The sequence below is a fragment of the Streptomyces albipurpureus genome (assembly GCF_023701525.1).
Taxonomy (GTDB): Bacteria; Actinomycetota; Actinomycetes; order Streptomycetales; family Streptomycetaceae; genus Streptomyces; species Streptomyces albipurpureus.
In genome coordinates this window covers 120,887-178,557 of record NZ_JAMQAW010000024.1, presented here as the reverse complement: position 1 = coordinate 178,557, position 57,671 = coordinate 120,887, and the positions used below count along the sequence as shown (strand labels likewise).

General features: G+C 68.4%; 50 protein-coding genes (1 of these 50 cut by a window edge). 20 read left to right on the top strand and 30 right to left on the bottom strand.

Annotation, left to right across the window (positions count from 1 at the left end):
• The 3 genes from NBG84_RS19235 to NBG84_RS19225 form a co-directional block, all read left to right on the top strand.
• Nucleotides 1-611, top strand: partial view of a FadR/GntR family transcriptional regulator gene (locus tag NBG84_RS19235; RefSeq protein WP_250920733.1) — the 3' portion only. It extends 118 nt beyond the left edge of the window; only the last 611 of its 729 coding nucleotides appear in the window; its start codon lies beyond the left edge, outside the window; the stop codon is at nt 609-611.
• Nucleotides 612-839: 228 nt separating this feature from the next.
• A complete protein-coding gene (gene eat, locus NBG84_RS19230) occupies nt 840-2,291 on the top strand; it encodes an ethanolamine permease (RefSeq protein WP_250920732.1) in 1,452 nt (483 codons plus the stop codon).
• An 11-nt stretch (nt 2,292-2,302) separates the two neighbouring features.
• Complete coding sequence (locus tag NBG84_RS19225; RefSeq protein WP_250920731.1) at nt 2,303-3,004, top strand: gamma-glutamyl-gamma-aminobutyrate hydrolase family protein; 702 nt, start codon at nt 2,303-2,305, stop codon at nt 3,002-3,004.
• An 87-nt stretch (nt 3,005-3,091) separates the two neighbouring features.
• Here the strand turns inward: NBG84_RS19225 and NBG84_RS19220 are convergent, their stop codons facing one another.
• Nucleotides 3,092-4,015 (bottom strand): LysR family transcriptional regulator, encoded by a 924-nt coding sequence (locus NBG84_RS19220; RefSeq protein ID WP_250920730.1) that lies wholly within the window; start codon nt 4,013-4,015, stop codon nt 3,092-3,094.
• Nucleotides 4,016-4,085: 70 nt separating this feature from the next.
• On the opposite strand from NBG84_RS19220, the gene NBG84_RS19215 reads away from it, so the two are divergent.
• A complete protein-coding gene (locus NBG84_RS19215; protein ID WP_250920729.1) occupies nt 4,086-5,234 on the top strand; it encodes a TDT family transporter in 1,149 nt (382 codons plus the stop codon).
• Here NBG84_RS19215 and NBG84_RS19210 read toward each other — a convergent pair.
• The 4 genes from NBG84_RS19210 to NBG84_RS19195 all read right to left on the bottom strand — a co-directional run bounded on the left by NBG84_RS19210 (nt 5,161) and on the right by NBG84_RS19195 (nt 9,624).
• Nucleotides 5,161-5,886: a helical backbone metal receptor gene (locus tag NBG84_RS19210; RefSeq protein WP_250920728.1), complete on the bottom strand. Its 726-nt coding sequence runs from the start codon at nt 5,884-5,886 to the stop codon at nt 5,161-5,163. The two genes, NBG84_RS19215 and NBG84_RS19210, sit on opposite strands and share 74 nt — an antisense overlap.
• A 2-nt stretch (nt 5,887-5,888) precedes the next feature.
• Nucleotides 5,889-6,488 (bottom strand): helix-turn-helix domain-containing protein, encoded by a 600-nt coding sequence (locus NBG84_RS19205; RefSeq protein WP_250920727.1) that lies wholly within the window; start codon nt 6,486-6,488, stop codon nt 5,889-5,891.
• Nucleotides 6,489-6,686: 198 nt separating this feature from the next.
• The gene (locus NBG84_RS19200; RefSeq protein ID WP_250920726.1) at nt 6,687-8,483 is read right to left on the bottom strand and encodes an ABC transporter permease/substrate binding protein; all 1,797 of its coding nucleotides are present in this window, start codon (nt 8,481-8,483) and stop codon (nt 6,687-6,689) included.
• On the bottom strand, nt 8,476-9,624 hold the full coding sequence (locus NBG84_RS19195; protein WP_250920804.1) for a quaternary amine ABC transporter ATP-binding protein: 1,149 nt from the start codon (nt 9,622-9,624) through the stop codon (nt 8,476-8,478). The genes NBG84_RS19200 and NBG84_RS19195 overlap by 8 nt, the downstream gene beginning before the upstream one ends.
• 394 nt (nt 9,625-10,018) lie before the next feature.
• On the opposite strand from NBG84_RS19195, the gene NBG84_RS19190 reads away from it, so the two are divergent.
• Together NBG84_RS19190 and NBG84_RS19185 are read left to right on the top strand one after the other, a co-directional pair.
• Entirely contained in the window at nt 10,019-10,924 is a 906-nt protein-coding gene (locus NBG84_RS19190; RefSeq protein ID WP_250920803.1) for a 5'-3' exonuclease, read from the top strand.
• An 87-nt stretch (nt 10,925-11,011) separates the two neighbouring features.
• Nucleotides 11,012-11,857 (top strand): siderophore-interacting protein, encoded by an 846-nt coding sequence (locus NBG84_RS19185; protein ID WP_250920725.1) that lies wholly within the window; start codon nt 11,012-11,014, stop codon nt 11,855-11,857.
• Between the two features lie 367 nt (nt 11,858-12,224).
• Here the strand turns inward: NBG84_RS19185 and NBG84_RS19180 are convergent, their stop codons facing one another.
• Nucleotides 12,225-12,914 (bottom strand): MerR family transcriptional regulator, encoded by a 690-nt coding sequence (locus NBG84_RS19180; protein ID WP_250920724.1) that lies wholly within the window; start codon nt 12,912-12,914, stop codon nt 12,225-12,227.
• A gap of 139 nt (nt 12,915-13,053) precedes the next feature.
• Between NBG84_RS19180 and NBG84_RS19175 the strand changes: the two genes are divergently transcribed.
• The 5 genes from NBG84_RS19175 to NBG84_RS19155 all read left to right on the top strand — a co-directional run bounded on the left by NBG84_RS19175 (nt 13,054) and on the right by NBG84_RS19155 (nt 17,686).
• Complete coding sequence (locus tag NBG84_RS19175; RefSeq protein WP_250920723.1) at nt 13,054-13,992, top strand: hypothetical protein; 939 nt, start codon at nt 13,054-13,056, stop codon at nt 13,990-13,992.
• Nucleotides 13,989-14,453: an ABA4-like family protein gene (locus NBG84_RS19170; protein WP_250920722.1), complete on the top strand. Its 465-nt coding sequence runs from the start codon at nt 13,989-13,991 to the stop codon at nt 14,451-14,453. The genes NBG84_RS19175 and NBG84_RS19170 overlap by 4 nt, the downstream gene beginning before the upstream one ends.
• A gap of 269 nt (nt 14,454-14,722) precedes the next feature.
• Nucleotides 14,723-15,307: a sigma-70 family RNA polymerase sigma factor gene (locus tag NBG84_RS19165; RefSeq protein ID WP_250920721.1), complete on the top strand. Its 585-nt coding sequence runs from the start codon at nt 14,723-14,725 to the stop codon at nt 15,305-15,307.
• Nucleotides 15,304-16,050, top strand: a complete 747-nt coding sequence (locus NBG84_RS19160; protein ID WP_250920720.1) for an anti-sigma factor — start codon at nt 15,304-15,306, stop codon at nt 16,048-16,050. Before NBG84_RS19165 ends, NBG84_RS19160 begins: the two co-directional genes overlap by 4 nt.
• Nucleotides 16,051-16,315: 265 nt before the next feature.
• Nucleotides 16,316-17,686, top strand: a complete 1,371-nt coding sequence (locus tag NBG84_RS19155) for a cryptochrome/photolyase family protein (RefSeq protein ID WP_250920719.1) — start codon at nt 16,316-16,318, stop codon at nt 17,684-17,686.
• 115 nt (nt 17,687-17,801) lie between these two features.
• Here NBG84_RS19155 and NBG84_RS19150 read toward each other — a convergent pair whose 3' ends face one another.
• The 12 genes from NBG84_RS19150 to NBG84_RS19095 all read right to left on the bottom strand — a co-directional run bounded on the left by NBG84_RS19150 (nt 17,802) and on the right by NBG84_RS19095 (nt 30,663).
• Complete coding sequence (locus NBG84_RS19150) at nt 17,802-20,633, bottom strand: DEAD/DEAH box helicase (protein ID WP_250920718.1); 2,832 nt, start codon at nt 20,631-20,633, stop codon at nt 17,802-17,804.
• Nucleotides 20,634-20,786: 153 nt separating this feature from the next.
• Nucleotides 20,787-21,680: a diacylglycerol kinase gene (locus NBG84_RS19145; RefSeq protein WP_250920717.1), complete on the bottom strand. Its 894-nt coding sequence runs from the start codon at nt 21,678-21,680 to the stop codon at nt 20,787-20,789.
• Between the two features lie 288 nt (nt 21,681-21,968).
• Nucleotides 21,969-22,931, bottom strand: a complete 963-nt coding sequence (tatC, locus tag NBG84_RS19140; protein ID WP_250920716.1) for a twin-arginine translocase subunit TatC — start codon at nt 22,929-22,931, stop codon at nt 21,969-21,971.
• A 62-nt stretch (nt 22,932-22,993) separates the two neighbouring features.
• The gene (tatA, locus tag NBG84_RS19135; RefSeq protein ID WP_250920715.1) at nt 22,994-23,287 is read right to left on the bottom strand and encodes a Sec-independent protein translocase subunit TatA; all 294 of its coding nucleotides are present in this window, start codon (nt 23,285-23,287) and stop codon (nt 22,994-22,996) included.
• A 398-nt stretch (nt 23,288-23,685) separates the two neighbouring features.
• Nucleotides 23,686-23,883, bottom strand: a complete 198-nt coding sequence (locus tag NBG84_RS19130) for a hypothetical protein (protein WP_250920714.1) — start codon at nt 23,881-23,883, stop codon at nt 23,686-23,688.
• 10 nt (nt 23,884-23,893) lie between these two features.
• Nucleotides 23,894-24,175: a hypothetical protein gene (locus tag NBG84_RS19125; protein ID WP_250920713.1), complete on the bottom strand. Its 282-nt coding sequence runs from the start codon at nt 24,173-24,175 to the stop codon at nt 23,894-23,896.
• A gap of 119 nt (nt 24,176-24,294) precedes the next feature.
• The gene (locus NBG84_RS19120) at nt 24,295-25,311 is read right to left on the bottom strand and encodes a helix-turn-helix transcriptional regulator (RefSeq protein WP_250920712.1); all 1,017 of its coding nucleotides are present in this window, start codon (nt 25,309-25,311) and stop codon (nt 24,295-24,297) included.
• 16 nt (nt 25,312-25,327) lie between these two features.
• On the bottom strand, nt 25,328-26,308 hold the full coding sequence (locus NBG84_RS19115) for a helix-turn-helix transcriptional regulator (RefSeq protein WP_250920711.1): 981 nt from the start codon (nt 26,306-26,308) through the stop codon (nt 25,328-25,330).
• Between the two features lie 145 nt (nt 26,309-26,453).
• On the bottom strand, nt 26,454-26,825 hold the full coding sequence (locus NBG84_RS19110; protein WP_250920710.1) for an FKBP-type peptidyl-prolyl cis-trans isomerase: 372 nt from the start codon (nt 26,823-26,825) through the stop codon (nt 26,454-26,456).
• 96 nt (nt 26,826-26,921) lie between these two features.
• Entirely contained in the window at nt 26,922-27,860 is a 939-nt protein-coding gene (locus NBG84_RS19105) for an FKBP-type peptidyl-prolyl cis-trans isomerase (RefSeq protein ID WP_250920709.1), read from the bottom strand.
• 130 nt (nt 27,861-27,990) lie between these two features.
• Nucleotides 27,991-29,352, bottom strand: a complete 1,362-nt coding sequence (gene pafA, locus NBG84_RS19100; RefSeq protein ID WP_250920708.1) for a Pup--protein ligase — start codon at nt 29,350-29,352, stop codon at nt 27,991-27,993.
• A 9-nt stretch (nt 29,353-29,361) separates the two neighbouring features.
• Nucleotides 29,362-30,663 (bottom strand): MFS transporter, encoded by a 1,302-nt coding sequence (locus tag NBG84_RS19095; protein ID WP_250920707.1) that lies wholly within the window; start codon nt 30,661-30,663, stop codon nt 29,362-29,364.
• Between the two features lie 144 nt (nt 30,664-30,807).
• Here NBG84_RS19095 and NBG84_RS19090 point away from each other — a divergent pair, with 144 nt between their 5' ends.
• On the top strand, nt 30,808-31,998 hold the full coding sequence (locus NBG84_RS19090) for a LacI family DNA-binding transcriptional regulator (RefSeq protein ID WP_250920706.1): 1,191 nt from the start codon (nt 30,808-30,810) through the stop codon (nt 31,996-31,998).
• 114 nt (nt 31,999-32,112) lie between these two features.
• Here the strand turns inward: NBG84_RS19090 and prcA are convergent, their stop codons facing one another.
• The 6 genes from prcA to arc form a co-directional block, all read right to left on the bottom strand.
• A complete protein-coding gene (gene prcA / locus NBG84_RS19085) occupies nt 32,113-32,877 on the bottom strand; it encodes a proteasome subunit alpha (RefSeq protein ID WP_250920705.1) in 765 nt (254 codons plus the stop codon).
• 62 nt (nt 32,878-32,939) lie between these two features.
• The gene (gene prcB / locus NBG84_RS19080) at nt 32,940-33,785 is read right to left on the bottom strand and encodes a proteasome subunit beta (protein WP_250920704.1); all 846 of its coding nucleotides are present in this window, start codon (nt 33,783-33,785) and stop codon (nt 32,940-32,942) included.
• Nucleotides 33,737-34,111, bottom strand: a complete 375-nt coding sequence (locus tag NBG84_RS41150) for an endonuclease VII domain-containing protein (RefSeq protein ID WP_250920703.1) — start codon at nt 34,109-34,111, stop codon at nt 33,737-33,739. The genes prcB and NBG84_RS41150 overlap by 49 nt, the downstream gene beginning before the upstream one ends.
• A gap of 225 nt (nt 34,112-34,336) precedes the next feature.
• Complete coding sequence (locus NBG84_RS19070; protein WP_250920702.1) at nt 34,337-34,552, bottom strand: ubiquitin-like protein Pup; 216 nt, start codon at nt 34,550-34,552, stop codon at nt 34,337-34,339.
• Between the two features lie 149 nt (nt 34,553-34,701).
• The gene (gene dop, locus NBG84_RS19065; RefSeq protein ID WP_345780617.1) at nt 34,702-36,213 is read right to left on the bottom strand and encodes a depupylase/deamidase Dop; all 1,512 of its coding nucleotides are present in this window, start codon (nt 36,211-36,213) and stop codon (nt 34,702-34,704) included.
• 241 nt (nt 36,214-36,454) lie between these two features.
• A complete protein-coding gene (arc, locus tag NBG84_RS19060) occupies nt 36,455-38,221 on the bottom strand; it encodes a proteasome ATPase (RefSeq protein WP_250920701.1) in 1,767 nt (588 codons plus the stop codon).
• Nucleotides 38,222-38,494: 273 nt separating this feature from the next.
• Here arc and NBG84_RS19055 point away from each other — a divergent pair, with 273 nt between their 5' ends.
• Nucleotides 38,495-38,806 (top strand): ferredoxin, encoded by a 312-nt coding sequence (locus NBG84_RS19055; protein WP_250920700.1) that lies wholly within the window; start codon nt 38,495-38,497, stop codon nt 38,804-38,806.
• 58 nt (nt 38,807-38,864) lie between these two features.
• Here the strand turns inward: NBG84_RS19055 and NBG84_RS19050 are convergent, their stop codons facing one another.
• The 3 genes from NBG84_RS19050 to NBG84_RS19040 all read right to left on the bottom strand — a co-directional run bounded on the left by NBG84_RS19050 (nt 38,865) and on the right by NBG84_RS19040 (nt 41,971).
• Nucleotides 38,865-39,446 carry a hypothetical protein gene (locus NBG84_RS19050; RefSeq protein WP_250920699.1) on the bottom strand — a complete coding sequence of 194 codons (582 nt, stop codon included), beginning with the start codon at nt 39,444-39,446 and terminating at the stop codon, nt 38,865-38,867.
• A 236-nt stretch (nt 39,447-39,682) separates the two neighbouring features.
• The gene (locus NBG84_RS19045) at nt 39,683-40,570 is read right to left on the bottom strand and encodes a tRNA (adenine-N1)-methyltransferase (protein WP_250920698.1); all 888 of its coding nucleotides are present in this window, start codon (nt 40,568-40,570) and stop codon (nt 39,683-39,685) included.
• A 132-nt stretch (nt 40,571-40,702) separates the two neighbouring features.
• Entirely contained in the window at nt 40,703-41,971 is a 1,269-nt protein-coding gene (locus NBG84_RS19040; RefSeq protein WP_250920697.1) for a site-2 protease family protein, read from the bottom strand.
• Between the two features lie 124 nt (nt 41,972-42,095).
• Here NBG84_RS19040 and NBG84_RS19035 point away from each other — a divergent pair, with 124 nt between their 5' ends.
• Together NBG84_RS19035 and NBG84_RS19030 are read left to right on the top strand one after the other, a co-directional pair.
• On the top strand, nt 42,096-42,980 hold the full coding sequence (locus tag NBG84_RS19035; RefSeq protein ID WP_250920696.1) for a RecB family exonuclease: 885 nt from the start codon (nt 42,096-42,098) through the stop codon (nt 42,978-42,980).
• Nucleotides 42,981-42,990: 10 nt separating this feature from the next.
• Nucleotides 42,991-43,662: a response regulator gene (locus tag NBG84_RS19030; RefSeq protein WP_250920695.1), complete on the top strand. Its 672-nt coding sequence runs from the start codon at nt 42,991-42,993 to the stop codon at nt 43,660-43,662.
• Nucleotides 43,663-43,783: 121 nt separating this feature from the next.
• Here NBG84_RS19030 and NBG84_RS19025 read toward each other — a convergent pair whose 3' ends face one another.
• The 3 genes from NBG84_RS19025 to metH all read right to left on the bottom strand — a co-directional run bounded on the left by NBG84_RS19025 (nt 43,784) and on the right by metH (nt 50,382).
• Nucleotides 43,784-45,382: an ABC transporter substrate-binding protein gene (locus tag NBG84_RS19025; protein WP_250920694.1), complete on the bottom strand. Its 1,599-nt coding sequence runs from the start codon at nt 45,380-45,382 to the stop codon at nt 43,784-43,786.
• Between the two features lie 514 nt (nt 45,383-45,896).
• On the bottom strand, nt 45,897-46,598 hold the full coding sequence (locus NBG84_RS19020; RefSeq protein WP_250920693.1) for an HAD family hydrolase: 702 nt from the start codon (nt 46,596-46,598) through the stop codon (nt 45,897-45,899).
• A 262-nt stretch (nt 46,599-46,860) separates the two neighbouring features.
• A complete protein-coding gene (metH, locus tag NBG84_RS19015; RefSeq protein ID WP_250920692.1) occupies nt 46,861-50,382 on the bottom strand; it encodes a methionine synthase in 3,522 nt (1,173 codons plus the stop codon).
• A gap of 681 nt (nt 50,383-51,063) precedes the next feature.
• Between metH and NBG84_RS19010 the strand changes: the two genes are divergently transcribed.
• The 5 genes from NBG84_RS19010 to NBG84_RS18990 all read left to right on the top strand — a co-directional run bounded on the left by NBG84_RS19010 (nt 51,064) and on the right by NBG84_RS18990 (nt 57,627).
• Nucleotides 51,064-51,828, top strand: a complete 765-nt coding sequence (locus NBG84_RS19010) for an IclR family transcriptional regulator (protein WP_250920691.1) — start codon at nt 51,064-51,066, stop codon at nt 51,826-51,828.
• A gap of 243 nt (nt 51,829-52,071) precedes the next feature.
• Entirely contained in the window at nt 52,072-52,854 is a 783-nt protein-coding gene (locus tag NBG84_RS19005) for an MIP/aquaporin family protein (RefSeq protein WP_250920690.1), read from the top strand.
• A gap of 92 nt (nt 52,855-52,946) precedes the next feature.
• On the top strand, nt 52,947-54,494 hold the full coding sequence (glpK, locus tag NBG84_RS19000) for a glycerol kinase GlpK (RefSeq protein WP_250920689.1): 1,548 nt from the start codon (nt 52,947-52,949) through the stop codon (nt 54,492-54,494).
• Nucleotides 54,495-54,508: 14 nt separating this feature from the next.
• Nucleotides 54,509-56,119: a glycerol-3-phosphate dehydrogenase/oxidase gene (locus NBG84_RS18995; RefSeq protein ID WP_250920688.1), complete on the top strand. Its 1,611-nt coding sequence runs from the start codon at nt 54,509-54,511 to the stop codon at nt 56,117-56,119.
• Nucleotides 56,120-56,487: 368 nt separating this feature from the next.
• Nucleotides 56,488-57,627 (top strand): PAC2 family protein, encoded by a 1,140-nt coding sequence (locus NBG84_RS18990; protein WP_250920687.1) that lies wholly within the window; start codon nt 56,488-56,490, stop codon nt 57,625-57,627.
• Nucleotides 57,628-57,671: the final 44 nt, after the last annotated feature.

Below are 57,671 nucleotides of genomic sequence, written 5' to 3'. Positions count from 1 at the left end.
TGCCCAGCGGAGAGCGGCTGCCGGCGGAGCGCGAGTTGGCCGAGCGGCTGGGAATCAGCCGGGTCACCCTGCGCGAGGTGCTGAGAGTCCTCACCGACCAGGGCCTGGTGGAGAGCAGACGCGGCCGGTACGGCGGAACCTTTGTGCTGAGCCGGCCCGAGGCCCCGGGCGAGGACGAGTTGCGCCGTCGGGTGCGCGCGGTGAACGTCGAAGACACCCTGCGCTTCCGCGAGGTCCTTGAGGTGGGAGCAGCGGGGCTCTGTGCGGCGGGCGGCCTCACGAGGGCGGACACCATACGGTTGCGGAGCGCCCTGGCGGCGACCCATGACGCTCCACTGACCGAGTACCGCCGCCGGGACACCCTGCTCCATCTCACCCTGGCCGACCTCTCCGGTTCCGTATCGCTCACCTCGCAGTACGCCGCCGTGCGGGCGACCCTGAACGACCTCCTTGACTGCATCCCCCTCCTCGTCCGGAATCTTGAGCATTCGCAGCACCAGCACTCCGTACTGGTGGAGGCGGTGCTCGACGGGGATGCGGACGGCGCACGGGAAATGATGCGTGAGCACTGCGAGGGCACGGCCTCCCTGTTGCGCGGCTTTCTGTCCTGACCACAGGCCTTCCGTCCCGATCGCCTGAGACCACGGCCGGACCCACCGGCCTCCTCCCGGGGTCCGCCCCCAGCGGCATGGCCGGCTCGCACAGCCGACACCGGCACCCGGGGCGCGTTGGCCTTCCACCCCCGCCCGGTCAACTGAAGCTTCCCGCACGGGTCTTGCCTATTGCCCACCCCTACCGCAAAGGTGTCTGCACAAACCTTTGAACGCCAGGAGTGACCCATGGCCGAAGGCACCACTCAACCCACCCCCTCCCCGGTCGACGCCCACCCCGATGACGGCTATCTGCGCCGACGCACCCTTCGCCGGGGCAGCGCGGGCTGGTTGCTGCTCACCGGACTCGGGGTGGCGTATGTCGTCTCGGGTGACTTCTCCGGGTGGAACATCGGACTGTCCAAGGGCGGTTTCGGCGGACTAGCCATCGCCACCCTCCTCATGGGCGTGATGTACGCCTGTCTGGTCTTCACCCTCGCGGAACTGTCGGCGATCCTGCCCACGGCGGGCGGTGGTTATGGCTTCGCCCGCCGGGCACTCGGCACCTGGGGCGGCTTCCTCACCGGCACGGCCATTCTGATCGAGTACATCCTCGCCCCCGCCGCGATCTCCATCTTCATCGGCGACTATGTGGAATCACTCGGCCTGTTCGGCCTGGAATCGGGCTGGCCCGTCTATCTCGCCTGCTTCGCCGTCTTCATCGGTATCCATCTGTGGGGCGTGGGCGAGGCGCTGCGTTTCAGCCTGGTGGTCACGGCCATCGCGGTGGCCGCGCTGCTCATCTTCGCGCTGGGGGCGTTCACCGATTTCCACGCGGGGCACCTCGATGACATCCCTGTCGACACCGATGCGTTCGGCGCCAACTCCTGGCTGCCGTTCGGACTCCTGGGCATCTGGGCCGCCTTCCCCTTCGGCATGTGGTTCTTTCTGGGCGTCGAAGGCGTGCCCCTGGCCGCGGAAGAGGCCAAGGATCCGGTGCGGTCCCTGCCCAAGGCCTTGGCGATCTCCCTGGTGATCCTGGTGCTGCTGGCCATCCTCACCTTCTTCGCGGCCACCGGAGCGCGCGGTTCGGCAGCCATCCAGGAGGCCGGAAACCCCCTGGTGGTAGCACTTCAGGGCAATGGCGATCCGACGGCGCTCAGCCGGTTTGTGAACTATGCGGGCCTGGCCGGTCTGGTTGCCTCCTTCTTCTCCCTGATCTACGCGGGCTCCCGTCAGCTCTTCGCCCTCTCCCGTGCCGGCTATCTGCCCCGCTTCCTCTCCCTCACCAGCCGGCGCAAGTCCCCCTATCTGGGATTGCTGATCCCGGGGGCCATCGGGTTCGCCCTCGCGGCGTCCACCGGGAACGGCGCGCGCATGCTGAACATCGCGGTCTTCGGCGCGACCATCAGCTATGCCCTGATGGCGCTCTCGCACATCGTGCTGCGCCGCCGAGAGCCGTCGCTGCCCCGTCCCTACCGCACCCCGGGTGGGCTGCTGACTTCTTCCGTCGCCTTTGTGCTCGCGCTCTCCGCGCTGGTGGCGACCTTCCTGGTGGACAAGTCCGCGGCGTTTATCGCGTTGGGCGTCTATGCCGTCGCGCTCATCTATTTCGCCGCCTACAGTCAGTTCCGGTTGGTGGCCAGGGCCCCGGAAGAGGAATTCGCCGCCCTGGCGGCGGCCGAGGCCGAGCTCAAATGAAAGCGAGTCAGGTGTCCCACCCCCTCATCGGCATCACCACCTATGTCAGTCCCGCGGCTTGGGGCGTCTGGGAGATGCCCGCCGCACTGCTGCCAGCGACGTATCCGGCCCTCGTTCAGCGGGCCGGTGGGGTGGCGGTCATGCTGCCGCCCGATACCGCGGCCACCGCTGCCACAGCGGTCGTGGCCAGGCTGGACGGCCTGGTCATCGCGGGTGGCGCCGATGTGGCCCCCGAGCGGTACGGCGCCTCGCCGCACCCGCGCACGGGACCGCCCGCCCATGATCGGGACCACTGGGAACTGGCCCTGGTCACAGCGGCCTTGGCGGCGGGCAAGCCGGTGTTGGGGATCTGCCGGGGGATGCAGCTGCTCAATGTCGCCCTGGGCGGCACCCTGCTCCAGCACCTGGACGGCCATATCGAAGCAGAGGGAGTGTTCGGCAGCCATCTGGTGAAACCGGTGCCGAACACGCTCTACGCCTCGATCGTCCCGGAGGCGACCGAGGTACCGACCTATCACCACCAGGCAGTGGATCGACTGACACCCTCGCTGATGGCCGGCGCTCATGCCGAGGACGGCACGGTGGAGGCGGTGGAGCGGGCGACGCCAGGCACGGCGGGCGAGAGCTGGGTGCTGGGAGTGCAGTGGCATCCGGAGATGGGTGAGGACACCCGGGTGATGCGGGCACTGGTCGAGGTGGCCTCACCGGTGTAGTCGCGGACGCTTCAGGGGGCGCCACCGCGCAGGCGTGGTCGGCACCGCTGCCGCGCGGGGGGAACCGGCCTGGGCGGTCCTCCCGGCTCACCCCTTCGTCAGCCCCAGCAGGTCCCGCGCCGGGCCGGTCGGGCGCTGTGAGCGCCGCCAGACCGCCCGCAGCGCCCGCCGCAGTTCCACCCCCTCCACCCGCACCCGGATCAATCGACGCGCGGCGAGCTCCTCCGTCACCGCCAGCTCGCTCATCACCACCGGCCCCGCACCACTGATCGCCGCCGCCTTCACCGCCGTGGTGGAGGCGAGCTCCAGCAGTGGCTCCGCCGGGCCACCGCACTGGGCGAGGGCGGAGTCCAGCACCTGGCGCGTACCGCTCCCCCGCTCCCTCAGGATCAACGGTGCCGCGGCCAGCTCGGCGGCGGTCAGCGGCTCCCGTTGGCGGGCCCACTCATGCCCGGGGGCCACCGTCACCACCAGCCGGTCATGTCCGATGACCGCTCCGTCCAGGCCGTCCGGAACGGCCAGCCCCTCCACGAACCCCAGTTCCGCATCGCCGGCGAGGAGTCGTTCGGCGACCATCGCCGAGTTCCCCGCCAGGAGCGAGACCGCGGTGTCCGGTCGCTGGGTGCGCAGCGCGATCAGCCATCTGGGCAGCAGATACTCGGCGATCGTCATCGAGGCGGCGACCCGAAGCCGGGAGTCCCGGCGTCCCTTGAGTGCCTGCGCCCCGGCGTCGAACACCTCCGCCGCCTCCACCACCCGCCGCGCCCAGTCCGTGACCAGCGCACCCGCCTCGGTGAGCTGTGAGCCACGCGGTGAACGATCGACCAGGGCCAGCCCCAGTTGTCGTTCCATCGAACGGATGCGGCTGCTCGCGGCGGGCTGGGTGATCCCCATCTCGCGGGCCGCCCGGCCCAGGCTGCCGTGCCTGGCGACAGCGAGGAGTAGCTCCAGGGCGCCCAGGTCGGGCACCCGATGGGCCAGTGGCCCCCGCTCCGCACGGTCATCGCTCATCAGTCCAGCTTATGAGGTCATAACCAGAAGATCCCTGGTGAGTCGGACCAACCGGCCGCACAGTGACACCATGGCCACTGCCGTCCACCTGCGCATACCGGACACCGCACCACCGCGGCTCGCACCGCTGCGTCACTTCGCACCCAACTGGTACGCACCGGTCATGGGCACCGCCATCGTGGGCAACGCGGGAGCCGCGCTCGGCGTCCCCGCTCTGCGTACGGTGTTCACCGCGGTGTGGGCGGTATCGGCCGTACTGCTGGCCCTCGTGGTCACCGCCCGCGCCCTGCACTGGCGCCACCACCGCGACCAGGCCAGGGCCCATCTGCTGGACCCCGCCATCGCACCCTTCTACGGCTGTGCGCCGATGGCGCTGCTGGCCGTCGGCTCCGGCGCGCTGACGCTGGGTCCCGCGCTGCTGGGCACCGGGGCCGCGGTCATCACCGGCTTCCTGCTGCTGGCGGTGGGCACCCTGACCGCCGTGGGAGCGGCCACCGCGATCCCCTATCTGATGGTGGTGCGCCACCGCGTAGACCCCGGTACCGCGTCCCCCGTCTGGCTGCTGCCCGTGGTCGCGCCGATGGTGGCCGCGGCGTCCTGTCCACTGCTGATACCGCATCTGCCCACCGGTGAGTGGCGGACCGCGGTACTGCTGGGGAGCTGTGCGATGTTCGGGGCGAGCCTGCTGGCCACACTGGCCGTCCTGCCCCTGCTCCTCGCCCGACTCATCCACCGCGGTCCGCTTCCGCTCGCCCTCACCCCCGCGCTCTTCCTGGTCCTTGGCCCGCTCGGACAGTCAACGACGGCCACCGATGCCATGGCCGAGGCGTCCCGGACCGTGCTCCCGGTGCCGTACGGCACCGGATTCAGTGTGTTCGCCCTGGTCTACGGCGTTGCGGTGATGGGTTTCGCGCTGCTGTGGTTGGCGCTCGCCGGGGCCATGACGGTACGAGCGCTACGCCGGGGGATGCCCTTCACCCTGGGCTGGTGGGCCTTCACCTTCCCGGTCGGCACCTGTGTGACGGGCGCTGCCGCCCTCGGGGACCGTACGGGTCTGACAGCGCTGACCGTACTGGCCCATGGGCTCTACGCCCTGCTCGGCACCGCCTGGGTGGTGACCGGTGTCCGCACGGTGCGCGGGCTGGTCAGCGAAGGGCTGCTCGCAGCGCCGCGCCCAGCACCGCGGGCGCCGTCACCAACGACGGCCCGTACCAGGTGAGATGGCGCCCGCTGACCAGTGCGGCGGGCAGTTGGGGGAAGGCCTCCGGCCCGTCGGCCGCGCTGAAGCGGTAGGGCTCATCGGGCAGCACCACCAGCCGCGCCCCACTGGTGCGCAGTTCGTCGAGCGGCACCCGCGGATATCGGTCGGCGTGGTCGGCGTACACATTGCGTACGCCGAGCCGTTGGAGCAGATCGCCGGCGAAGGTGTCTTGTCCGAGCACCATCCAGGGCCGCCGCCAGATCGGCACGACCGCGGGCACCTGCGATCCACTGGCCGGCATCGCTCCCGACCAGGCCTCGACGGCCTGATCCAGCCAGTGCGGCCGATCAAGGCCACAGCCGTCCACCAGCACTCGTTCCAGTTCACGAAACGCCTGCTCAAGGTCGCGCACCTCGGTGAGGAGCACCCGGAGGCCGGCCGCGCGCAGTGCGTCAAGATCGGGTTGGCGGTTCTCCTCCTCGTTGGCGATCACCAGATCGGGCGCCAGCCGGATCACGGCCGTCACATCGGGGTTCTTGGTGCCTCCGACGCGCGGCACATCCAGGTCCGCCGGGTGGGTGCACCAGTCGGTCGCTCCCACCAGCAGCCCGGGCGCGGTGCGGGCCACCGCCTCGGTGAGCGAGGGGACCAGCGAGAGGACCCGCGGCACCGCTAGCGCTCCGGCGTGTCAAGGTGCTCGGCGACGGTGACCACCAGGATCCGGGTCTCCGGGAGGGTGGCGCGCCAACGATGGCGCACCCCGCCGGACAGAAAGAGCGCGTCGCCGCTGCCCAGCCGGTAGGCCCGGCCCTCGGCCTCCACCTCCACCGCACCGTCGGCGACATACATGATCTCGTCGTTGCGGTGCTGGAACTCACCGTCGGTGTCGCGTTCCCCGGTGAACTCCAGGGCCTCCAACTGATGCCGTCCGTGCACCAGCCGCCGGATTCCACCGCCCTCGCGCGGGACGATTGGTTCCGCTTCGTCGACGGGGGTGGTCCGGGCCCGTACGACGGCGACGGTCCTGGCCGCGTCGGATGCGGCCATCAGCCGTCCCACGGTGGTTTCCAGGGCGTCGGCGACCAACTGGAGCGAGCGGGTGCTCGGACGGGCCCGTTCGTTCTCGATCTGGCTGAGGAAGGGCACGGAGAGACCGCTGCGCTCGGCGACCACGGCAAGGGTGAGCTCCAGGGTGCGCCGGCGCCTGCGCACAGCGGCACCCACCCGAAGCGGTTCGCTCTCCTTCGGGTCCTTGCCGTCCTTTGCGTCCATCCGCCCAGCTCCCCTTCCTGGTCCTGTCTCACCATACGCAGCTTCCGGCCCCGGTCGCGCGTATACGGTGCACAGGCCAGGTATCCAGCGGGCGCTGGACGGGTGCCTGGCGCACTCAGCGGGAAGGGGTGGCACCCGTTGACCCAACGGGACCACCCCCTCACACCGTGTCATCCGGTGCCGTACCGCCCAGGACGGCTACTGCGGTGCCATGGCCTTCTCAACCTGCGGATTCTCACTCAGCCAGGTGCGGACTGCGTCCTGTTCCTCGCCCTTGCCCGCCTGCTGGATCTCCGCCTCAAGATCCGTGAGCTGCTTCTCGGTGAGCCGGAAGTCCTTGAGCCACTGGGCGATCTCGGGCTGGTCCGCCGAGAACCCCTTGCGTGCGACGGTGTGCACTCCATCGCCCTTGCCCCAGGCGTTCTTCGGGTCCTTCAGCTTCTTCAGGTCATAGGTGCTGTAGGCCCAGTGCGGCGACCAGAGGGTCGTCAGCACGGGTTCCTTCTTCTGGTACGCGCGCTTCAGTTCGGCGAGCATGCCGGGGGTGGAGCCGTCGATGACCTTGTACTCGCCGGTGAGGCCGTACTCCTTGAGGACCTTGTCCTTCAGGAGTCCCATCATCCCGGCGCTCGGCTCGATGCCGATGACGCGCCCCTCGAACCTCGCCGACTGGCCCTTGAGGTCGTCGAGCGAGTCGACGCCCTTGACGTACGAGGGAACGGAGAGCTCCAGCGATGTGGGGCCGTACCAGGGGCCGAGGTCTTCCAGTTCGCTCGCGTACTTCTTCCAGTACGTGGCATGGGTGATCGGCAGCCAGGCATCGGTCTGGAAGTCGATCTGACCGCCGGCGAGCCCGGTGTAGAGGGCGCCGGCCTCCAGTTGTTGGGTCTCGACCGCGAAGCCGCGCCGCTCCAGCACCTCCTTCCAGAGGAAGGTGGAGGCGATGCCCTCGTCCCAGGGGATGTAGCCGATGGTCACCTCACGGCCCTTGCCGATCCCACCAGCACGCTCTTCGTCCGCCTTGCCCGCGCCGCCGAAGACGCCCATACCGCCGGCGACCAGCGCGAGGATCACCACACCGACGAGGGCGACCACGGGCTGCGGCCGGTAGTTCCAGAGCGAGGGGCCACCGGCGGCCTCCTTGGCCCGGGCGATCGCACGTCGACCGAGTGGGGAGACCTGACGGCCGAGTTCACCGGTGATCCGGTCGAGGTACATGGCGAGGATGACGATGGAGACGCCCGCCTCGAAGCCGAGGCCGATGTCGACATTGCCGATCGCCCGGTAGACCGCTCCACCGAGCCCGCCCCCGCCGACCATGCCGGCGATGACCACCATGGACAGTCCGAGCATGATGACCTGGTTGACCCCGGCCATGATCGTGGGCAGCGCCAGCGGAAGCTGTACGCGGATGAGGGTGTCCTTCGGGGTGGTGCCGAACGCCTCGGCGGCCTCCACCAGTTCCTTGTCGACCTGGCGGATACCGAGCTCGGTCATCCGCACACCGGGCGGCAGGGCGAAGACGATCGTGGCGATGATGCCGGGAACCACCCCGACCCCGAAGAAGATGATGCCCGGGATCAGATAGACCATGGCCGGCATGGTCTGCATGAAGTCCAGCACCGGCCGGATGATCGCGCTGACCGTCTTGGAGCGCGAGGCCCAGATGCCGAGCGGTACGGCGATGGCCAGGGTGACGACGGTGGCGACGAGCACCAGCGACAGCGTCGACATGGCCTCGTCCCAGAGTTCGATGGAGTCCACCAGCGCGAAGCCCGCGAAGGCGAGAACACCGGCGAGCAGTCCGCGCAGCCACCAGGCCAGTACGGCCAGGACACCGGCGAAGAGCAGCGGCTCGGGCGCGGAGAGGGCCGCGTCGATGCCGTCGTACATGCCGGTGACAAAGGAACTGATCGCGTCGAACAGCCAGGAGAGGTGGAACTGGAGCCAGTCGACACCCCGATCGACCACATCACCGAGGGGGAGCCTAGGCACGGGCTACCTCCCTGGCGTCCAGGTCCGCGTCCGGGGTGGAGAGGGAAGCCGTCTTCGCGGCCGGTTCCGGTGAGCCCATGGGCTCACCCAGGACGGCGAGCAGCCGGGAGCGCGGGACGACTCCGGTGAGCTCACCGGAGTCGTCGACGACGGCGACGGGCGCGTCGGTGGCCGAGCAGGGGGTGAAGAGTCCGACGATCGGGGCATCGGCCATGACCGTGATCGGCGCGGCGGCGAGCACGTCCTTGGCGCAGGTCAGCTTCCGGCCGCTGTCCGTCACCATTCCGTACGCGCTGTCGGCGTCCGCCATGATCGCGCCGGCGGTCAGCACCCTGGATCGATCCACGTCCTGGGTGAAGGAGGCGACATAGTCATCGGCGGGGGTGACGAGAATGTCCTCCGCCGTGCCGAGCTGAACGATTCTGCCGTCCCGCATCACGGCGATCTGGTCGCCGAGCCGCATGGCCTCGTTGAGGTCGTGGGTGATGAAGACAATGGTCTTCTTGAGCGTCTTCTGAAGCTCAAGGAGCTGATCCTGCATATCGCGGCGGATCAGCGGGTCGAGCGCGCTGAAGGACTCGTCCATCAGCAGGAGATCAGCGTCAGTGGCGAGCGCTCGGGCCAGCCCGACCCGCTGCTGCATTCCGCCGGAGAGCTCATCGGGCCAGGAGTCCTCCCAACCGGCGAGGCCGACCAGCTCCAGGGCCTCCGTCGCGCGCCGTCTGCGCTCGGGCGCGGACACGCCCTGCACCTCAAGGCCGTATCCGGCGTTGTCGAGCACGCTGCGGTGGGGGAAGAGGGCGAAGTGCTGAAAGACCATACTGATCTTGGTGGAGCGTACGGCGCGCAGCTCGCGGGGGCTCAGGGCGGTCAGGTCCTGGCCATCGAAGAGAACGCGGCCGGCGGTCGGGGCGAGCAGCCCGTTGAGCATCCGCAGCAGGGTGGACTTGCCGGACCCCGAGAGGCCCATGACGACGAACGTCTGGCCAGGCTCGACCGTGAACGAGGCGTCGATCACGGCAGCCGTCGTGCCGTCGGAGCGAAGTTCGGCACGGTCAGCGCCTTCTTCGAGCCTGCGTACCGCTTCGTCGGGTCGTCTGCCGAACACCTTGTACAAGTGCTCGGACTGGAGCCTGGACACATACACCTCACGCCGTTGGAACGAAACGATCAACCAGCCCCTCCTGGTGGATCGCAGATGAGCCCGGCGGGTTCCGCCCGCTCACTCCCCGTTGCGGTTGTTACTGGTGTTGCTGCTGAAACTGCAACCGGGAGCGGCTCAAGGGGCACGCCTGCCCCTGGCCTGCGAAAACAAACAAAAGAGTGACCCACGTCACCTTTGCCCACTTTGGGCTAGTCGATTGCACCTCTCTGGGGTTCCTGTGTGACTCCGCGCGACCCCTGACGGCCCTCTCGCGGCCCCGGATGCCCCGGGTCGGCCGTCGCGAACCCGAGGTGTCGGGTGCGCGCCCGGTCGGTCGTTGCCGTTCGGTGTCAGTGGGCTGCGGCATCATCGGGGTGTGACGCGACGCCTGATGCTCCTCGACACCGCTTCCCTGTACTTCCGCGCCTACTTCGGAGTTCCCGACTCCGTCCGGGCACCCGACGGCACACCGGTGAACGCGGTGCGCGGACTGCTTGAATTCATCACCCGGCTGGTCCAGGACCACCATCCGGACGATCTGGTCGCCTGCTGGGACAACGACTGGCGACCGCAGTGGCGGGTCGATCTGATCCCCTCGTACAAGGCGCACCGCGTCGCGGTCGAGACCGAACTCGGTCCGGACGAGGAGGAGACACCGGACACCCTGGCTCCCCAGGTCCCCGTGATCGCCGACGTGCTGGACGCCCTCGGTATCGCCAGGGTCGGCGCCGACGGGTACGAAGCCGACGACGTCATCGGCACACTCACCGCCCGCGCCAGCGGGCCGGTCGACATCGTCACCGGCGACCGAGACCTCTTCCAACTGGTGGACGACGCCCGTGCCCGCCGGGTGCTGTATCCACTGAAGGGCGTCGGCATGCTCCAGATCACGGATGAGAGCTGGCTGCGCGAGAAGTACGGGGTGGACGGCCAGGGGTACGCCGAGATGGCGGTGTTGCGCGGTGATCCCAGCGATGGACTGCCGGGAGTGCCCGGGATCGGCGAGAAGACGGCGACCAAACTGCTGGACGCGTTCGGCGATCTGGCCGGAGTGATGGCGGCCGTGGACGACCCGACCGCCAAGCTGACTCCCGCACAGCGCAAACGGCTCGATGAGGCCAGGGACTACGTCGCGGTCGCACCGACCGTCGTGCGGGTGGCCTCGGACATCTCCCTACCGGCGTTCGAACCCGCGCTGCCTTCCGGGCCCCGCGATCCGGCGGCGCTGGAGGCCCTCTCGGCGCGCTGGGGCCTGGGCAACCCGCTCCAACGCCTCCTGACCACCCTTCAAAGGTGATGTACCCCGCTCGCATGAGCTGTGGTTTCCTGAGCCAGGTGTTAACTTAGGTAAGCCTAAGCACTGCGCGAGTTCAGGGAGACCACCGTGGCGGAACAACCGGCCCGTACTGCACCAAGGGATATTTACGAAGCCCGTGTGGTCCATACCGAGCGTCTCACCCCCCATATGATCCGGGTGGTCTTCGGTGGGGAGGGTCTGGCCGGCTTCGCTACGGAGGGGTTCACGGACAGCTATGTGAAGCTGGTGTTCCCTGCCGAGGGCATCACCTATCCGGAGCCGTTCGATCTGGTGCGCATCCGCAAGGAGTTCCCACGCGACCAGTGGCCCCCGAACCGCACCTATACGGTCCGCGCCTGGGACGCCGCCCAGGGCGAAATGACCATTGACTTCGTGGTGCACGGCGATCAGGGGCTCGCCGGGCCGTGGGCCGCGGCGGCAGCGCCCGGCGATGTGCTGCGCATCCTGGGCCCGAGCGGTGACTACGCCCCGAGGGCAGGGGCGGACTGGCATCTTCTGGTCGGCGACGAGAGCGCGCTCCCCGCGATCGCCTCGGCGCTGGAGCGGATGCCCGAGGGCGCCCTGGTCCACGCGTTCGTCGAGGTGGAGAACGCGGAGGAGGAGCAGAAGCTCATCACCCCGGACGGCGTCGAGATCCAGTGGCTGCACCGCGGGGGCCGCCCGGTCGGCGAGGCCCTGGTGTCGGCGGTGACCGGGCTGGACTTCCCCGAGGGCGAGGTGTGCGCCTTCGTCCACGGCGAGGCCGCTTTCGTGAAGGAGCTGCGGCGCCATCTGCGCCTGGAACGCCAGGTGCCGCGTGAGCGGTTGTCGATCTCGGGGTACTGGCGCTACGGCAAGAACGACGAGGCGTGGCGCGCGGTGAAGCGCGAGTGGAACGAGCAGGTGGAACGCGAGCAGGAGCGGTCGGCTTAACGGCGCGACCCACCCGACGCCATGACCCCTCGGCCGGACGGCTGGGGGGTCTTCTCGTCGGGGCGCACCACCCCGATCCGCCGGTCGGCCGGTGCCGCTCGGCAGCGCGCGAGCTGACACAGCCAGCGAGACCGCCGGAGCGGAGGGCACTCCGCTCACCGGCGGGGTGGGGGGCCTGGACCCCACGGACGCTGAAGGCAGCAGTGCTTCAACGGCCGGCCCGACGCTGGAGAAGAAGCCCGACGGCCGTGATGAGGAATGCCCGGGATGCCGCCGGCTTTCACGAATCCCCGGGCGATGACAGGGGAGGGAACCCCGTCCCCGCCCGGCGCCGGAGAGACCCCGCACCCCCTCATGCCGCCGCGGACTACCGAGTGATCTCCCCATCGCCACCCGCCGCGGCCTGCCCGTGGGACGCCGCCTCGCCGTACATCCGGGAGGAACGGTCCACATGGGCGAGGTGCCGTAGCGCCGAGAACATCGCCTCCCCGACCACGGTTCCCACTATGACGCTCTCCACCACACCGTCCAGGGCCGACCTGGCCGACCTGGCCGCGACGGCCTCCAGGTCGGCGCGTGCGACCTCCTCGGCCGCTTCGGCATAGACGTCCAGCACCTGGACGAAGTCTTCATGGCCAACGCGCCGCAGGGTGGCCAGGGCCATGGCCAGTGACTCCTTGGCCGGACAGTCGTGTACGTCCTGCCAACCCCGCTGGGTGACCAGTTCGTCCACCTGCTCACGCGCGGCCAGCAGCGCTTCGTCCGGCTCTGCGGCGGGGTAGCGCGGCACCAGCAGATCCGATGCCACTCCGAGCACCTTGTGTATCGACTTGGCCGGGTCATCGACCGCGGCGAGCACCTCCGCGATGGCGGCGACCTTGAGCCCCCCGACATCGAGCAGCGCACGGATCAGCCGCAGCCGCCGCTCGTGCGCTTCGCCGTAGGCCGCCTGATTGGGGCTGGTCAACTGCCCGGCCGGCAGCAGCCCTTCGCGTACGTAGTACTTGATCGTCGGCACTGGAACCCCAGTCCTACGACTCAACTCGCCGATGCGCACGGCTCGTTCACCTCTTCGCCCTTGCCATTGCCGCTGACCATCATAGATAGTGACGATTACGGATAGTGGACAGTGCCGCTATCCATACTATGACGGGGGTACTCCTATGCCTTCCTGGCGCTCATGGCACCGACCACTCATGATCTTCGCCGGGTCGATGGCCGTCATGACAGTCGTCTCCGCGGTGGGAATGCTGATCGACGACCGCATGCTGGTGGGCTCGACCATCTGGTTCAAACCCTTTAAGTTCTCGATTTCCTTTCTGCTCTACGCGGTGTCGTTGGCGTGGATGCTCTCCCTCATCACCCGTGGCCAACGGGTGGGCCGGTGGGCGGGGAGCACGGTCGCCGCGACCGGAGCCATCGAGATGGTGATCATCACCGGACAGGTCATCCGCGGCAAGCGAAGCCACTTCAACAGCGAGACGGACCTCGACACCCTGCTCTACAGAATCATGGCGCTCACGATCGTCATCCTCTGGACGGCGGCGGTGACCATCGCGGTCCTGCTGTTCCGCTCCCGAATCGAGGACCGCGCGTCCACCTGGGCGCTGCGCGGGGGCTCGGTGATCGCGCTGATCGGCGCGGGGCTCGGATTTCTGATGACCATGCCCACCGCCGACCAGCGGAAGGACCCCGCGGCGACCTCCGTGGGAGCCCATAGTGTCGGCGTGGCGGACGGCGGCGCCTCCATGCCGCTGACCGGCTGGTCCACGACCGGTGGCGATCTGCGCATACCGCACTTCGTGGGCATGCACGCTCTCCAGATACTGCCGCTGGTGCTGCTCGCCCTGCTGCTCCTCGCGGCCCGCTTCCCCCGGCTCGGCGACGAGCGCGTTCGGGTGCGGCTGGTGCTGACGGCGTCCGGGGCGTACGTGGCGGTCCTCGCGCTCGTCACCTGGCAGGCGCTGCGGGGGCAGTCGCTGATCCACCCCGACGGTGCGACCCTCACCGCCGCGGCCGTCATCGTCGCGGGCTGCGCCGCGGCGACCTATGCCTCCCTCCGCGGTGGGGCGACACCCCCCGACCAGCCGGTACCAGGCGACCAGAGCCGCACGACAACGGAGCTGCCGGTATGACCGACTTCCTCTTCGATCTCTCATTCCTGCTGGCGGTCCCCGTCTGGCTGCTGATGATCCTGGCGCCGAACTGGCGCCCCACCGCGCGCGTCGCGGCCTCACCACTGACCGTGGTGCCGATCCTCATCGTCTACACCGCGCTCGCGATTCCCGTGCTGCCCGAGCTGTGGACCCTGGTGAGCGGGCCAAGCGTGCCCAAGCTCCAGGACCTGGTGGAGGTCGCGGACGGCGCCGGGGCCCTCTGGGCACAGATCATCGCCTGGGACCTGCTGATCGGGCAGTGGATGTTCCTGGAGTCCCGGAAGTGGGGAATCCACCCGCTGGTGATGAGCCCCCTGCTCGTTCTGACGATCCTGCTCTCGCCGTTCGCCTTCCCCGTCTTCCTGCTGCTCCGGGCCCTGGGAATGGCCCGCGCGACCAAGGACAAGCACCCCACCGTGCCTCAAGAGGCTATCCAGTAGACCCGCCGAGGCAAGGAGCCGGCGATCCTTCGGGGGTGCTGCGCAGGCAGCGCCCCCAAGGCCGTCTTCCGCTCCCATGGGAAGCGCCCGCCCCAGACGACACCACCCCATCGGGTGAATTCCCCACCCGGTGACGGGCGCGATCTCGACCGGCCGGGTGCGATACCTCTGCGACGATCCGCGCACCCAGACCAATCCACTGACGCCACAGCCACGAATGTCTGGTGAAGACTGTCGCACGACAGATCGCTCACTGGAGGAAATACCGCGTGAAAGAACCCGTATTCGCCGGCCGTCCGGCCCCAGCCCAACCGGATCTGCAAGAGCTGATCGGCCTGGTCGCCCGCGGGGACCACGAGGCCTTCTCACGGGTCTACGACGCGGTGTGCGGTCCAGTGCTCGGGCTGGTGCGAGCCGTACTGCGCGATCCCGCCCAGTCGGAGGAGGTGACCCAGGAGGTGCTGATGGAGGTCTGGCGCACCGCTGCCCGCTACCAGCCGTCCCGGGGTTCCGCCATGACCTGGATACTCACACTCGCCCATCGGCGGGCGGTCGACCGGGTTCGCTCGGCCCAAGCCGCGTCCGACCGGGAGCAGCGGGCCGCGCTGCTCGATCGGACTCCCGAGTACGACGAGGTCACCGAGCAGGTGGAAGCAAGCCTCGAACGAGAACAGGTACGGCGCTGCCTCGGTGGTCTGACCGAGCTCCAGCGGCAGTCCGTCACCCTCGCCTACTACCGGGGACTCGCCTACAGCGAGGTCGCCGAACTGCTCGCGGTGCCCTTGGGCACGGTCAAAACACGACTGCGCGACGGACTGATCCGGTTGCGTGACTGCCTGGGGGTGACCGTATGACCACCGCCGACCTCCACACCTTGACCGGCGCCTATGTGCTGCATGCGCTGGGACCGGAAGAGCGCGTCGAATTCGAGCACCACCTCATGGAATGCCCCTCCTGCGATCAAGAGGTGCGGGAACTGGCCGCCACCGCGGGGAAGCTGAGTCTGGTGGTGGCGATGGTGCCGCCGCCAGAGCTCAAGCAGCAGGTGATGCGCCGGATATCGACCGAACGCCAGGAGCCACCGGGACCCGGACGGGCTCGGCTGGAGCGCCGCAGCGGCGGCCGGGCGCTGTCCCGTTTCGTCCTCGCCGCCTGTGTCGCCGCGGCAATGGGCCTTGGCGGGGTGTCCCTCTGGCAACATCAGGAGGCCAACGACGCACGCCAGGCCGCCCAGCGCGCCGAGCGGCAGTCGGCGGAGCTTGCCGCCGTGCTCTCGGCACCGGACGCCAAGCTCGCTGCCGGCGGCCTCCCGGGCGGCGCCAAGGGAACGGTCGTCGTCTCAACCTCCCTGAACAAGGCCGCCTTCTTCACCTCCGGGATGCCCGAACCAGCGGCCGGCAAGGTCTACCAACTGTGGTTCAACGACAACGGCACCATGCGGTCAGCCGGCTTGATGAACCCGGCAACGCCCAACAACGCCGTCCTGATGAAGGGCCCGGTGGACGCCGCCTCGGGCATGGGAGTCACCGTGGAACCCGCGGGCGGCTCATCGGAACCGACGTCCGCCCCCCTCGCGGTGATGAACTTCCCGACCTGAGCCGACCGGCGGGCGGCCCCAGCACCCGCGGCGACAACCCTGCGGGTCAATACACCTGGCGCCCTACCGGCAGCCACCCGCAGGGCCGGCATCGAGCAGGAGGGCGTCGGGTACACCCGGCGCCCTCCGGGGGCATCGGCGACACCGGCTCCCCCAGGACCCGGCCAACCGTCCGCATCCACTCCAAGGAGCTTCCGCTGACCGACTCGACGCCCTGGGCACCAAGCCGTCCACCAGGAACGCCGCGCCCGAGGAGGGGCGGCGAATGAGTGTCTCCGTGCTGCTGTTCACCTCTGATCTGCGGGTTCACGACCAGCCCGCGCTCAGCGCCGCCGTCCGGGAGACCGAGACGGTGGTACCCCTGTTCGTGCTGGACCCGGGGGTGAGCCTGGCCGGTTTCGACGTGCCCAATCGACGTGCCTTCCTCGCCGACTGCCTTTCCTCCCTCGACGCGCAGCTACGTGAGCGCGGCGGCCGGCTGGTGGTCCGTACCGGCGATGTCACCGAACAGGTCTGCCGTGTCGTCACCGAGACCGGTGCGCGTTCGGTGCATATCGCCGCGGGGGTCAGCGCCTACGCACAGCGCCGCGAAGACCGGTTGCGCACGGCACTGAAGGAACTGCGGTGTGAGCTCCGTGCCCACGACGCGGTGATCACCGCGCTGCCACCGGGCGCGGTGACACCGGCCGGCAAGGATCACTTCTCCGTCTTCACCCCCTACTTCCGGCGCTGGGACGAGAACGGGCTCCGCCGAGCGCTGGCCGCGCCGCGACGGGTGACCGTGCCGGAAATCGCCGGCCATCCACTGCCTCGGCGCTCCGCCGTCACCGGAGTCTCCCCTGGTCTGGCCAGCGGAGGTGAGCGAGCCGGAAGACTCCAGCTGACCGCTTGGCTCGCCGACCCCACGGCCGGAGCTGATTCCTATGCGGAACGGCACGACGATCTGCACGGCGATGCCACCTCCCGGCTGTCACCCCATCTCCACTTCGGCACCCTCTCGGCTACCGAACTCATCCAACGGGCCCGCAAGAAGGGCGGACCGGGCGCGGAGGCGTTCGTACGACAGTTGGTGTGGCGCGACTTCCATCATCAGGTGCTCGCGGCCCGGCCGTCGGCGGCCCGGGTCGACTACCGAACCCGAGGGGACCGCTGGCGCGACGACGAGAAGGAGATCACCGCCTGGGAGGAGGGCAGAACCGGCTGTCCGATCGTGGACGCGGGGATGCGTCAACTGCGCCACGAGGGATGGATGCACAACCGGGCCAGACTGCTGACGGCGAGCTACCTGGCCAAAACGCTCTATGTGGACTGGCGGGTGGGAGCGCGTCACTTCCTGGAGTGGCTGGTGGACGGGGACATCGCCAACAACCAGTTGAACTGGCAGTGGGTGGCGGGGACCGGGACCGACACCCGCCCCAATCGTGTGCTCAGCCCGCTGGCCCAGGCCAGACGGTTCGACCCCCACGGCGACTATGTGCGCCGCTGGGTGCCGGAGTTGGCGCATCTGCCAGGGGCGAGGATCCATCGGCCGGAAGAGCTGGGCGACCTGGAGCGGGCCAAGCTCGACTATCCCGAACCGCTGGTCGACCCGGCGGAGGGCAGGGCACGGTTCGAGCGGGCGCGCGGCCTGGACTGAGGAGCCGCCGGAAAACACCCAGCCCGCCCAGCGCTCGCCCGCCGCCAAAACGGGCGAGGGCCGGAGCATCCGTCCGACGCTCCGGCCCTCGCCACCAAGGGGTCCCCTCTCGGGGTCATCCCACCGAGCTGTATGCCACCACGCCTCTCAGCAGCGCGTCCACGGCCTTGCGGGCATTCTTCGCCACCGTGCTGCCGCCCTCCGATGGTGCCGCGGCGGCAATCTGCCCGAGGACGTCAATCACCTGCTTCGACCAGCGAACGAAGTCGCCCGCGGGCATCTCCGCCTCCCGCAGCACCTCGTCCAGACTCTTGTCGGACGCCCATTGATAGGCCGCCCAGGCGAATCCGAGGTCCGGCTCCCGCTGGCCCACACCCTCCGCCTGGTTGATCTTGAAATCCTCCTCCAGGGCGTCCAACCGGCCCCAGATGCGGACCATCTCCCCCAGGGCTGCCTTCGCCGGACCCTCGGGGACCTTCGGTGCCACCGCGTCGTCCGACTGTCGAGCCTCGAAGACCAGCGCCGAGACACAGGCGGCCAACTCGGCCGGGCTCAGTCCCTCCCACACGCCGTCCCGTAGGCACTCGCTCGCCAGCAGATCCAACTCGCCGTAGAGCCGGGCGAGGCGCTTGCCGTGCGCGGTGACCTCGTCCTCGCGTAGGTAGTCCATCTCCGTCAGCAGGGCCACGATGCGATCGAAGGTGCGGGCGATGGTGTTCGTACGCCCCTCGATCCGTCGCTCCAACTGCTTGGTGTCCCGCTGCAACCGGTGGTAGCGCTCGGCCCAACGGGCGTGGTCCTCACGCTCCGAGCAGCCGTGGCAGGGGTGGGCCCGCAGTTCGGTGCGCAGCCGTGCGATCTCACGGTCGTCGGCGGCCGCCGCACGCTCCCTGCGGTGGCGATCGGGCACCAGGTGGCCGGCCTTCGTCCGCAGCGCCGACGCCAGATCACGCCGGGACTGCGGGGAGCGCGGATTGAACGACTTGGGGACCCGCATCCGGTCCAGCGGCTCCACCGGTACCGGGAAGTCGATCGATGCCAACCGCTTGACCTGCCGTTCGGCGGTCAACACCACCGGACGAGGGCCGTCATGGTGCTCGAATCCGCGATGCCCATTGGTCCTCCCGGCCGGAATGCCGGGGTCGAGGACCAGCGCGAGCCCGGCGAACTTACCCGTCGGAACGTGAATGACATCGCCCGGCTTCAGCCGTTCCAAGGACACGGCCGCGGCGGCCCGCCGCTGAGCCGCGCCCTGCTTGGCCAACTCGGTCTCACGGTCCTTGAGGTCACGGCGCATCCGCGCGTACTCCTCGAAGTCACCGAGGTGGCAGGTCATGCCCTCGCGGTAGCCCTCAAGCCCCGCTTCGTTCTTCTGCACCTGCCGGGAGATGCCCACCACCGAACGGTCGGCCTGGAACTGCGCGAAGGACGTCTCCAACAGCTCTCGCGAACGGTGCCGTCCGAACTGCTGCACCAGATTGACCGCCATGTTGTACGAAGGGCGGAAGCTGGAGCGCAGGGGGTAGGTGCGGGTGCCGGCGAGCCCCGCCAGCGCGGTCGGGTCCATCGCCCGCTGCCACAAGACCACCGCATGGCCCTCGACATCGATGCCACGCCGTCCGGCCCGGCCGGTCAACTGGGTGTACTCGCCGGGGGTGATGTCGGCGTGCTGCTCGCCGTTCCACTTGACGAGCTTCTCCAGGACCACCGAGCGCGCGGGCATGTTGATGCCGAGCGCAAGGGTCTCGGTGGCGAACACGGCCTTCACCAGACCGCGGACGAACAACTCCTCCACGACCTCCTTGAAGGTCGGCAGCATTCCGGCGTGGTGCGCGGCGATGCCGCGTTCCAGGCCTTCGAGCCATTCGTAGTAGCCAAGGACATGGAGGTCCTCGGTGGGGATGGTGGAGGTCCGCTCCTCGACGATTTCACGGACCCGGAGGCGGGCGCGGTCGTCATTGAGCCGCAGGCCCGCGTAGAGGCACTGCTGGACGGCGGCCTCACAGGCGGCCCGGCTGAAGATGAAGGTGATCGCGGGCAGCAGCCCCTCGGCGTCAAGGCGCTCGATGACCTCGGGTCGCCCAGGGGTCCAGATCCGGCTGCGCTGACGGCGCTCGCGCTCCCGATCGGCCTCGCGGACCATCTTTCCACGGCGGCGGTCACGGGGGTTGTACGAGCGTTGGTTCTCCATCCGCGCCAAGCGGACGAGATCGGGGTTGACCTCACGTCGGGCCGTACCGCGGCCTCCGTGGTCGGACTCCTCCTCGAAGAGGTCGTACATCCGCCGTCCGGCCATGACGTGCTGCCACAGCGGCACCGGACGGTGTTCGGAGACGATCACCTCGGTGTCACCACGGACCGTGTCGAGCCAGTCGCCGAACTCCTCGGCGTTCGACACGGTCGCCGAGAGCGACACCAGGGTCACCGATTCGGGCAGATGAATGATCACTTCCTCCCAGACCGCGCCCCGGAAGCGGTCGGAGAGGTAGTGCACCTCGTCCATGACGACATAGCCGAGGCCACGCAGCGCCTGCGAGCCCGCGTACAGCATGTTCCGCAGGACCTCGGTGGTCATCACGACCACCGGGGCATCGGAATTCACACTGTTGTCACCGGTGAGCAGGCCCACCCGGTCAGCGCCGTACCGCTTGGCGAGGTCGGTGTACTTCTGGTTGGAGAGTGCCTTGATGGGCGTGGTGTAGAAGCATTTACGGCCCTGCTGGAGGGCGAGGTGAACGGCGAACTCGCCGACGATGGTCTTCCCGGAGCCGGTGGGCGCGGCGACGAGCACACCCCTGCCCGCTTCCAGGGCCTGACAGGCTTCGATCTGGAAGGGGTCCAGATCGAACTCGTACATCTCGCGGAAGGGGGCCAGCGCGGTGGCCTCTTCAGCGGCGCGGATGCGGGCGGCGGCGTAGCGCTCGGCGGGAGAGAGATCCTCGGTCATCTTGTTCACGAGCCTACCCGCCGGGTACGACAGTCAGCGCGGCGTTATTCGACGGATTATCTGGCCCGGGCGCCGCGGGCCCGGCGCCCCACCCGCTGGCCACCGGTCCACTGGCCGCCTTCCTGGCGGTGGGGCTACGCCCCAGTACGGCTTCTAGCCCCCGGTGAGGACCCGTACCGCGCCCCTGACGCACTCGGCGGTCAGCGGCAGGGGGCCCAGCGGCTCGCCATCGGCGTATCCGGTGACACCGGCCGCCTCCAGGGTGACCGAGCGGGCCCGGTGGACGGTGACCTTGGGATGGTTCAGATGCGTTCCCCGGTAGACGCGCGGAACCACTCTGAGCAGGGTCGTACGCGTACAGTCCGCGACGATGGTCACGTCGAAGAGCCCGTCGTCCAGCTTGGCCCCGGCGCAGACACGCATGCCGCCGCCGTAGGAGGGGCCATTGCCGACGGCGATCAGGGTGGCCTCCAGCCGCCGCGGAGGGCGGTCGTCGAGCGTGACGCGGTAGGAGATGGGGCGCAGCGCCGCCAGCTCCGCCACCATGGCCAGGTCATAGGTGAACCGGCCGCCGGCCCAGCGCATCCGGTTGGCCCGGTCGTTCACCCGGGAGTCAAAGCCCGACGCCAGGACCGTACCGAACCATTTCCGCCCCACCCGGCCCAGGTCGACCCCCTGGGTCGCCCCGCGCTCCAGGGCCCGCGCGGTCAACCGGCCGGACCGTGCCGGGTCACGTATTGGCAGCCCCAACGCGCGGGCGAAGTCATTGCCGGTGCCCACCGCGATCACCCCGAGCGGGGTCGTGGTCCCCGCGACGGCCTGGAGCGCGAGCGATACCAGCCCATCGCCGCCCACCGCTATCAGCGCCTCGGTACCGCCGTCCACGGCTGCCCGTGCCCTGCGCAGGGCATCGAGGCCGTCCTCGCCGACCAGGGTGCGTACGGGGAATCCGGCATCGCGCAGCGCACGGGCCGCGGGTTGGGCTGCATGTGCACCGCGGCCTCGGCCTGCGGTGGGGTTGACGAGGAGGGTGATCTCGCGGGTCATCAGCGGGACGCTACTGCACTCGGGAGGGAGCGTAGGGGCTCTCGTTCAGATCCTGCCAGGCTCTCCCCCTGGGCCCTGCGGCCCGGAAGGTACCCCCACCCCTGGGCCCTGCGGCCCGGGAGGTACCCCCACCCCTGCACCCTGATGGCACAGGGCGTACCCCCAGCCTGCACCGTCACAGCCCGGAAGGTACCCCCGCCCCGCATCCCTGAGGGCACGGGAGCTTGGGGGCCGGACGGTCTCGTCCGGCCCCAGTCATCGATGTGGTTCTGCGGATCTCCGTGCTGACTAGGTGATGTCGTCGTAGCCGCTGCGCCGACGGGCCGGGCCGCCGTCCCCGTTCGCCTGCTCCGGCAGGGCGCGGGCGGCCGAGACGGGCTCGATCCCGCCGATGCCCTCCGGAGTGAGGTCCAGGTCGGACGCCTCATCGACATCCGGGCCCTTGGCCTCGCGGATCGCCCGGCGGCGGTCGTTCAGCAGGGAGAATCCGGTGGCGACGAAGTACAGCAGGGCGATGGGCACCGCCAGGGCCAGCATGGTGAGCGGGTCGGTACTGGGGGTGGCGAACGCCGAGAAGACCGTGATGCCCATGATCATCGCGCGCCACCAGCCGAGCATCCGCCGCCCGGTGACCACCGAGCCGAGGTTGAGCAGCACCAGAAGCAGCGGCAACTCGAAGGCGAGCCCGAAGACGATCACCATACGGGTGACCAGATCGAGCAGATCATCCAGCGGAAGCAGGTTGTCCACGCCGAACGGGGTGAACTCGATCAGCACCTTCGCCGTGGTCGGCAGGACCTGGTAGGCGAACCAGCCGCCACCGAGGAAGAGGGGGAAACCCGCGCTGACGAAGGCCAGTGCGTACTTCTTCTCGCTCTTGTGCAGACCGGGCGCGAGGAACGCCCAGAGCTGGTAGAGCCAGATCGGCGAGGCAAGGACCATGCCCGCCATCAAGGAGACCTTGAGCGCGAGGGTGAACGGCGTCAGAAGACCATTGATGGTGATCTCCGCGCAGGTGGTGCCCTTGGGCTGGTTCCTCAGCTCGGAGAAGGTCTCGGGACATCCGACCGAATCCAGGACCGGCCTGGTGAAGAAGTTGATGATGTCGTTGTAGAAGAAGGCGGCGATGATCGTGACGATGACGATCGCCAGCAGCCCCTTCGCGAGCCGGTTCCGCAACTCGCGCAGGTGCTCCACGAGGGGCATCCGACCCTCGGGGTCCTTCTCCTGCTTGCGGGCAGACTTGAGCAACCCACGTCCTCATCTCGTGCGACAGGCCCGCACCGGTGACCGGGCCTGTGGGCGGCCCTAGCTCAGCGCTGGGTGGAGTCCGTCGGCTCTGCCACGGGACGTGCGCTGCTCACATCGCCGGGCGCGGCCTTGATGGTGCGGGGCAGCGGCGACTGGTCCTCGGGGGTGCCGGGCTGCGGCGGGTCCGCCGGGGCGGTCTGCTGACCGTCCGACTTCATCGCCTTCGCCTCGCTCTTGAGGATACGAGCGGACTTGCCCAGCGCACGGGCCATGTCAGGAAGCTTCTTGGCGCCGAAGAGCAGAACGATGACAAGGAGGATCAGAGCGATCTCCCAAGGGCTGATCCGTCCAAACATAAGCTTGTACCTTCTCACCGAGGCGGCATGGGGCTGAGCTGCGGTCGCGGTGGACTGCATCGAGCCGCGACCAGTTGTGATCGTAACTCTCACGGGTGAACACAAGGCAATCCCCTTGCGTACTCCTGTTAGCGGCTGGCGCCTCATCACCTGTCGCCGCCGTCCCTCAGCGTACCGCCCAGCCGGGGCATAGAGCAGAGGTGCGATCGGGGCTGATCACCCCGGTGACGTCCGCCCCTTCGTACCGGGCGGATGCGCTCCCCCTGGAGGCTTACCTTCCGGATCTATCCCGGTCTCCCCCGCTCTCCCCCCGGTCTCCACGGGCGGAACCCGCCTCCATCGGTGGTGGGGAGTGACGGCGGCCCGGCCGTACCACGCCCATCGGGGATGGCGCGGAGTCAGCGGAGCGTCTCCCCCGAGCGAGCCAGGTCGGTCGCCGCGCGCTCCAGATCCTCCACGGCACGGCCGATGCGGTCGGTGGTACGGGCGACCTCGCGCCCCAGGCGCTGGGTCTCGATGAAGACCCGGGCACCGAGGATGCCAAGGACCGCGATCCCGAGGAAACCAAGAACAATAGCGATCATGGGCCAGAACATGGGACCGAGCCTAGACCGTCCCCACCCCGGGTCCCGTCCCCATCGGTGGGGCCAGGCGCAGCGTGCGCACCCCGCCCACGGTCAGCATCTCCACGATCCGCTCCCCTGCCGGCTTGCGCACGGACGCACCGCACTCCGGGCAGGTGAAGGAGTAGAAGGTCGTCCGATGGCTGGCACCGATCGCCAGCCGCAGCGCGTCAGCCGACAGCTCGCAACGGGCACGACAGTCAGGGCAGCGGGCTTGAAACAGCACGGGCCCCCGCGAGGAGGCAACTGATGACATCAGAGACATACGGCGCAACTCTCCCTATCTGACCGACGCGCTGACTTGCACTTCTGGCCGCCGCCCAGCACGGCCGACCCTGTGGGCCGCTGGTCCCCGACCGCCCGGCCGGCTCCCAGGACCACGTCCTACACCTGGCCGGTCGCCTGTTCCGGCTGCGGGACCTGGGGGATGCCTCCGCCCGCTGGCTGGGGCTGGGCCTCATAGGCAGCGAGTGCCTCCTTCGCCGCGCGGCGCGCGCTCTCCGCCAGTTCGACCGGCGCCACGATCCGCCCGTCCCGCCCCAAGCGCAGCGCCAACCTGCGCAGCGACGACGGGGACGGGGTGCGCACGGTGATCCGCAGACCACCGCCGGGCAACTCCTCGGCACTGTCATGGGGGTAGTACTCGGCCACCCAGCGGCCCCCCGGGCCGACCTCGACGATCACCTCAGGGTCATCAGCCGACGGCTGAACCAGCGCCTCGGAGAGGTCCCGCAGTTCAAGCTCCGGCGGCGCCGCCGGGGCGTCCAGCAGTTTGATCTCCGCAACCCGATCCAGCCGGAAGGTCCGGCGCGCCTCCGAGAGCCGACACCACGCCTCCATATAGGTGTGCCCGACCGCGAAGAGCCGGATGGGATCGACCTCCCGCTCGGTCAACTCATCGCGCGCGGGCGAGTAGTAGCGCAGCCACAGCCGCCGCCGCTCCGAGATCGCCCGATCCACCTCGGCGAAGACCCCACCCTCGGACTCGAAGGTCACCGAGAGTCGAGAGCTCGCCCCCGCCGCCTCACCGGCCGCGGCCTCCAACTTGGCGGTGGCCCGCAGCAGCGCCTCCCGGTCGCCCTCACGCAGCCCGGGCAGGGTTGACACCGCCCGCGCCGCCACCAGAAGCGCGGTCGCCTCGTCCGCGGCGATACGCAGCGGCTCAGCGACATCGTCCGGGTTGTGCCACCAGATACGGTCGCCGTCGGTGTCGATGTCCAGCAGATCGCCGCCGCGGAAGCTCGTCCCGCACATCGGCAACACATCGAGGTCCGAGATCAACTGATCCTCGGTGATCCCAAAAGCCCGAGCGACATCCCCCACGCGCGCGCCGGGGCGCTCGCGCAGATAGGTCACCAGCGAGAGCATCCGCCTGGTCTGGTCAATGGCGTTGGCGGCCATGGTCGTAGGAGTCCCCTCAGCCCTGGGCCACAGCGCGCAGCCGGTCCATCACATCGGCCCGCAGATCAGCGGGCTCCACCACCACGGCATCCGGCCCGAACTCCACCAGCCAGGCGTCCAGCCCATGCCCGTACGGGATCTCCAACTCATCCCAACCGGAACCCAGTTCCCTGACCGCTGTCGCCCTCGCCCGCAGCGGATAACCGCAGTCGGTACGCAGTCTGATCCTGGCGGTTCGGGTCGCGGTCTCACCCGCCCAACTCTCGACCGTCTCACGGACGGTGACGACGTCCGGCACGACAGCGGTGAAGGCACCGGCACGGGAGCGGACCTTGCCGGTGATACGGGAGAGCCGGAAAACCCGCTCCGCACGCCGTTCGCGGTCCCAACCCGCCAAGTACCAGTGGCCGCGCCAGCATTCAAGGGTCCAGGGCTCCACCTGCCGCTGCTCGGGGCTGGCGGCCGTGGCCTTGCGGTAGTCAAAGGTCACCGGGCGTCGATCGCGGCAGGCGAGCATCAACGGTTCGAACGCGGCCTCATGGACCGGGATGCGTGGCTCCAACGCACTGAGCTGGCTGTCATCCGAATCCTCGGCCTCCGGCATCCCGGCCGCGCGCAGCTTCTGGAGCGCACCGCTGGCCGCGCCGGCGAGCCGTGCCTGTTGCCAGACCCGGGCGGCCACCCCCAGGGCGGCGGCCTCCTCGGCGTCCAGGGTGATCGGTGGCAGGCGATTGCTGTCCCGGCGAGCGAGATAGCCCATCTCACCATCGAGGTTCTCCACGGTCTCGATCACCAGACCGAGTTCCCGCAGATCGTCCTTGTCCCGCTCGAACATCCGGTTGAAGGAGTCATCGGAGCTTCCCGCGCCCTCCCCCGGGCCGAACGCCTCCACATAGGCCTCGATGGAACCGCGCAGCTCACGCTTGGAGAGCGGGCGCCGCGTCCCGAGGAGACACAGCGCCAGATTCATCAGCCGCTCGGCCTTGGCAATCGCCATCGACGCCCTGCACCTCTATCTGATTCGAATCGCTTCCGCCCCTGATGACCGTACCGCCCCGGGGTGTCCGGACAAAAGCCGAAGGCCCATGCTCCCAGGAGCATGGGCCCTTACCGGCCGGTTGGAACCGGAGGATCGATACCGGTCAGACGGCGATCAGGTCACAGACGAAGATCAGCGTCTCGCCGGGCTTGATCGCGCCACCCGCGCCGCGGTCTCCGTACGCCAGGTTCGCGGGGATGACCAACTGGCGACGGCCGCCGACCTTCATGCCCTGCACGCCCTTGTCCCAACCAGCGATGACCTGGCCGACGCCCAACTTGAACTGAAGCGGATTGCCGCGGTTCCAGGAGGCGTCGAACTCCTCGCCGGTGGAGAAGGCCACGCCCACGTAGTGGACGGAGACAACGTCGCCGGCCTTGGCCTCGGCGCCGTCACCTTCCCAGATGTCCTTGATCTCCAGGTCGGCCGGCGGCTCGCCGCCCGGGAAGTCGATCTCGGGCTTCTCGATGCTCACTACAACTGCTCCTCTAAGTCGTGAAGGCGGCAACCCGAACAGTCTTGCACTTCGGACGGTGTGCCGCCGCCCGGGGCCGATCAGCGGGGCGACCGCTTACGGCTTGGTCAGCAGATCGACCGAGAACACCAGCGTGGCGTCCTTGGGAATGCCCTGCTGCTCCGCGTCGGGGAAGCCCTGGCCAGGCGGAATGACCAGCATCACACGGCTACCGAGCTTCTTGCCGATCACACCGTCCTTGATGCCCTTGACCGGGATCTGGTCCAACTTCCAGGTGATGGTGGCATCGGACTGGTAGGTGCCGCCGAGCGGCTTGGAGTCCTTCCAGAGGGCCGCCTCGTACTTCACCACAACGCCGTCCTTGGCGGTCAGCGCCGGGCCGGTGCCCTCCAGGATGTAGGAGGCGACAAGCTCCTTCGGCGGGGCCGAGGTGGGAATCGTGAGCTTCGGGGCCTTACCGTCGGTGTTCGTCCCGACCTTCGGCAGGTCCTTGTTGTCCTGTGCGACCTCGGTACCCTTCGCCGAGACCGGGACGGACTTCGCCGAGACGACGTCCATGACGAACACCAGCGTGGCGTTGGGCTTGATGTCGCCCTGCCCCTGAGCGCCGTAGCCGAGGTCCGCCGGGATCGACGCCTCAAGACGGCTGCCGACCTTCTGTCCGTCCAGCGCCTTCTGCCAGCCCTCGATGACGCCACCGCCACCGATCGACACATCGAACGGCTGGCCGCGGTCGAAGCTGTTGTCGAAGGGCTTGTCCTCGTCCCACTCCTGACCGAGGTAGTTCACCTGGGCCAGATCGCCCTTCTTGAGGGTCGCGCCCTTGCCCGCGCTGATGACCTCGACCTTGAGCTGCTTGGGCGGATCGCCCTCGCCCTTGGCCAGAGTCGGCTTCTGGCCGAACTTCTCACCAGCGGTGATGGCGGGCAGGCCGCCCTTGGACGAGACGGAGTCAGAGCCCTTGTCCTCGCTGCCGCAGGCCACTGTCGACAACAGCAGCAAGGGGGCGACAAGAAGGCCGGCTAGTCGGCGCACGTGTTCCTCAGATCTCAGACGTCACTACGGTCCCCGACACTCTAGGGCGTGCCAAGGGCCCCGCACGAAGAACGCACGGGGCCCGAGTGGCGTTCCAGACGTGTGTACGCGTCTGGGCTCGCCGTAGTCGCTACATGCCTGCGATGAGCTTCTCCACCCGGTCGTCGACCGAGCGGAACGGGTCCTTGCAGAGCACGGTGCGCTGCGCCTGGTCATTGAGCTTCAGGTGGACCCAGTCGACGGTGAAGTCCCGGCGCTGCTCCTGCGCCCGGCGGATGAAGTCGCCGCGCAGCCTGGCCCGGGTGGTCTGCGGGGGCACCGACTTGCCCTCGAAGATCTTGACGTCATTGCAGATCCGAGCGGCCTGTCCCCTGCGCTCCAGGAGGTAGTACAGCCCGCGCCTGCGGTGGATGTCGTGGTAGGCGAGGTCTATCTGGGCGACCCGCGGATGCGACATGGTCATGTTGTGCTTGGCCCGGTACCGCTCGATGAGCTTGTACTTCATGACCCAGTCGATCTCGGTGCCGATCCGGTCGAGGTCTTGCGCGTCGATCGCGTCGAGCGCACGGCCCCAGAGCTCCAGGACCTGATCGACCGTGCCGGTGCGGATGCCGCGCCGGTCGACGAAGTCCACGGCCTTCTCGTAGTACTCACGCTGGACCTCCAGGGCGGAGGCCTCACGTCCGCTGGCCAGCCGTACCTTGCGCTGGCCGGTGATGTCATGGCTGACCTCGCGGATCGCCCGAATGGGGTTCTCCAGGGTGAGATCGCGTATCACCGTGCCCGCTTCGATCATGCGGAGCACCAGATCGGTGGCGCCGACCTTCAGCAGCATGGTCGTCTCGGACATGTTGGAGTCGCCGACGATGACATGGAGACGGCGGTAGCGCTCGGCGTCCGCGTGCGGCTCGTCACGGGTGTTGATGATGGGACGCGAACGGGTGGTCGCGGAGCTGACGCCCTCCCAGATGTGCTCAGCGCGCTGGCTGACGCAGTAGACAGCGCCACGCGGGGTCTGGAGCACCTTGCCCGCGCCGCAGATCAGCTGACGCGTGACCAGGAAGGGGATCAGGATGTCCGCGAGTCGGGAGAACTCGCCGTGGCGGGCGACGAGATAGTTCTCATGGCAGCCGTAGGAGTTTCCCGCCGAGTCGGTGTTGTTCTTGAACAGATAGACGTCGCCTGCGATGCCCTCCTCATGCAGACGGCGTTCAGCGTCGACAAGCAGACCTTCGAGAATGCGCTCGCCTGCTTTGTCATGGGTGACCAGCTCGGTCAGGTTGTCGCATTCGGGTGTGGCATATTCCGGATGCGAGCCCACATCGAGATACAGACGGGCGCCGTTCCGCAGAAAGACATTGCTGCTGCGGCCCCAAGAGACAACTCGGCGGAAGAGGTAGCGCGCCACTTCGTCAGGTGACAGTCGGCGCTGTCCCCTGAACGTGCACGTGACGCCGTACTCGTTCTCCAGCCCGAAAATGCGGCGGTCCATGTCTGAACATTACGCCTCAAGCCCTGAGCTGAAACCGGGTTCGGCGGCCCCGTTCCGATCATTTTCCGATGACGCCTTCGGCTGACCGTAAACCTCGTCTTCGAAACTCACGATGTCCGTGGTGCGTCCGGGAACCGCCAGCACCCGTTGGGTGGCCATCAGGACCAGGAGCGCGGCGATGCCCCCGGCCCCCGCGACGGCGAAGCTCCAGTCGGTGCCGCCCCACTCGGCAGCGGGCCCAGCGGCAGCGGTCCCGGCGGCAGCGCCGACCCCGAACGTCGTCACCAACCAGGAGAACGCCTCGGTCACCGTCCCCCGCGGGGCATGTCGATCGACCACGATGAAGGCGCAGGCGATGGCGGGAGCGAGGAAGACACCGGCGATGACGGAGAGCACGGTCATCGGCACCACCCCCGGAGTCAGCGCCAGCGGCAGATATCCGACCGCCAGCAGGGCGATCAGGACCAGCAGTCTGCGCTCGGGCGCACCTGCCCACTGCCGTGCTCCGTAGAAGACGCCACCGATCAGCGCGCCGAGGCCGAGCGCGGCCATCAGCAGTCCGTAGATCGACTCTCGGCCGTGATCGTCCGCGTAGGCGACGCCGGCGACCGTGATCGAGCCGAGCGCGAGCCCGACGAAGAAGAACGCCCCCAGCAGGGCGAGCAGTCCCGGGGAGCGCAACGCCCCGAGCCAGTGGGCCTCGCGAGGTGCCGAACGCCAGGCCCGGGACGGTTTGGACGACACGACGGAGAGCGCGCCGAACACACCGATGACATTGATCACCAGCAGGGCGGCGCCGGCCGACCAGAACGAGACGATCAGGGTGATCAGCAGCGGACCGAGGGTGAACAGGATCTCCTGGGCGACCGCGTCCAGGGCATAGGCCCGGTGCACTCGCTCCTGACGCCCGAGCACACTGGGCCACAGCGCCCGCAGCCCGCCTTCGAGGGGCGGGGTGAAGAGACCGGCCACGGCCACGGCCGCATAGGCGAGGAGCAGTGAGTCGAGCCCGACGGCCGCGAACAGCACCATGCCGAGGGCCGAGACCACGGCGGCGGGCAACTGGACCCGCGGCTGCCCCCGTAGATCGATGGCGCGCCCCAGCAGGGGCTGGCCTATCGCCGTTGCGATGCCATAGGCCGCGGCGAGGCCGCCCGCGAGGGTGTAACTCCCGCCTTCGGCCCTGGTGAAGAGCACGATGGCGATATGGGCTGTGGCATTGGGCAGCCGCCCCACCAGGGTGCCGGCGAGCAGGCGCGCGGCATGCGGTGCCCTCAGGATGTCCGCGTACCCCGTGGCTCCCGCACCCATGTTCCGCCCCTCTCCCCCGGCAGCCCGGGGTGTTACGTATAACTTCCGTCGTCATACGTATCATGTCGACAGTTCGCGGGTCTACGGTGCCGCCACCGCGGACCCCAGGGACCGGGCGGCTGGCACAGCCTGAGGACGGCATCCATGGCGAACGGCTCCCCACCGGACGGGACCCCCGCCCCGCCGCCGACCCCGGGCGCAGCCGGCGGTCCCGATGGGCAGACCCACCGGGAACCCTTACTCACCACACCGCCGGCGAACCGGGCCCCGCACGACGCCCCTGCCGCGCGGGAACCCGCCGGCGTCCCGAGCGCTGCCGCCGGAGCCAGGCCCACCAGCCGGGATGTGGCCAGGTCCGCCGGGGTCTCGCAGGCGACCGTTTCTCTCGTGCTCGGCGACAAATGGCGCGGCCGGGTCTCCGTCCGTACCGCCGAAACCGTGCGGGACGCTGCCCGCGCCCTCGGCTACCGCCCCAATCTCGCGGCCCGAAACCTACGGCTCGGCTGCACCAGAACCGCGCTCCTCGTCGTCCCCGCCCTCACCAACGAGTTCTTCGCCCGGGTCTACACGGGTGCCGCGGCCCTCGCCGCCGACCACGGGTTCGGCGTTGTCATCTATCCGTCGCCGGACGGCATCGGACCCGCCAAGAACCCCTTCGCGTCCTCCCGCGCCGCACTCGACGGCGTCATCGCCTCCTCCATGGCCGCGAAGGCGCTGACCGATCTACGCGGTACGGATCTCCCGCTGGTGATGCTCGACAGCGACCCGGCCGACCAAGAGGCGGCGGCCCGCGTCAACCTCGACATCGGCGATGGGATGCACCAGGTCGCGGGGCATCTGCTGGAACTGGGCCATCGCCGGTTCGTGCATCTGGCGTCGGCCATCCCCTCCTGGACCTTCGACGTTCGCGCCCGGGCACTCGCCTCCGCGCTCGCCACCGTGCCGGACACCTCGCTACGGACCGTGCGCGCCGCCTTCGATGTGGGCGCCGCCCTGGAGGCCACTGACCGCGCCCTCTCCGGCCCGGGGCCGCGACCGACCGCCGTGGTCTGCGACAGCGACATCCTGGCCGCAGGCGCGTGCAAGGCCGTACGGCGACTGGGGCTGAGCGTCCCCGAGCAGGTCTCGGTGACCGGATTCGACGATCTCACCCTCGCCTTGGCGGTGGAACCCGAGCTCACCACGGTGGGCCTGCCCGCCGAGAAGGTGGGCGAACGAGGCATGGCGGCGCTGCTGGCGATCCTCGAAGGCCGTGCCCCGGACGTGGGTGACCTACCGGTCGAACTGATCGTGCGGGGCTCCACCGCGGCCGTTCCCTCGGGCAACGCCTCCTAGTCCCACCCCGTACCCCAGCCGGCGCCAGGGGCCGGGGCGACGCCACGGGGCAGGGCGGAAACAGCGGTGCCCCGACCGTGAACCGGCCGGGGCACCACCAGAGCGGGCGGGCGACTACTTCTCGCCGCCCTCACTCTCCTCCGTATCCGATGGCGCGTCCGTCGGAGCCGAAGCCGCGCCGTCCGCTTCCAGCAGCCGGACCAACTGCCGTCCCACGATCCGCTTGAACTTCCGCTGCTGCGGTCGCGTACGGTCCAGGACCGCGACCTCCAGCCGGTCCGCGGGAATCTCCCGATCCGCGCCGTTGGGCTGGTTGGAGAGCGCCTGCACAGCCAGCTTCAACGCCTCCGCGAGAGACATCCCCTCGCGGTGCCGCTGGTCGAGGAAGGTGCTGATCTGCTCGGCACTACCGCCGACCGCGACCGAGCCGTGCTCATCCACGATCGACCCGTCGTGCGGCAGCCGATAGATCTGGTCGCCGTCCGAGGTGGCCCCCACCTCGGCAACGACCAACTCCACCTCATACGGCTTCTCGGCCGCACTGGAGAAGATCGTGCCAAGCGTCTGGGCGTAGACGTTGGCCAGACCGCGAGCTGTCACATCGTCACGGTCGTAGGTGTATCCACGCAGATCGGCGTAGCGCACACCACCGATGCGAAGATTCTCGTACTCGTTGTACTTTCCGGCGGCAGCGAAACCGATGCGGTCATAGATCTCGCTGAACTTGTGCAGGGCACGGGACGGGTTCTCGCCGACGAAGACAATGCCGTCGGCGTATTGCAGCACAACCAGGCTGCGTCCGCGGGCGATGCCCTTCCGGGCGTACTCCGCCCGGTCCTGCATGGCCTGTGCGGGGGAGACATAGAACGGTGTCGTCACCGGCTATCCGTCCCTTTCTGTCAGTGGCATGGGGGCACCGCCCGGCGGTGGCCAGGGGAACATCAGAGCAGCGCGGCGCGCGGGCCGTCGGGCTGTTCGAGGCGGCGCTCCAGGATCGAGCGGGCGATCTCGGACGACTCTTCCGCTTCGAGCTTGCGGACGCCGTCCTCGGTGATGACGGCGACGATCGGATAGATCCGCCGAGCCACATCGGGCCCACCGGTCGCCGAATCGTCATCCGCCGCGTCATACAGCGCCTGCACCACCAGCATGGTGGCCTGCTGCTCGGTGAGATCGCCGTGGTAGAGCTTCTTCATCGCCCCACGGGCGAAGATCGAACCAGAACCGGTGGCCGCGAAGCCCTGCTCCTCGGACCGGCCGCCGGTGACGTCGTAGGAGAAGATCCGGCCCCTTCCCCGGTCGACGTCGTAGCCGGCGAAGAGTGGCACCACGGCGAGACCCTGCATCGCCATGCCGAGATTGCTCCGGATCATGGTGGAGAGCCGGTTCGCCTTGCCCTCCAGCGAGAGCTGGGTGCCCTCGACCTTCTCGAAGTGCTCCAACTCCAACTGGAAGAGCTTGACCATCTCCACCGCGAGACCGGCCGTACCGGCGATTCCCACGGCCGAATACTCATCGGCGGGAAACACCTTCTCGATATCGCGCTGCGCGATCATATTGCCCATCGTGGCCCGCCGGTCTCCGGCGAGCACCACGCCGCCGGGGAACGTCGTGGCGACGATGGTGGTGCCGTGCGGCGCCTGGATCGCCCCCTGCACGGGCGGCAGCGCTCGCTTCCCGGGCAGCATCTCCGGGGAGTGGGCTCCCAGGAAGTCCATGAACGAGGACGAGCCGGGCGTCAGGAAGGCAGCTGGTAGACGCCCGGTGCTACGAGTGTTGGCTTCCACGCGTTTCCCTCCACATATGCGGCGGCCCGTCGCATCGCCCCGGGCCTGTCCTTGAACTGCCCCAGTGCCGCATTGCAGCTGAAGCACAGTACGACACGGACCCTACCCGTCCCATGGTCGTGATCCACATGCTGCGGCCGGGCCGAGAGGCAGATGACGCACACCCCGCCCTGCCGGACCACCAGATCCTTCAACTCGTCGGGGCGCAGGCCGTATTCGCGCCGGAAGCGGCCCTCCCGATTCCGCTCGGCCCGGCAGGGTCGGCAGTAGCAAGCCCAGCCGTCGGACGAGCTCTTGCCGGGCTCCCATTCCGTGTGCGGCCTCACCTGCGCACACCCGGGACGGCGCTTGTGTCCGGGCGGTACCGGCGCCTCGCCCCGGACCGTGAGCCCTTTGGCCTCCTGGCGCTGCCGGCAGTGCTCGGCCGAGCACTGCCTGCGGTACGCCTGGAGACCTTCGCGCCGGGACCTGCCGCTGGCGAATCGCTCGCTCGGCCATGTCCGTCTGCACCGAGAGCTTCTCTCCCCTTGATGCAATTCGGACATAAAGAACTACTCGCCACCCTTTTGGACGAATGACCGCACGAAGTCCTCGGCATTCTCCTCCAGGACGTCGTCGATTTCATCGAGGACGGAATCCACGTCATCGCTGAGCTTTTCCTGGCGCTCCTTGAGGTCCTCGGAAGCCTGCGCGTCCTGCGCCTGCTCCTCGACCTCCTCCGTGGAACGCGTGGCCTTCTGCTGCCCGCCGCCGGTGTCGTTCGCCATGTCCCTCACCCCGCTCGGTTTGCCCTGATGTGAGTCGGTTAGGTCAAGATCAGACCCTACAAGCTGGGCCCGAGATCGGCCCCGCACTTTCCTCAACGTCCGAGGGCCACCTCCATGATTCCCGGAGATGATTCCCGAACGGGAACCTTTTAGCCGCCCGAGAGCACCCGGACCAGATCTTCCGCGGTGCGGCAGCGATCCAGCAGTTCCTTGACGTGGTTACGCGTGCCACGCAGCGGCTCCAGGGTCGGTACCCGCTGGAGCGAGTCACGACCGGGGAGGTCGAAGATGACCGAGTCCCAGGAAGCCGCGGCCACGTCGTCCGCGTACTGCTCCAGACAGCGCCCTCGGAAGTAGGCGCGGGTGTCCTCAGGAGGCTTCTTCCCGGCCCGTACGACGTCCTGCTCGTCCAGCAGCCGCTTCATCTTCCCGCGGGCCACCAGCCGGTTGTAGAGGCCTTTCTCGGGCCGTACGTCCGCGTACTGGAGGTCCACCAGATGGAGCCTGGCGGCATCCCAGTCCAGGCCGTCCCGGCGCCGGTAGCCCTCCATCAGCTCCTTCTTCGCGATCCAGTCCAGCTCGCCGGAGAGGCTCATCGGATCGTTCTCCAGCCGGTTGAGCGTGTCCTCCCAGCGGATCAGCACGTCCTTGGTCTGGTCGTCGGCGTCGGCGCCGAAGCGCTCCTCGACATACTTTCTGGCCAGCTCGTAGTACTCCATCTGGAGCTGAACAGCGGTGAGTGTCCGGCCGCTGCGCAGCGTGATCAGCTGGGTGAGACCTGGATCGTGCGAGACCTGGTGCAGGGTGCGCACCGGTTGGTCCACCGCGAGATCAACCGCGATAAAGCCATCCTCGATCATGGAAAGCACCAAGGCGGTCGTGCCGAGTTTGAGATACGTCGAAATCTCGGAAAGATTGGCATCGCCGATGATCACATGGAGCCGACGGTATTTCTCGGCATCGGAATGCGGCTCGTCGCGGGTATTGATGATGGGGCGCTTGAGGGTGGTCTCCAGGCCCACCTCGACCTCGAAATAGTCAGCTCGCTGACTGATCTGGAATCCATGCTCATGACCGTCCTGGCCGATTCCTACGCGTCCGGCGCCGGTGACGACCTGTCGGGAGACGAAGAACGGAGTGAGGTGGCGCACGATGTCCGAGAACGGGGTTTCCCGCTTCATCAGATAGTTCTCGTGCGTCCCGTAGGAGGCACCCTTGTTATCGGTGTTGTTCTTGTAGAGGTGGATCGGTTGGGCGCCGGGGAGTTGGGCGGCGCGCTCGGCTGCCTCGGCCATGATCCGTTCGCCCGCCTTGTCCCAGAGCACCGCGTCGAGCGGATTGGTCACCTCGGGTGAGCTGTACTCCGGATGAGCGTGGTCGACATAGAGCCGGGCGCCATTGGTGAGGATCACATTGGCCAGGCCGATGTCCTCGTCGGTGAGCTGGCTGGAGTCGGCGACTTCGCGGGCGAGGTCGAAGCCGCGGGCGTCCCGCAGCGGATTCTCCTCCTCGAAGTCCCAGCGGGCGCGGCGCGCCCTGTGCATCGCCGCCGCATAAGCGTTGACGATCTGGGACGAGGTGAGCATGGCATTGGCGTTCGGGTGGCCCGGGACGGAGATGCCGTACTCCGTCTCGATGCCCATTACTCGCCGTACAGTCATGCGGCCCTCCTTGCCCTGCGCCACTCCCCTCCGGGAGCGGCGCTCAAGTACCGCTGGTGCTTCCGATGCGCGCATGCGGTGCCCGACCCCGCGGCGCGCGACTCGGCGGTACGGATGAGCCTAGAACGCTCTCGCGCCGGTGGGGAGATCAATTGCGTCATTGCTGGGGTGTGGCCGGACCTGTCGGGAAAGCAACCGGCTGCGGATGCCCGGCCGGGGGCATCCGCAGCCGGTGTGCCTCCTACAGGTACTGACCGGTGTTGGCCACCGTGTCGATGGAGCGACCGGTGTCCGCGCCCTGCTTTCCGGTGACAAGGGTGCGGATGTAGACGATCCGCTCGCCCTTCTTGCCGGAGATACGGGCCCAGTCGTCCGGGTTGGTGGTGTTGGGCAGGTCCTCGTTCTCCTTGAACTCATCCACGCAGGCCTGGAGGAGGTGGGAGACGCGAATGCCCTTCTGGTTGTGGTCGAGGAAGGCCTTGATGGCCATCTTCTTGGCCCGGTCGACGATGTTCTGGATCATCGCGCCGGAGTTGAAGTCCTTGAAGTAGAGGACTTCCTTGTCGCCGTTGGCGTACGTGACCTCCAGGAAGCGGTTCTCCTCGGATTCCGCGTACATCTGCTCCACGACGGACTGGATCATGGCGTGGGCGGCGGCTGGCTTGGAGCCGTTGTGTTCGGACAGATCGTCCGAGTGCAGCGGCAGGGTGGACGTCAGGTACTTCGCGAAGATGTCCTTCGCGGCCTCCGCGTCCGGACGCTCGATCTTGATCTTCACATCGAGGCGGCCGGGGCGCAGGATCGCGGGGTCGATCATGTCCTCGCGGTTGGAGGCGCCGATGACGATGACGTTCTCCAGGCCCTCCACACCGTCGATCTCGGCGAGGAGCTGCGGGACGATGGTGTTCTCCACGTCGGAGCTGACCCCGGACCCGCGGGTGCGGAAGAGGGACTCCATCTCGTCGAAGAAGACGATGACGGGGGTGCCCTCGCTGGCCTTTTCCCGGGCCCGCTGGAAGACCAGGCGAATGTGTCGCTCGGTCTCACCGACGTACTTGTTGAGCAGCTCGGGGCCCTTGATGTTGAGGAAGTAGCTCTTCCCCGCGGGCTGGCCGGTGACTTCGGCGACCTTCTTGGCAAGGGAGTTGGCGACGGCTTTGGCGATCAGTGTCTTGCCGCAGCCTGGCGGACCGTAGAGCAGGATGCCCTTCGGCGGACGCAGCTCGTGCTCTTTGAAGAGGTCGGGGTAGAGGTAGGGCAGCTCGACCGCATCGCGGATCAGCTCGATCTGGTTGCCCAGGCCGCCGATCTTGGTGTAGTCGACATCCGGGACCTCTTCGAGGACGAGTTCTTCGACCTCGCTCTTGGGGACCACTTCGTAGACATAGCCGGAGCGGGGTTCGAGCAGCAGGGCGTCACCGGGACGGATGGTGATGTCCAGCAACGGCTCGGCGAGCCGTACCACTCGCTCTTCGTCGGTGTGGCCGACGACCAGGGCGCGCTCGCCGTCCTCAAGGATCTCCTTGAGGGTGACGATGTCCCCAGCGCGCTCAAACTCCATGGCCTCGACCACATTGAGCGCTTCGTTGAGCATGACTTCCTGGCCGCGTCGGAGTTCCTCAAGCTCGACGCTGGGGCTGACGTTCACCCGGAGCTTGCGGCCCCCGGTGAAGATGTCGCAGGTGCCGTCCTCGTTGGTGTGCAGGAAGACACCGAAGCCTGCCGGCGGCTGTGCGAGCCGGTCGACTTCTTCCTTGAGGGCCACGATCTGGTCGCGGGCCTCACGGAGCGTGTTGGCAAGTCGCTCATTTTGTGCGGACACGCCGGCCAGATTCGTCTGCAATTCGACGATCCGCTCTTCGAGAATTCTCGTGTGCCGCGGAGAGTCGGCGAGCTTGCGGCGCAGGACGGCGATTTCCTGCTCTAGGTAGGCGACCTGGCCGGCTGGGTCTTCAGACCCCCGCCCCGGCCGGATGCCGCGGTTGATGTCGTCGTCGTGGGCTGCCACGGTCCTCACCTCCTCCAAGGGGAGCTGGACGCTTCCTGACCCTACCTGCGTGGGTGGTGATTGAAACCCCTAGATCACAAAGACGATGGAGCCGTGTCCGATCTTCACCCTTGCGCTCTCCCTCGCCTCAGGGGAATACCCACCCATCAACATCGGAAAGCCGCCGGTTGTATCGTCGAACTGTTCAACACCCGTCAGACCCGGCGCGACTTGCCTCACTTTCGGTCACATCACTCAACATCGCGCCACCCGACGATGGAAACGGCAGGAGACATGAGCGTGCAGCACGAGGCCCCACCCGAAGCCACGACGGAGCCCCTGGAGGTCTGGATCGACCAGGATCTGTGCACCGGGGACGGGATCTGTGCCCAGTACGCGCCAGACGTCTTCGAGCTGGACATCGATGGGCTGGCCTATGTGAAGAGCGGGGACGACGAGCTGCTCCAGGCCACGGGCGCGACGACACCCGTGCCCCTGCCGCTGCTGCGGGACGTGGTGGACTCGGCGCGGGAATGTCCGGGTGATTGCATCCATGTACGACGCGTTTCGGACAGAGTGGAAATCTACGGCCCGGACGCTGAGTAACAATTCCAATACGCAGCGTATCGATCTAGAGAGAATAGGGCTTCTGCCCCGCTTCGCCCTAGAGCGCCCGATCCAGCGCGGCTTCTGTGGTGCGGACGAACTTGCCACCCTGCCAGCGCCATTTGACGCTCTCCCGCTCGTCCGGACAGCAACTCGGGACATCCATCGAGGAGTACCCGAGCAGGGTCGCGGTGATGGCGCCCTCCCTGATGGAAAGGTCGGTCACACTGCGTTTGGCACCCGGTTCCACCAGGGTCGCGACCACCCGGATGCTCCGGTCACCGGCGGCGGTCAGGACGAAGACCCCCGCGGGTGGGGTTCCGGAACCGGCGTCACACCGCGCCGCAACAACGGTCTCCGGCTTGTCATCCCCATCGAGATCGCCGGTCGCGCGCTGGATGACCACGCTCGGCACCCCCGGGCACTCCAGGGGGAGCCGTACGGCGGCCGGGTCGGGCGCTGGTGCGGGAGCGGCGGCGATGGCACTGCCGGGCTTCGAAGCGGGCTCTTTCGCGATGGCCGGACCGGTGGGGAGCAACCCCGCGAAACCCACCACCGCGGCCATGGCGGCTGCGGTGGCGAGCCAGTGCACCGGACGGGTCTGTGTGTGCGCGAGGTCCGGGACGGCGGAGGTCTGCACGCGTGAAGTCTCCTGAGCATACGGAGCCGGCGGAGGTGTCGGCGGCGGGCGGGAGGTTTGCATCGTGCCATACGTCACAGCCATGGGGAACAGCGGGGTAGGCACGGTCTCATGGGGCTTCGGCAGCGGAGTGCGGGCCCGTGTTCCTCCAACGCGAGGACGCCGCCGCCGAGTTCCCCACTGCGAAGTAGGGCCAGTGGGGAACTCGACGGCGGCGTCGGGGTTCTGCGGTGGTGTCAGCCCTTGTTCGGGCCGTCGTAGTCGTCGCCGTACGCGCCCTTGGCGGGACGGCGGCGGCGCATCGGAGGCTCCACGCCGTCGGCGAGACGGCGGGCGGTCACCAGGAAGCCGGTGTGGCCGATCATGCGGTGGTCCGGCCGGACGGCCAGGCCCTCCACATGCCAGTTGCGGATCATGGACTCCCAGGGCTGCGGCTCGGCGAAGCAACCGATCTCGCGGATGGACTCGACGGTCCGGGCGAGCTGGGTGGTGGTCGCCACGTAGCAGCAGAGGATGCCGCCGGGAACAAGCGCCTTGGAGACGGCCTCCAGGCACTCCCAGGGGGCGAGCATGTCCAGGATCACACGGTCCACGTCGGCGTCGTTCAGATTGTCCTGAAGGTCACCGACGGTGAGCTGCCAGGCAGGGTGGGGACCGCCGAAGTAGCGCTCGACGTTCTGCTGGGCGATCTCGGCGAAGTCCTGGCGACGCTCGTAGGAGTGCAGCATGCCGTGGTCACCGATGGCACGCAGCAGAAAGGCACTGAGGGAGCCGGAGCCCACTCCGGCCTCGACGACGCGTGCGCCGGCGAAGATGTCGGCGAAGGCCAGGATCTGCCCCGCGTCTTTGGGGTAGACCACGGCGGCGCCGCGGGGCATGGACAGGACATAGTCGGGGAGCAGGGGGCGCAGCGCCAGATAGGCGACGTTTCCCGTGGTTCGGACAACACTGCCCTCAGGAGCGCCGATCAGCTCGTCGTGCGGGAACGACCCTTTGTGGGTGTGGAAGTTCTTTCCCGCTTCGAGCGTGAACGTGTAGTGGCGTCCCTTGGGATCGGTGAGCTGGACCTGGTCCCCGACCTTGAAGGGCCCGCGTCGGCGGGCGGCACCGGTCGGTTCGGACATGTGACCAGCCTACCGGGCACTTGGGAGGCCGGGGACCAGGGCGGCCGCCGTCCGGGATGCGGTGCCCTGGTGCGGGCCGGCCGTGCGGCTGTGCTGGTTCCGGCCGCTGTGAGTGGGGCTGCTCCGGCGGGCTCAGGCTTGTGGGCGGGCCATGGCCGAGACGAAGGCGCGCTCGACGTCGGCGGTGGACAGTACGCCGTAGATCTCACCGGAGTCCTCGATGACCAGGTACTCCGTGGCGGGTGTCGCGCGGAGCCGTTCCAGCAGTGCCTCGCCCGCCAGGTCGGCGGGCAGCCGCATTCCGTCGGTCAGCTCCTGGGCGAGCCCGCTGACGGCGACCCAGGGTCGGCGGTGCTGGGGTACGCCGACGATGGCGCTCTCGCGGACGAGTCCGGTGGGTTCTCCCTGGCCGTCGACGACGACCAGGGCGCGGGCGCCGGCTTCGTTGGCTCGGCGCAGCGCCTCGGAGAGCGGGGTGCTGGATTCGACGGGGACGGCACGTCGGGTGAGGGTGCGGGCTTCCAGCTCGGGCAGGTGCTCGCGCAGTCGGGCCATCCGCAGGCTGTTGCCGGCTCCGGTCCAGATGATCGCGGCGAGGATGGCGGCGAGCAGGGCGTCGGTGACGGTCTCCATGCCACCGATGTCCTGGGCGGGGCTGCCGAGGGCGCCGGTGTGGGTGAGCAGGGGGAGGCCGATCAGTACGGCGACGGCGAGCGCGCGGCCGACCCAGGCCGCGGCGATGGTTCCGCTCATGGGCTTGCCGGTGATCTTCCAGACGATGGCGCGCAGCATTCGGCCGCCGTCCAGGGGAAGCCCCGGCAGCAGGTTGAAGGCGGCGACGATCAGGTTGGAGATCATCAGTCCGGCGAGGAGGACTCCGGGCACGGTGCCGGGTTCGACGGCCTGCATGCCCAGGTAGAAGACACCGGCGAGGACGAGGGAGAGGAGGGGGCCGACGAAGGCGAGGATGAATTCGCGGCCGGGGGTCTCGGACTCCTTCTCGATCTCGGATACGCCGCCGAAGAACTGGAGCTGGATGCGGCGGACGGGGAGCTTGAAGCGGAGCGCGGCGATGGTGTGTGCCAGCTCGTGGACGAGTACGGAGGCGTAGAAGGCGACGGCGAAGAAGAGGGAGACGAGGTAGCGGATGCCGCCGAGGTCGGGCAGGACGCGGTCGAGCTGGCCGCCGAAGACCCAGGTGATGAGGGCGGCGACGAGGAACCAGCTGGGGGCGACGTAGACGGGCACGCCGAACGGGCGGCCCATGAGGATGCCGCCTCCGGGGCCCTCGCGACCCTGGGGGCGCCGCGGCTTGCCGTTCGGGGGGGTGCCCTGGGGGGCTGGGCCCTCCGTACCGGTCTGTGCTCGCTCGCGCTCGCCTCTGGTGTCGTCCTCGTTCACGGGTTCCCTTCGTCTTTGGGGCGCTGTCTGTGCGCCGGCCCATCCCTTCGATCATGCAGTGCGGGGGGCTCTGACGTCGATGGTATTGCGCTCGCTGTCAGTGGCGGGCCGTAGGGTCTGCGTCATGAGTACAAGCCAGGAGCCCTCGCCGGCTGGACCGCCTAGGTCGCTGTCGCCTTCGCGCGCGAGCGATTTCATGCAGTGTCCCCTGCTGTACCGGTTCCGGGTGATCGACCGGCTGCCGGAGAAGCCGAGCGAGGCGGCGACCCGGGGCACGCTGGTCCATGCGGTGCTGGAGCGGCTTTTCGACGCTCCGGCTGGCGAGCGTACGCCGCCGCGGGCGAAGTCGCTGATTCCGGCGCAGTGGGACCGTCTGCTGGAGTCCCGGCCGGAGCTGGGCGGGTTGTTCGAGGGGGATGTGGACGGCGGGCGGTTGGCGCGCTGGCTGGGTGAGGCGGAGGCGCTGGTGGAGCGCTGGTTCTCGTTGGAGGACCCGACCCGGCTTGAGCCCGCCGAGCGGGAGATGTTCGTGGAGACGGAGCTGGAGTCGGGGCTGCGGTTGCGCGGAGTGATCGACCGGGTGGATGTGGCGCCGACGGGTGAGGTGCGGATCGTCGACTACAAGACGGGGAAGGCGCCGCGTCCGGAGTACAGCGAGGGGGCGCTGTTCCAGATGAAGTTCTACGCCCTGGTGGTGTGGCGGCTGCGCGATGTGGTGCCGCGGCGGCTTCAGCTGGTCTATCTGGGCAGCGGTGATGTGTTGACGTATGACCCGGTACCGGCGGATCTGGAGCGGGTGGAGCGGAAGCTGCTGGCGTTGTGGGAGGCGATCCAGCAGGCGACGGAGTCGGGGGATTGGCGGCCGCGGCCGACGAAGCTGTGCGGTTGGTGTGACCATCAGGCGGTGTGTCCTGAATTCGGCGGCACTCCCCCGGTTTATCCGTTGAGCATTTCCCCGGCCGGTCCATCGGAGGATGGTCAGGGCAGAATGGGACTTGACCAAATGTGAGGAGTTCCCCGTGGCCATCCGCGTTCTGCTGGTTGATGACCAGCCGCTGCTGCGTACTGGTTTCCGCATGATCTTGGAGGCCGAGCAGGACATCGCGGTCGTCGGTGAGGCCGGGGACGGTCTCCAGGCTCTCGACCAGGTGCGGGCGCTCCAGCCCGATGTCGTGCTCATGGACATCCGGATGCCCCGTATGGATGGGGTGGAAGCGACCCGGCAGATCACCGGTCCGGGCCGGGATGGTCCGGCCAAGGTGCTGGTGTTGACGACCTTCGATCTCGATGAGTACGTGGTGGAGGCGTTGCGGGCGGGTGCCAGTGGGTTCCTGCTGAAGGACGCGCCCGCCAATGAGTTGGTGCAGGCCATCCGGGTGGTCGCGGCCGGTGAGGCCATGTTGGCGCCGAGCATCACCCGTCGGTTGCTTGACAAGTACGCGGTGCATCTTCCCTCTGGTGAGGAACCGGTCCCCGACATCCTGCACACGCTGACCGACCGCGAGGTGGAGGTGTTGAAGCTGGTGGCGCGGGGGTTGTCCAATGCGGAGGTCGCCGCGGATCTCTTTGTGAGCGAGACAACGGTGAAGACGCATGTGGGGCATGTGCTGACCAAGTTGGGGCTGAGGGATCGGGTCCAGGCCGCGGTCTATGCCTACGAGAGCGGTCTGGTGCGTCCCGGCGCGCAGTGAGGCGGGCGCGGTTCCGGGGCAGCGGATGTGCGCGGCTACGGAGCGGTGCCGTGGCGGCCGCCGCGGGGAGCGGCGGCCAGGCGGATCACCTGGCCGCCGCTCCCCGCGGTGGACGGGGCGTTCACTGCTCGCCGCGGCCGAGTTCCCACAGCTGTAGGTCGGAGCTGCCGTTGAGGAGGCGTTCAACGCCGGTGACGCCGATCCGGGAGGCGACGTACTGCTTCCCCTGCCAGAGCGGGAGGACGGGTACGTCGGTGGCGACGATCTCCTGGAGCCGGGCGAAGGCCGGTGCGGCGGCGGAGCGATCGGCCTGGCGGCGGGATTGCGGGATGAGCTTGCGGGCTTCGGCGCTCACATAGGGCGAGTTGAGGAAGTTGCCCTTCTCCAGGAACGGGGCGATGTAGTTGTCGGGGTCCGGGTAGTCGGGGACCCAGCCGAGGCCGAAGACGGGGTAGTCGCCTCGCTTGTGGGCGGTGCGGAAGGTCGTCCAGTCGGTGCCCTCGACGGTGGCATCGAACAGCTTGGAGGCGTTCAGCTGCTCCTTGAGGATGCCGAACTCCTTGGCGGTGGTGCCGCTGTAGCGGTCCTTGGAGTAGTGGAGGGACAGCTTCACCGGTGTTTTGATGCCTGCCTTCTGAAGGATCTGACGGGCCTTGACCCTGCTGGGCTCGCCGTATTCGTTGTAGAAGGCGTTCTTGTGCGATCCGACGCTGGCGGGGATCAGCGAGTAGAGCGGCTCGGCGGTGGAGGCGTAGACCTGGCCGGCGATCTGGCCGCGGTCCACGAGCGCCGCCATGGCTTGACGCACCGCCTTGTCCTTCACCGCGGGGTGCTCGGTGTTGAAGGCGAGATAGAAGATGGAGAGCCCTTGGAGCTCGGTGAGGGCGATGCCGCCCTTGGGCTTCTCGTGCATTTTCTTGATCTGCTCCGGGGCCAACTCACGGGTGGCGATGTCGATGACACCGTCTTCCAGTGCCTTGCCCATCTCTTTCGCGTCCGGGTAGATCCTCAGCTGCACCTCGCTGTTGTGAAGCCTGACGTCTCCCTGGTAGGAACTGTTCTTCTTGAAGGTGACCCGGGTGACCGCGTCGCCCTTGGCGTGCGCCGTCATGGTGTACGGACCGGAGCCGTCCACCTGGAAGCCGTCGCGGAGCTTTCCGCCCTCGTACTTCTTCTTGCTGACGATGCCGGCCACCGGGGTGGAGAGTTTGTACGGGAAGGTCGCGTCCGGCTCGGCGAGATGGAAGACGATCTGGTGGTCGCCCTTGATGTCCATGGCTTCGATGTTGGCGAGCAGGGCGGCCGCGCCATTGTCGTCATTGATTTTGAGGACGCGCTCAATGGAGTACTTGACGTCCGCCACGGTGAGCGGAGTGCCGTCGGCGAACTTCATTCCACTGCGCAATGTGCAGCGGTACCTCTGGCTGATCTTGTCGGTGAAGGAACATGACGAAGCCGCGTCCGGAACGGGGTCACCGCCCCCTCGCGGTGCGTGCATCAGCGTCTGGACCGTCTGACGCAGCACATTCCACGAGCCGGTGTCATAGGCGTAGGCCGGGTCCAACGGTGCGGCGGCGCCGGCATCAGCGATGAGTTGGTCCGTGGTGCCCACGACAATGGCGTCACCGCCACCAGCCGCGCCCTCGGCCCCGCCGCACGCGACGAGTACGGGCGCGAGCAGGCCGACCACGGCCGGCAGCACCAGAGTCTTACGGTTCATCCTGGACGTTCTCCTCATCCGGCACTGGAATGCACTAGGTACGGGGAGACTTCGCCGCCACCGCCCGGTGAGGCGGTTTCTACCGTTCGAATGAACAGGACGATCGGCCCTGTGTGCACGGCGGTTGTGGCAGCCGCGGGGACGCGTCGGTGGCGCGGCGAAGACTCGCGAAGAGATTAGTCGGCGATACGAGGGGCGCCTGACAGGCCCAAGTTGGGTGTGTATTCGCTGAGTGATCGCTTATGACGGCGACTGGATGGCGATGCCATGGAATGTTTCATGCAGCACTGTGACCAATAGGGACACAAAGACACGTCAGGTATGACCCAGAAGAGACGTGGAACACCCGGAACGAGACCCCCCGGAACGTCCGCAGTGATGAAAGTCACGCCGAAATACAAGGGGAAGGTTCTTGCATAAATGGATTTCCAGCCACGGTAAAAGCCAATTCCCGCCCAAAGGCACTCGGCCCGAGTTTATTGAAGCCGAAATAAACTCGGGCCGAGTCCATCGATCAGTTCACCGGCGGGATGAGTCCCCGAAGAAAGCGGAGATCCACGTCTTCGAGCGAGCGGACCACGGCGCGTCCAACGGCGGGTGCGATCGGAGCCACCGAGGGCACCGCGACGACCCGGCACCCCGCCGCCTCGGCGGAGGCGACACCGGTCGCCGTGTCCTCGATGACAGCGCACCGAGCCGGCTCCGCGCCCAGCCCCTTGGCGGCGAGGAGGTAGGGGTCGGGGTGCGGCTTGGTGCGCGCCACCTCGTCACCGGCGATCGACAGGGCGAAGTTCCCGGGTCCGAGTGATTCCAGCACCCGATCGATGATCCTGCGGTGCGAGGCGGAGACCAGGGCGGTCGGCACCTGATGGGCGGCCAACTCGGCGAGCAGCCGCTCGGCGCCCGGCATCAGTGGCACTCCGCCACCGATCCGCTTCTCAAAGCGATCGTTGAGCAGTACGGTCAGCTCCGGTAGGGCGATATCGGCGCCGGTGACCTCGATCAGATATCCGGCGCTGCGGGTCATCGGCCCACCGACGACCACCTCACGCCAGGCCTCGTCCAGCTCATGGCCGAGGTCCGCGAAAACGTCCCTCTCGGCCTCCCACCAGAAGCCTTCGGTGTCCACGAGGGTGCCGTCCATGTCGAGCAGGACCGCCTGGAGGGCGGAGCTCTCCGCCGACCGGGTCAGGGACGCGGGGACCGTACTGGTCATCGGCACACCTCCGGGAGGGACGAGAAGGCCGGCCGCCTGTCCTCACGGCTTTCCCGCGGGGACAGTCGACCGGCCTGCACTGGACCGACCAGTGTACGGCTCGGGCGGGGAACGCGCCGGTGAACAGCGCCGACAGCGTTCGTCGGGCGCGCCCTGCCCATCACGCGCACTACCCGCCGGTAGCCACGTCCGACCTCGGACGACGAGACTCACCTGGGTCACCCCGGGGCGAGCGGCGGCGCGATGTGCGCCGCCAGGGTGCTCACCGGGCGTTGAAGTACTTCGCCTCTGGGTGGTGGATGACGATGGCGTCCGTGGACTGCTCGGGATGGAGCTGGAACTCCTCGGAGAGCTCGACACCGATCCGCTCCGGCTTCAGCAGCTCGGCGATCTTCGCACGGTCTTCCAGGTCGGGGCAGGCGCCGTAGCCGAGGGAGAAGCGCGCGCCTCGGTACTTCAGCGCGAACATGTCCTCGACGTCCGCCGGGTCCTCCCCGGCGTAACCGAGCTCGGCGCGGACCCGGGCGTGCCAGTACTCGGCGAGGGCCTCGGCGAGCTGGACGGACAGTCCATGCAGTTCGAGGTAGTCGCGGTAGGAGTCGGATGCGAAGAGCTTGGCGGTGGCCTCGCCGATCCTGGAGCCGACGGTGACGACCTGGAGACCGATCACATCGGTCTCCCCGGACTCCTCGGGCCTGAAGAAGTCGGCGAGACAGAGCCTGCGGCCCCGACGCTGACGGGGGAAGGAGAAGCGGGTGCGTTCGGAGCCGTCCTCATTGAGGAGGATCAGATCGTCGCCCTTGGAGACGCAGGGGAAGTAGCCGTAGACCACGGCCGCCTCCAGCATCCCCTGGGTGTGGAGTTGGTCGAGCCAGCCGCGCAGCCGCGGCCGTCCTTCGCTCTCCACCAGTTCCTCGTACGAGGGACCGTCACCGGCCCGGTTCTGCTTGAGGCCCCACTGGCCCTTGAAGAGGGCTCCTTCGTCCAGCCAGGACGCGTACTCCTTCAGCTGGATGCCCTTGATCACCCGGGTGCCCCAGAACGGCGGCTCGGGAATCGGGTTGTCGATGGCGACGTCGGACCGTACGGCGCCCTCCTCGGGGCGCTCCTCGACCATGGTGTTCGCGGTGGCTCGCACTCGGCGCTGCTTGAGTTCGGGCAGGGTGGCGCCGGGAACTCCGCGCTTGACGGCGATCAGGGCGTCCATCAGCCGCAGGCCCTCGAAGGCGTCGCGGGCGTAGCGGACTTCACCCTCGTAGATCTCATGGAGGTCCTGCTCCACATAGGCGCGGGTGAGTGCGGCACCGCCGAGGATGACGGGGTAGTCGGCGGCGAGTTGGCGCTGGTTGAGCTCCTGGAGGTTCTCTTTCATGATCACTGTGGACTTGACCAGCAGCCCTGACATCCCGATCACATCGGCGCGGTGTTCCTCGGCGGCCTCAAGAATCGCCGAGACCGGCTGTTTGATGCCCAGATTGACCACGTTGTAGCCGTTGTTGGAGAGGATGATGTCGACGAGGTTCTTGCCGATGTCATGGACGTCACCACGGACGGTGGCGAGCACGATGGTGCCCTTGCCCTCGGCGTCCGACTTCTCCATGTGCGGTTCCAGATAGGCGACGGCGTTCTTCATCACCTCGGCGGACTGCAGCACGAACGGCAACTGCATCTGGCCGGAGCCGAAGAGCTCGCCGACGACCTTCATCCCCTCCAGGAGGGTGTCGTTGACGATCTCCAGCGCGGGGCGGTCCTGGAGCGCTTCGGCGAGATCGGTTTCGAGACCGTTCTTCTCACCGTCGATGATCCGCCGCTGCAGCCGCTCATCCAACGGCAGCGCCAGCAGCTCCTCGGCCCTGCCCGCCTTCAGGGACTTGGTGTTGACGCCCTCGAAGAGCGCCATCAGCTTCTGGAGCGGGTCGTACCCCTCGGCGCGGCGGTCGTAGATCAGGTCAAGGGCCGTGGTGACCTGTTCGTCGTCGAAGCGCGCGATGGGCAGGATCTTGCTCGCGTGGACGATGGCCGAGTCCAGTCCGGCCTTGACGCATTCATCGAGGAAGACGGAGTTCAGCAGTACGCGAGCGGCCGGGTTGAGGCCGAAGGAGATGTTCGACAGACCGAGGGTGGTCTGCACGTCGGGGTGTCGGCGCTTCAGCTCCCGGATGGCCTCGATGGTGTGGATGCCGTCCTTGCGGGACTCCTCCTGACCGGTGCAGATGGTGAAGGTCAGGGTGTCGATGAGGATGTCCGACTCGTGGATGCCCCAGTTTCCGGTGAGGTCGGCGATCAGCCGCTGGGCGATGGCGACCTTGTGCTCGACGCTACGGGCCTGGCCCTCCTCGTCGATGGTGAGGGCGATCAGCGCGGCGCCGTGCTCCTGTGCCAGCCGGGTGACCTTGGCGAAGCGGGAGTCGGGGCCGTCGCCGTCCTCGTAGTTGACCGAGTTGATGACGGCCCGGCCGCCGAGCTTCTCCAGTCCGGCGCGGATGACCTCGACCTCGGTCGAGTCGAGCACGATCGGGAGGGTGGAGGCGGTGGCGAAGCGGCCGGCGAGTTCCTCCATATCGGCCACCCCGTCGCGACCGACGTAGTCCACACAGAGATCGAGCATATGGGCGCCCTCGCGGATCTGGTCCCGGACCATCTCCACGCAGTCGTCCCAGCGGGCCTCCAGCATGGCGTCGCGGAACTTCTTCGACCCGTTGGCGTTGGTCCGCTCCCCGATCGCCATGTACGCGGTGTCCTGGCGGAAGGTGACCGTCTGGTAGAGGGAGGCGGCGCCGGGCTCCGGACGCGGGTCCCGGACGGACGGGGTCAGCGAGCGGACCCGCTCGACGACCTGGCGCAGATGTTCCGGGGTCGTACCGCAGCAGCCGCCGACCAGGGACAGTCCGTACTCACGGACGAAGGTCTCCTGGGCATCGGCCAGCTCGGGCGCGGTCAGCGGGTAGTGGGCACCGTTCTTACCGAGTACGGGCAGTCCGGCGTTGGGCATGCAGGCAAGCGGGATGCGCGAGTGGCGGGCGAGGTAGCGCAGATGCTCGCTCATCTCGGCGGGGCCGGTGGCGCAGTTCAGACCGATCATGTCGATGCCCAGCGGCTCCAGTGCGGTCAACGCCGCACCGATCTCGGAGCCGAGCAGCATGGTCCCGGTGGTCTCGACGGTGACCGAGCAGATCAGCGGCAGATCGAGGCCGGAGATCTCCAGGGCCCGGCGTGCGCCGATGATGGCGGCCTTGGTCTGGAGGAGGTCCTGGGTGGTCTCGACGAGCAGGGCGTCCGCACCACCAGCGATCATGCCCTCGGCGTTCTGCTGGTAGGCGTCGCGCAGCAGGGTGTACGGGGCGTGGCCCAGGGTGGGGAGTTTGGTGCCGGGGCCCATGGAGCCGAGGACCCAGCGCTGTTGGCCGGTGGCCGCGGTGAACTCGTCGGCGACCTCACGGGCGATGCGGGCGCCGGACTCGGAGAGCTCGTAGACCCGCTCGGGAATGTCGTACTCGGCGAGGGCCGCGTAGTTGGTGCCGAAGGTGTTGGTCTCGACGCAGTCGACGCCGACACTGAAGTACTCCGCGTGAACGGACCGCACGATGTCCGGGCGGGTGACGTTCAGGATCTCATTGCAGCCTTCGAGGTCTTGGAAGTCCTCAAGTGTGGGGTCCTGAGCCTGGAGCATGGTGCCCATCGCCCCGTCGGCGACGACGACTCGCGTGGCGAGCGCCTCACGCAGGGCCGCGATACGGGTCCGGCTGTCGGCGGTGGGTACGGAAGGGCTCGGCGACGAGGCCATGGATGGGCTCCCTGGGATGCGACGGCTGTCGGCTTTGCGTCCTCGGCGGAGGGCGCACGGAGCCAGAATAGCCGGGTGGGCGCGCTGAGGGGTGGCCCGTCCCACGGGACGGACTGCGCGCCGTGGCCGCGCGGAGGGTCTCCCTGGGCCCGGCTCTCCACGGGACGGGCCCAGGGGCGCCTCCACGATGCCCCTCCGTCCCTCTCCCCTACCTCTGCCCCTGTCTCCCTCTGCCGCCCGCTCCGCCAGCCCCTTCCGCTCCCTCCGGTCCCTTCCGGCTGCCTCTTGCTCCCTTTGACCTTGCGCTTCCCGCACTGCTTCGCGTGGGGAATCCAAGCTCAGCTGTTTGCCGGCCCCTCCTTCTCCCTCTCCCTCTTCGCTCAGATCTCCTCCTCCCCCTCCCCCTCCCCCTCCCCCTCCCCCTCGTCCCCCGGACCCCCGGCCCCCCGCACTCACTCGGACTGGCCTCTGGCCGTACCCCGTGCTCGTGCCTGGTTCAGTGCGCTGCCGTAAGGGGCGGACAGCCTCCGTCCGCTCCTAGCCCAGGGGCCCCGGGTTCCCGCGGTGGTTCTTCCGGTTCCCACCGGCCTGGGGACCGCGAGATACTCACCAAGCAGCAGAAGGTCGACATCGACCACCAGCGTTCAGCATTGCCGAACAGCAGTTGAAAGGGCCGATTCGATGGCGAAGAGCATCCAGTCGCTGGAACGGGCGGCTGCCATGCTGCGGCTACTCGCGGGTGGAGAGCGCCGACTAGGCCTTTCGGACATCGCCTCGACCTTGGATTTGGCCAAAGGCACGGCCCACGGCATTCTGCGCACGCTGCAAGCGGAGGGTTTTGTCGAACAGGACCCCGCATCCGGTCGCTACCAGCTCGGCGCCGAGCTGCTGCGGCTGGGCAACAGCTATCTGGACGTGCACGAACTGCGCGCCCGCGCCCTCGTCTGGGCGGACGACCTGGCCCGTTCCAGCGGGGAGAGCGTCCATCTGGGCGTACTGCACCAGCACGGCGTGCTCATCGTCCACCATGTCTTCCGACCCGACGACAGCCGGCAGGTCCTGGAGGTGGGCGCGATGCAGCCGCTGCACTCCACGGCCCTGGGCAAGGTACTGGCCGCCTTCGACCCGGTCGCGCACAGCGAGGCGGTCGAGGCCGTGCGGGAGTCCTTCACACCGCGGACGGTGACCGACCTGGCCGAGTTCGAGTCGGTGCTGGACCACACCAGGGCCCGCGGCTGGGCGGCCGATGTAGAGGAGACCTGGGAGGGCGTGGCGGCGGTGGCCGCGCCGATCCACGACCGGCGCCGGATGCCGGTGGGCGCGGTCGCCATCACGGGTGCGGTGGAGCGGGTCTGCTCGGACCAAGAAGTGAGGTCCGAGCTGGTCGCAGCGGTACGGCAGTGCGCTCGGGCGGTCTCGCGCGACCTCGGCGCCGGGCGGTTCTGACCACTTGGGCGCATCATCAGTAGCGATCCGGTTTTTTGGGCAAACGACCAGATGCCGACCCTTCGCGGCGGGTTGACCAGAGAAGGACCCGCCGACTATCGGTCGGCATTGCCGAACACCTATCGGCCATTCGCGTTAGAGTGTGGCAGCGTCAACGGCCGGAACGCCCTCACCTGAGGGCACGGACCACCGGCGTGGCCCGGGGTTCGTCTTCCCCTGTGGACGAAGGACAAGGGAGTCGCGGTGACCAACTCCGACATCTTCATCGGCGAGACGATCGGAACAGCCGTTCTGATCCTCCTCGGCGGCGGCGTCGTCGCCGCCATCACCCTCAAGAATTCCAAGGCCCGCGGAGCGGGCTGGCTGGCCATCACCTTCGGGTGGGGCTTCGGTGTCCTCACCGCCGTGTATGTGGCGAGCCCGCTCTCCGGCGCGCATCTCAACCCCGCCGTCACCCTCGGGATCGCCATCATCAACGGGGGCTGGGACAAGGTCCCCATCTATCTGGCCGGTCAGCTGCTCGGCGCGATGATCGGCGCGACGCTGATGATCATCGCGTACTACGGACAGTTCAGGTCACACCTGACCGACCGGGAGGTCATCGGCGACCCGGCGGACCTGCCCATCGAGGGTGGTCACACCGGCAAGCCCGGTCCGGTCCTGGGCATCTTCTCCACCGGCCCGGAGATCCGTGTCATCTGGCAGAACCTCGCCACCGAGATCATCGGCACCGCGGTCCTGGTCCTCGCGGTGCTCACCCAAGGACTCAACGCCGCCGGCGATGGACTGGGCACGCTCGGTGGACTGATCACCGCCCTCGTCGTCGTCGGCATCGGTCTCTCCCTCGGTGGCCCGACCGGCTACGCCATCAACCCGGCTCGTGACCTGGGCCCCCGCATCATCCACGCCCTGATGCCGCTGCCGAACAAGGGCGGCTCCGACTGGGGCTACGCATGGATTCCCATCGTCGGCCCGCTGGCTGGCGGAGCACTCGCCGCGGGTCTCTACGACCTCGCGTTCGCCTAGACCGTGCCCGTACGCCGTACGTCGAACCGTGAGCCCGTACGCCGTACGGGTGGAGTCACCGCCGTATCCCATCGAAACAGCAGGAGCATCCCGTGACTGACGCACCTCACACCGGCGCCGCCTCGCATGGGCATGGCCCGTTCATCGCGGCAATCGATCAGGGCACCACCTCCAGCCGCTGCATCGTCTTCGACAAGGACGGTCGGATCGTCTCCGTCGACCAGAAGGAACACGAGCAGATCCTCCCCAAGCCCGGTTGGGTGGAGCACAACGCCAACGAGATCTGGACCAACGTCCAGGAGGTCGTCGCCAGCGCCATCGAGAAGGCGGGCATCACCTCGGCCGACGTGAAGGCGATCGGCATCACCAACCAGCGCGAGACCACCCTGCTGTGGGACAAGAACACCGGGGAGCCCGTCCACAACGCCATCGTCTGGCAGGACACCCGCACCGACGCGCTCTGCCGGGAGCTCGGTCGCAACGTCGGCCAGGACCGCTTCCGCCGCGAGACCGGGCTGCCGCTCGCCAGCTACTTCGCCGGCCCCAAGGCGCGCTGGCTGCTCGACAACGTCGAGGGCCTGCGGGAACGCGCGGAGCGCGGCGAGATCCTCTTCGGCACCATGGACTCCTGGGTCATCTGGAATCTGACCGGTGGCGTTGACGGCGGTGTCCATGTCACCGATGTCACCAATGCCTCGCGCACCATGCTGATGAACCTGCACACCATGGCGTGGGACAAGAAGATCCTCGCCTCCATGCACGTACCGGCCGCGATCCTGCCCGAGATCCGCTCGTCCGCCGAGGTGTACGGCATCGCCAAGGGCGGCGTACTCGACGGTATTCCGGTCGCCTCCGCGCTCGGCGACCAGCAGGCGGCCCTCTTCGGGCAGACGTGCTTCGCCAAGGGCGAGGCCAAATCCACCTACGGCACCGGCACCTTCATGCTGATCAACACCGGTCACACACCCGTGAACTCGTACAACGGACTGCTGACGACGGTGGGCTACCGCATCGGCGAGGAGCGCGCCGTCTACGCCCTGGAAGGTTCGATCGCCGTCACCGGCTCGCTGGTGCAGTGGATGCGCGACCAGATGGGCCTGATCTCCTCGGCGCCCGAGATCGAGACCCTCGCCCTGACGGTGGAGGACAACGGCGGCGCCTATGTCGTGCCCGCCTTCTCCGGGCTCTTCGCGCCGTACTGGCGCCCCGACGCCCGCGGCGTGATCGCCGGTCTCACCCGCTATGTCACCAAGGCGCATATCGCCCGTGCCGTGCTGGAGGCCACCGCCTGGCAGACCCGTGAGATCAGCGACGCGATGACCAAGGACTCCGGGGTGGAACTGACCACCCTGAAGGTCGACGGCGGTATGACCTCCAACAATCTGCTGATGCAGACCCTCTCGGACTTCCTGGACGCGCCGGTCGTGCGCCCGATGGTCGCCGAGACAACCTGCCTCGGCGCGGCGTACGCCGCCGGTCTGGCCGTCGGTTTCTGGCCGGACACCGACGCGCTGCGCGCCAACTGGCGCCGGGCCGCGGAATGGACCCCTCGCATGGACGCCGACAAGCGCGAGCGCGAGTACAAGAGCTGGCTCAAGGCCGTACAGCGGACCATGGGCTGGCTCGAAGAGGAAGACTGACAGGAGCAATGGACATGACCACCCTGCATGGCGTTCCGGCCCTTGGGACGCATCCGGTATCCGGCTCTCTCCCGAGCCGGGCCGAGACCCGGGAGCAGCTCTCCAAAGCCTCGTACGACCTCCTGGTGATCGGCGGCGGCATTCTGGGCATCTCCACCGCCTGGCACGCGGCGCAGTCCGGACTGCGGGTGGCCCTGGTGGACGCCGGCGACTTCGCCGGCGCCACCTCGTCCGCCTCCTCCAAACTGCTGCACGGCGGGTTGCGCTACCTCCAGAGCGGCGCGGTGAAACTGGTGGCCGAGAACCACTTCGAGCGCCGTGCCCTCGCCCGGGATGTCGCTCCCCATCTGGCCAATCCGCTCACCTTCTATCTGCCGGTCTACAAGGGCGGACCGCACGGCGCGGCCAAACTGGGCGCCGGGGTCTTCGCGTACTCGGCGCTCTCCGCGTTCGGCGACGGCGTCGGCCATGTCATCAGCCCGGCCAGGGCTCAGCGCGATGTGCCCGAGTTGCGTACGGAGAACCTGAAGGCCGTCGCGGTCTACGGCGACGACCAGATGAACGACGCGCGGATGGCCCTGATGACGGTCCGCGCGGCCGTCGAGGCGGGGGCGACCGTCCTCAATCACGCGGAGGTCACCGGGCTGCGCTTCACCCGGGGCCGGGTGACGGGCGCGGATCTCAGGGACCGCGCGGACGGTTCGGAGTTCGGGGTGGGCGCCCGGCTGGTGCTCAACGCCACGGGCCCCTGGGTGGACCACCTGCGCCGAATGGAGAACGCGGGCGCCGCACCGTCGATCCGGCTGTCCAAGGGGGCCCATCTGGTCCTGAAGCGCACCTCGCCGTGGAAGGCCGCGCTGGCGACCCCGATCGACAAGTACCGGATCACCTTCGCCCTCCCCTGGGAGGACATGCTGCTGCTCGGCACCACCGACGAGGCGTACGAGGGCGATCCGGGGGATGTCGCCGTCACCGAGCAGGACACCGCCCAGATCCTGGACGAGGCCGCGTTCTCCATCCGGGACCAGCAGCTGTCGCGCGACCTGATCACCTATGCGTTCGCCGGTCTGCGGGTCCTCCCCGGTGGTCCCGGGGACACCTCGCAGGCGAAGCGGGAGACGGTGGTGACCGAGGGCAGTGGCGGAATGCTGTCGGTCGCCGGCGGTAAGTGGACGACTTTCCGCCATATCGGCCGTACGGTGATGAACAAGCTGGCCGCCCTGCCGGGGCAGCCGCTCGCGGAGGACATGGAGCCGATCGCACGGCTGCCGAAGAGGCTGCCGCTGCCGGGGATCGCCAACCCGAACGCGGTCGCGCACCGGTTGATGGCCGATGCCCCGGCACCCGGTCCCCGGATGTCGGCGGACACCGCGCGGCATCTGGCGACGCACTACGGCTCGCTCTCCTTCGACATAGCCAGGCTCGCCAACGACGATGCGGCGCTCGCCGAGCGCATCCACCCCGACGCGCCGGAGATCTGGGCTCAGGTCGTGTACGCGCGGGACCACGAGTGGGCCGAGACGGCGGACGACGTACTGCGCCGGCGTACGACCCTGACCGTGCGGGGCCTGGCATCGGAGGAGATCCGGGCCCGGGTGGAGGGCGTGCTGAACCGGCGGCGCTGAGCCCGGTGGCGGTGGCCGGCGTCCATGGAGCAGCGGGCGCCCGGCATCGCCGCGGAGGCCTTCCATTCCGTGGTGATGGAGGCTGGCGGCGGCGGGGCCCTCCGTGCCCCTCGCCGGGGCCGCTGGCCGCCCCGGGCACCGGGTGCCGGGGCCCGGGCACACCCGGTGGGCACCAGCTCCGCGGGGAAGTGGCCACAGGGTGTCAGCGCCTGATCGACTACAGCGGAAACTCCCTGGGTACAGGTCTCCTGTCCGGTCCCTGCGCATGTCCCGGAAGTTCACTCGCTCGTGCACGAGGGCTGCGGCGGGGCACCTCGTAAGCCGTAAGGTTGGGGCGTACGAGAGGGAACTTCGGAAGGAGGCACTGGGTGATCGAGCTCGAGGGGGTACCCGAGCTGATCGACCCGGTCATGGTGGCCGCGTTCGAGGGCTGGAACGACGCCGGTGACGCCGCCTCCACCGCGGTCGCGCACCTGGACCGGGAGTGGAAGGGCGAGGTGTTCGCGGCGCTGGACGCCGAGGACTACTACGACTTCCAAGTCAACCGGCCCACGGTGTGGCTGGACGGCGGAGTACGGAAGATCACCTGGCCCACGACCCGGCTCTCCGTGGTCCGTGTCGGCGGTGAGAAACCACGTGATCTGGTGCTGGTGCGGGGCATCGAACCGTCCATGCGCTGGCGGTCGTTCTGCAATGAGATCCTCGGCTTCGCCCATGAGTTGGGCGTGGAGATGGTGGTGATCTTGGGCGCGCTGCTCGGGGACACGCCCCACACCCGTCCGGTGCCGGTCAGCGGCATCACGTCCGACCCGGACCTGGCCAGGACCATGGATCTGGAGGAGACGCGCTACGAGGGGCCCACTGGCATCGTTGGCATTCTCCAGGAGGCGTGCACCCACGCCGGTGTCCCCGCGGTGAGCCTGTGGGCCGCGGTGCCGCACTATGTGTCCCAACCTCCCAACCCCAAGGCGACACTCGCGTTGTTGAACCGGTTGGAGGATCTGATCGGTCTGCGCATCCCGCTGGGTGAACTGCCCGAGGACGCGCGGGCGTGGCAGTTGGGTGTCGATCAACTGGCCGCCGAGGACAGCGAGGTGGCGGAGTACGTCCAGACGTTGGAGGAGGCCAGGGACACCGCGGAGTTGCCCGAGGCGACGGGTGAGGCCATCGCCCGCGAGTTCGAGCGGTATCTACGGCGGCGGGACGGCGGTCCGGGCGGTGGCCCGGGGCTCGCCACCGACGGCGGTGACGGCGGGACCTATCTGCGCGATCCTTCGAGCGGGCTGAGCCGACCGTCGCGGCCGTCGCGGACCGAGCCGGAAGCGGAGTCAGTGGCGGACCCGGAAGCCGAGCCACCGGCGGAATCGGCAGCGGATGCCGGGGCCGCAACCGAGGCCGAAGCGTCGGCGGAGAGCCGTGGCGGCGACGAAGGGGTGGACAGCACCAGCCCACGCCCCGAACGGCCGGACGGCGATGGAGCCGCTGGGGAGGACCCACCGCGGCAGTGAGCGGTCCGGGCGATGGCTCGGGACCTGGGATACGAAGGAAGTGG

What these genes read in the sequence shown, in the direction of transcription:
- NBG84_RS19010 (WP_250920691.1), top strand. Translation starts at nt 51,064, where the DNA reads ATGGCGAAGAGCATCCAGTCGCTGGAACGGGCGGCTGCCATGCTGCGG.
- eat (WP_250920732.1), top strand. Translation starts at nt 840, where the DNA reads ATGGCCGAAGGCACCACTCAACCCACCCCCTCCCCGGTCGACGCCCAC.
- NBG84_RS19175 (WP_250920723.1), top strand. Translation starts at nt 13,054, where the DNA reads ATGATCTTCGCCGGGTCGATGGCCGTCATGACAGTCGTCTCCGCGGTG.
- NBG84_RS19155 (WP_250920719.1), top strand. Translation starts at nt 16,316, where the DNA reads ATGAGTGTCTCCGTGCTGCTGTTCACCTCTGATCTGCGGGTTCACGAC.
- dop (WP_345780617.1), bottom strand. Translation starts at nt 36,213, where the DNA reads ATGACTGTACGGCGAGTAATGGGCATCGAGACGGAGTACGGCATCTCC.
- NBG84_RS19025 (WP_250920694.1), bottom strand. Translation starts at nt 45,382, where the DNA reads ATGAACCGTAAGACTCTGGTGCTGCCGGCCGTGGTCGGCCTGCTCGCG.
- NBG84_RS19120 (WP_250920712.1), bottom strand. Translation starts at nt 25,311, where the DNA reads ATGGCCGCCAACGCCATTGACCAGACCAGGCGGATGCTCTCGCTGGTG.
- metH (WP_250920692.1), bottom strand. Translation starts at nt 50,382, where the DNA reads ATGGCCTCGTCGCCGAGCCCTTCCGTACCCACCGCCGACAGCCGGACC.
- NBG84_RS19130 (WP_250920714.1), bottom strand. Translation starts at nt 23,883, where the DNA reads ATGTTCTGGCCCATGATCGCTATTGTTCTTGGTTTCCTCGGGATCGCG.
- NBG84_RS19070 (WP_250920702.1), bottom strand. Translation starts at nt 34,552, where the DNA reads ATGGCGAACGACACCGGCGGCGGGCAGCAGAAGGCCACGCGTTCCACG.
- NBG84_RS19055 (WP_250920700.1), top strand. Translation starts at nt 38,495, where the DNA reads ATGAGCGTGCAGCACGAGGCCCCACCCGAAGCCACGACGGAGCCCCTG.
- NBG84_RS19215 (WP_250920729.1), top strand. Translation starts at nt 4,086, where the DNA reads ATGGCCACTGCCGTCCACCTGCGCATACCGGACACCGCACCACCGCGG.
- pafA (WP_250920708.1), bottom strand. Translation starts at nt 29,352, where the DNA reads ATGGACCGCCGCATTTTCGGGCTGGAGAACGAGTACGGCGTCACGTGC.
- NBG84_RS19205 (WP_250920727.1), bottom strand. Translation starts at nt 6,488, where the DNA reads ATGGACGCAAAGGACGGCAAGGACCCGAAGGAGAGCGAACCGCTTCGG.
- NBG84_RS19150 (WP_250920718.1), bottom strand. Translation starts at nt 20,633, where the DNA reads ATGACCGAGGATCTCTCTCCCGCCGAGCGCTACGCCGCCGCCCGCATC.
- NBG84_RS19125 (WP_250920713.1), bottom strand. Translation starts at nt 24,175, where the DNA reads ATGTCTCTGATGTCATCAGTTGCCTCCTCGCGGGGGCCCGTGCTGTTT.
- NBG84_RS19115 (WP_250920711.1), bottom strand. Translation starts at nt 26,308, where the DNA reads ATGGCGATTGCCAAGGCCGAGCGGCTGATGAATCTGGCGCTGTGTCTC.
- NBG84_RS18995 (WP_250920688.1), top strand. Translation starts at nt 54,509, where the DNA reads ATGACCACCCTGCATGGCGTTCCGGCCCTTGGGACGCATCCGGTATCC.
- NBG84_RS19160 (WP_250920720.1), top strand. Translation starts at nt 15,304, where the DNA reads ATGACCACCGCCGACCTCCACACCTTGACCGGCGCCTATGTGCTGCAT.
- tatA (WP_250920715.1), bottom strand. Translation starts at nt 23,287, where the DNA reads ATGTTTGGACGGATCAGCCCTTGGGAGATCGCTCTGATCCTCCTTGTC.
- NBG84_RS19020 (WP_250920693.1), bottom strand. Translation starts at nt 46,598, where the DNA reads ATGACCAGTACGGTCCCCGCGTCCCTGACCCGGTCGGCGGAGAGCTCC.
- NBG84_RS19035 (WP_250920696.1), top strand. Translation starts at nt 42,096, where the DNA reads ATGAGTACAAGCCAGGAGCCCTCGCCGGCTGGACCGCCTAGGTCGCTG.
- NBG84_RS19095 (WP_250920707.1), bottom strand. Translation starts at nt 30,663, where the DNA reads ATGGGTGCGGGAGCCACGGGGTACGCGGACATCCTGAGGGCACCGCAT.
- NBG84_RS19145 (WP_250920717.1), bottom strand. Translation starts at nt 21,680, where the DNA reads ATGACCCGCGAGATCACCCTCCTCGTCAACCCCACCGCAGGCCGAGGC.
- NBG84_RS19220 (WP_250920730.1), bottom strand. Translation starts at nt 4,015, where the DNA reads ATGAGCGATGACCGTGCGGAGCGGGGGCCACTGGCCCATCGGGTGCCC.
- NBG84_RS19190 (WP_250920803.1), top strand. Translation starts at nt 10,019, where the DNA reads ATGCTCCTCGACACCGCTTCCCTGTACTTCCGCGCCTACTTCGGAGTT.
- NBG84_RS19045 (WP_250920698.1), bottom strand. Translation starts at nt 40,570, where the DNA reads ATGTCCGAACCGACCGGTGCCGCCCGCCGACGCGGGCCCTTCAAGGTC.
- NBG84_RS19090 (WP_250920706.1), top strand. Translation starts at nt 30,808, where the DNA reads ATGGCGAACGGCTCCCCACCGGACGGGACCCCCGCCCCGCCGCCGACC.
- NBG84_RS19170 (WP_250920722.1), top strand. Translation starts at nt 13,989, where the DNA reads ATGACCGACTTCCTCTTCGATCTCTCATTCCTGCTGGCGGTCCCCGTC.